Raw genomic sequence first — 52,591 nt, forward strand, 5'->3', positions numbered from 1 at the left:
GCTACGCGCCGGTATGCCGCACCCGGCGGATGGAGGGCCGAGTCCGGGGCGGTGCGATGCAGGTCCGTAGCCCGGATAAGCGAAGCGCATCCGGGACGCAACGCACGTGTCACCGCGCCGACGGTGGAATCGGGTTCCCGGATGCGGCCTTCGGCCTTGTCCTGGCGACGCGTCCCTACGCCGAGCCCGGCGCGCGGGGCCGAGCGGGAGAGCGACGTGATGCGCATGCCCTGCGCAGGGCGGCGGATGCGGCGTCGTGGTCGCCGCGGGACTTGATTTCGCGCGCGGTGGCCCCAGACTGCGCGCTCGAAACAGACTTCCCGTCGCATCCCATGCCCATCTATGCCTTCCGTTGCGAGCAGTGCGGCCACGCCTTCGACCGCCTGCAGAAGCTGTCCGACCCCGATCCCGAACAGTGCCCGGCCTGCGGCGCCAGCGCCGTGCGCCGCGCGCTGACCGCGCCCGCGTTCCGGCTGGCCGGTGGCGGCTGGTACGAGACCGACTTCAAGAAGGACGGGGACCGCAAGCGCAACCTGGCCGAAGGTGGCGAGGGTGCCGCCAAGCCCGACGCCGACGCGAAGAAGCCCGACGCCGCCAAACCGGCAGGCGAGAAGCCGGCCGCCACCCCCGCCCCGGCGCCAGCGAAGGCCGCCGACGCCTGATCCGCAGGCTGCCGTGCCGTCCACGGTGTCGGCGAGCACTCGTGATGTGAGGTCGCGATGGCGCCAGCTGGGCGGCTGGTCACGGCCTGTCAGGCCGCCTGTTTCGCCCGCAAGGTCAGCCGACGGTCCGTCGACGTTCGCGCCTGAGAACGGCGTCGCACGCGCAGATCGGGATCACTGACGACATCCAGCCGCTCCAGCCACGTGGTCGCTGCAGCCTGTGGCGAATGTCCGGCGGCCGGGCGGTCGCTGCGGACGGTTGCCGGGATCGCGACCGGCCCGACCAGGCCGGCACCTTGCGCCTGTCGCCGCACCTGCATTTCGGCGAGATCGCGCCGTGGCGCGTCGTGGCCGCGCTGAAGGGGGCGCACGGCGATGGACAAGTGCAGGCTGCGAATTCACAAGCCGCAGAAACCTCCGTGCCGCGTCGGCGACCGCGCCGCCACGATGCCTCAGCCGCGCGAGCCGGCCCCGGTGCGCACCATCGCCATGCTGTCGACTTCCATGAATTCGGCCCAGTCGAGCCAGGCGCGGATCTCGAGGTCCTCAATGCGCTCGTCCACGCCGACCCGCAGCCGGATCGGGCGGTCCGGGTCGCGGCCTTCGGGATCGATCCATTCGCGCAGCACGACCCGTCCGTCGGAGGCGATCGCTTCCAGCCAGAACGCGTGGCTCGGCCACTCCCGCGGATGCAGGCGCAGCTGGTACTCGCCCGCCACCACCGCCGACTCGGCGCCGAGCCAGACCGCGCGCCGGGGCCGCGGACGCGGGCCGGCCGAGGCGTCGAGCGGCGCGTCGACGCGCACGCCGCGCTCGAGGTCGGCGCCCGCGAACAGTTTCATGTTGTTGCCGGCATCCACCAGCAGCGCGCACCACTCGCCGCGCAGCGCGCCGCCGTCGAAGGCGGTGCAGCGGTCGACGTAGGCGCGCACGTTGGCGGGGTCGTCGATGCCGAACTGGCGCGGCGCGTCCTCCATGGTGATCGCGCCCAGACCCCAGTCGGTGTCGTACTCGATCATCACCGGCGGCTTGACGTGCTGCAGCCCGAGCCGCAGCTGGCCGTCCTCGACCCGCAGGGTGCGCACGTCGCCGCCGGTCCACAGGCTGCGGGCATAGGCCAGGTAGGGCGCGAAATCGCCGTCGTCCGTCAGCGCGGCGCGGGTGGCGCCATCGTGCGCCGGCGCCAGCAGCGAACGGCCGAAACCGACCGCGCCCTGCGCCGGATCGAGCAGCGACAGCAGGGTCGCGCCGCTGTCGAGCACGGAGCCCGGCACGGTCATCTGCCGGGGCTTCACGCCCGGCGCCAGGAACACCAGCAGGTTCTCGCGCGGCATGTCCTTCAGCACGTGGCTGAGGTGGTTGGGCATCGCCAGGTGGTCGGAGGCCAGCACGATCAGGGTGTCGGCCGCGTACGGGCTGGTGCGAATCCGTTCGACCAGCCGCGACACGAGGCGATCGCTGCACTTGAGCGCATTGAGCAGGCCGATCTCGCCGTGCGCGCTGCGGTAGCGCACGTCGCGGCACGCGACCGGCAGGTGGCCGGCCGGGTGGTGGGTGTCCATCGTCAGTGCGCTGAGCATGAACGGTGCGCCGGCAGCCGACAGCGACATGAAGGTCTCGAACGCGTCGTCGAGCAGCACGTCGTCGTGCACGCCCCAGTTGGAGAAGTGCTCGGGCGCGATGCCGGCCGCGCGGTAGTGCGCCTGGTCGCGCACCTCGTCGAAGCCATGGCGCTGGAGGAAGCTGCCCTTGGCCGCGAACGCGGCGTCGGCGCCGCCCAGGAACACGTTGCGGTAGCCCTGGGCCTTGAGATAGTCGGGCAGGCAGTGCGCGCCGGGCAGGAACTCGCGCATGCGGCCGAGGCTGTTCTCGTCGCCGCGGGCGGTGGTCAGCGGCACCCCGCACAGCGAGCCGACGATGCCGGCGATGGTCCAGCCGGTCCCCTCGGGAGAGGCGATGCCGCGGAAGTCCAGTCCCTGGCGCACCAGCGTCGACAGGTTCGGCATCAGGTCGGGGAACACGTCCTGGTCGAGGTAGGTGCGCTCCAGGCTCTCGCCGTAGATCCAGACGATGTTCTTCGGCTGCGCGATCGGGCCCGCGGGCACGACGTATTCCGCGGCCACCGGGCCCGCATCGACGGGGGCCAGCTGCCGCTGCAGGCGGCGCGCGTCCGCATAGAGCGGGCTGGCCAGCACCGCGGCCACGAAGACCACCGCGAACCCGGCCGCGACCGCACCGTCCGGGTGCCGTCCGCGCAGTCGGCGCAGGCGGCCGCGCAGCGGGCCGACCAGCAGCAGCGGCGAGAGCGACAGCAGGAGCAGGCCGCCGAACATCCACAGCTCGGCGCCGAATTCGGCCACCCCTGCGCCCTGCATGCCGGCCTGCAGGTGGTACAGGGTGGCCGCATCGATGCCGTTGCCGCTCAGGCGGTCCACCAGCCACCACGCGCTCAGGCCCGCGAGCAGCAGCGAGACCAGTGCCGCCTTGGTCCACGCCAGCCGTTCCCCGGCCACCAGCAGGTAGCCGAGCAACAGCAGCAGCGACAGCAGGACGATCGACATGCGGCGCGGTTCTCGCTCTCGGAAACGGGGCCGGACCACGGCCCGGGAACGGCGACCGTATTGACACCGTGCTGTCATATTGCTGAACCGGGTGTCGACAGCGGCGGTGCGCGTCGGGGACGCGAGGGGTCCGGATCGCCCTGCCTGCAGGGGCCGTGGCGGGCAGAAGCGGCTAGAATCGCGGGTTTGCCGGCCATGCACCGGCCTGTCATCTTCCGGAGTCGTCGTTCCATGCGTACCCATTTCTGCGGCCTGATCGACGAGTCGCTGATCGGCCAGCCCGTGACCCTGTGCGGCTGGGCCGACGTCGCCCGCAACCTCGGCGGCGTGTGCTTCATCGACCTGCGCGACCACGAAGGCATCGTGCAGGTGGTCGCCGAGCCGTCGCAGGCCGAGGGCAATGCCGCGGTGGTGGCCGCGGCCGAACAGGTGGGCTACGAGGACTGCCTGCGCATCACCGGCACCGTGCGCCGCCGCCAGTCGGTGAACGCGAAGATCCGCACCGGGCAGGTGGAAGTGGTGGCCGAGCGCATCGAGGTGCTGAACAAGGCCGAGCCGCTGCCGTTCCACCATCACGAGAACCCGGGCGAGGAGACGCGGCTGACCTACCGCTACCTCGACCTGCGCCATCCCGAGATGCAGCGGCGCATGCGCACGCGCACCAAGCTGGTGAGCGCGCTGCGCCACTGGCTCGACGCGCGCGGCTTCCAGGACATCGAGACCCCGATCCTGACCAAGGCCACGCCGGAAGGCGCGCGTGACTTCCTGGTGCCGGCGCGCATGCATCCGGGCGAGTTCTACGCGCTGCCGCAGTCGCCCCAGCTGTTCAAGCAGATCCTGATGATGGCGGGCTTCGACCGCTACTACCAGATCGCACGCTGCTTCCGCGACGAGGCCCTGCGCGCCGACCGCCAGCTGGAATTCACCCAGCTCGACATGGAGTTCGCGTGGGTGTCCGAGCGCGACGTGCAGGACACGGTCGAGGCGATGGTCCGCGACGTGTTCCGCGAGGTGGCCGGGGTCGAACTCGCCCCCGAATTCCCGCGCATGACCTACGTCGAGGCGATGCGCCGCTACGGATCGGACAAGCCGGACCTGCGCATCGCGCTGGAGCTGGTCGACGTCGCCGAACTGGTGAAGGACAGCGGCTTCGCCGTGTTCACCGGCCCGGCCAGCGAGGCCGGCGGCCGGGTCTGCGCGCTGCGCATCCCGGGTGGCGCCTCGCTCTCGCGCAAGCAGATCGACGAATACGCCGCGCACGCCGGCAAGTACGGCGCGAAGGGCCTGGCGTACATCAAGATCGCCGGGAACGGCGAAGTGTCGTCGCCGATCCAGAAGTTCTTCGACGAGGCCGCCTTCGCCGCGCTGGTGGCGCACGTCGGCGCCGGCAACGGCGACCTCGTGTTCTTCGGCGCCGGCAAGTACTCGACCGTCAGCGATTTCATGGGCGCGGTGCGCCTGAAGGCCGGCAGGGACTTCGGCTTGGTCAACGATGGCTGGGCGCCGCTGTGGGTCACCGACTTCCCGATGTTCGAATGGGACGAGGAGGCGCAGCGCTACGTGGCCCTGCATCATCCTTTCACCGCGCCGGCGGTGGACGACGAGGCCGACCTGCGCGCGAACGCGGCCACGGCCGTGTCGCGCGGCTACGACATGGTGCTCAACGGCAACGAGATCGGCGGCGGCTCGATCCGCATCCATCGATCAAGGATGCAGTCGGCCGTGTTCGAGCTGCTGGGCATCGGCAAGGAGGAGGCGGAGCTCAAGTTCGGCTTCCTGCTCGATGCGCTCAAGTACGGCGCGCCGCCGCATGGCGGCATCGCCTTCGGCATCGACCGCATCGCCGCGCTGATGGCCGGCACCGACTCGATCCGCGACGTGATCGCCTTCCCCAAGACCACCAGCGCACAGTGCCTGATGACCGGTGCGCCGTCGCCGGTGCCGGATGCGCAACTGGCCGAGGTGCACATCCAGGTGCGTGCGCGGACCTCATCTGCTGCGCAGTGAGTCCCCCCACGATTCCGCAGAGCGGAATCGCGGGCCCCGGCGCATTCCCCCAGATCCCCTGCGGCTGTCGCCGCGCCCCCCTTGACTCAAAGGGGGGCTCTACGCCTGAGTGTTCCCGTATGACCGGACGAACCGCTGACACTGGCTCTGAAGGCGGACCGACGCTCCGCCGCGCCACTGTGGCGGACGCCGAAATCCTGTCGGCGCTGGCCACGCGCACCTTCAGCGAGACCTTCGGGCACCTGTATCCGCCCGCGGACCTGGCGGCGTTCCTGGCCGAGGCCTACGCCGTCGGGCGGCAACGCACGATCCTGGCCCATGCCGACTATGCGGTCTGGCTGGCCGAACAGGACGGGCAGGCCATCGGCCACGTCGCCGCCGGGCCCTGCGGCCTGCCGCATCCCGAGGTCGCGACGGGCGATGGCGAGATCAAGCGCCTGTACGTGCTGCGCGGCCACCAGTCGGGCGGCCTGGGCGGCCGGCTGATGGACGCCGCGATGGGCTGGCTGCTGCAGCGCGGCCCGCGCACGCTGTGGGTCGGCGTATGGTCGGAGAACACGGGTGCGCAGCGCTTCTACGGGCGCTACGGCTTCGACCTGGTGGGCGAGTACATCTTCCCGGTCGGCGCCACGCGCGACCTCGAGTTCATCCTGCGCCGCCCGGCGTCCGGCTAGCCGGCGCGCGCACGGCGAAGCGCGAAAGCGCCGCCCGCCGGGCGCGAAGGCCGGAACGATGGCCCGGCGCGGGACGGACTTGCACCGCGCGGCAGCGGGCGGCCCAATGGCGACATGTCCCCGCGCCCCGACGCCACCTCGACCGCCTCTGCGGCTGCAAGCGACCCGTCCCATGCGCGCGCCGCAGATGTCGCATGCGCGCCGCGCCCGGTGCTGCTGATCCACGGCATCTGGAACGCGGGCCTGTGGCTGTCGCCGCTGGCGGCGAAGCTGCGCGCGGCGGGATTCAGCCCGCGCATCTGGGCCTACGACAGCATCCGCGGCGGCGCGGCCGCGGCGGCGCAGGCGCTGGTCGAACGGCTGCGTGGCGGGCCGGAGACCGACATCGTCGGCCACAGCCTGGGTGGCCTGGTGGCGCTGGAAGCGCTGCGGATCGCGCCGGACCTGCCGGTGCGTCGGGTCGTCTGCCTGGGATCGCCCCTGTGCGGCAGCGGCACCGCGCGGGTGCTGCAGGCGCGGCGCTGGTCCTCGCCGATCCTCGGGCGCAGCGCGGACCTGCTCTCGCGCGGCTTCGAGCGCTGGGAGGGCCCGGCCGAGGTGGGCGTGGTGGCCGGCTGCGTGCCGCGCGGGCTGGGGCGGGTGCTGGCGGCGGTCGACCGCGACTCCGACGGCACCGTCGCGATCGCCGAAACCCGCCTGCCGGGCGTGTGCGACCACTGCCTGGTCCGCTGCAGCCACACCGGCCTGGTGCTGTCGCCCGAGGCGGCCCGCCAGGCGGCGGTGTTCCTGCGCACGGGCCACTTCGACCATGGCGACGGGCCGCAAAACGTATAATCCGCCGCTTCGCCACCAATCCTACCGAGCATGGGCCGCGGTCCTTCCATCGAAGCACGCAAGAACGCCGTCGACGCGCAGCGCGGCAAGATCTTCACCAAGATCATCCGCGAGATCGGCGTGGCCGCCCGCGCGGGCGGCGGCGATCCGGCCGGCAACCCGCGCCTGCGCGCGGCGATCGACAAGGGCCTGTCGGTCAACATGTCCAAGGACGTGATCGAGCGCGCGATCAAGAAGGCGACGGGCGAGCTGGAAGGCGTGGAATACGAGGAGATCCGCTACGAGGGCTACGCGCCCGGCGGTGTGGCGGTGATCGTCGACTGCCTCACCGACAACCGCGTGCGCACCGTGGCCGACGTGCGCCACGCCTTCGGCAAGTTCGGAGGCAACCTCGGCACCGAGGGCTCGGTGGCCTTCATGTTCCGCAAGCTCGGCGTGCTGTCGTTCCCGGCCGGCAGCGACGAGGACCGGGTGACCGAGGCCGCGATCGAGGCCGGGGCCGAGGACGTGGTGGTGTACCCGGAGGACGGCGCGATCGACGTGATCACGACGCCGGAGGCCTTCTCCGCCGTGCGCGACGCGATGGCGGCTACCGGCGCCACGCCGGAGATCGCCGAGGTCACCATGCGCGCCGACAACGACATCGCCGTCGACGGCGAGACCGCGCAGCAGGTGGTCAAGCTGCTGCGCTGGCTGGAGGACATGGACGACGTGCAGAGCGTGTACTCCAACGCGCAACTCGGCGACGAGGCGTACGGGTGACACCGGGCCTGCGGGCCCCTGGCCCCTGGATGCGGCGCGACGCCGGTCCGACGGCGGCCGGACCCCTTCGCGACCCCGATCCCCGGTGCCGTGCATGACCCGCATCCTCGGCATCGACCCCGGGTCCCAGCGCACCGGCGTGGGCATCATCGACGTCGACGAGGCCGGCCGGTCGACCCACGTGTTCAATACCGCGCTGGTGCTGCTCGGGGAGGGCGATTTCGCGTCGCGGCTCAAGCGGCTGCTGGTCGGGCTGTCGGACGTGATCGAGCAGTGGCGGCCGCACGAGGTGGCGATCGAGCGCGTGTTCATGGCGCGCAATCCCGATTCGGCGCTCAAGCTCGGCCAGGCGCGCGGCGCGGCGATCAGCGCCGTGGTGCTGCGCGACCTGCCGGTGCACGAGTACGCGGCCAAGGAAGTGAAGCTGGCCCTGGTCGGCAAGGGCGGGGCGGAGAAGGCGCAGATCCAGCACATGGTCGGGATCATGCTCAACCTGCACGGCAAGCTGCAGGCCGATGCGGCCGACGCGCTGGCGATCGCCATCACCCACGCGCACGTGCGCGCCACCGCGAAGCGGCTGGGCGTGAGCGCGCAGCAGGCCTGGAGCCGCAAATGAGCGGTCCTGTCACCGCAGGGCGCGTCGCCGCCGAGCCGGCCGCGGGCATCGCGACGCGGCCGGGGCGCCGGCACGTGCAGGCCGCCCGGTCCGCATCCGCGTCTGCAGCGGGTCGGTCCACCTGGGTCGAGCGGAGCGATGTCGTGGCCGGGATGTGGATGTCGCAGGTGCGCGCATGATCGGCCGGCTCAAGGGCGTGCTGGTGCACAAACAGCCGCCCTGGCTGGTGGTCGACGTCCACGGCGTCGGCTACGAGCTGGAGGCGCCGATGAGCACCTTCTACGACCTGCCGGAGGTGGGGCGCGAGGTGTCGCTGTTCACGCACTATGCGCAGAAGGAAGACAGCGTCTCGCTGTACGGCTTCCTCACCGAGGCCGAGCGGCGGCTGTTCCGCGACGTGCAGAAGGTGACCGGCATCGGCGCGAAGATCGCGCTCGCGGTGCTGTCGGGCGCCTCGGTCAACCAGTTCGCGCTGCTGGTGCAGTCGGGCGACGTGACCGCGCTGACGCGGATCCCCGGGATCGGCAAGAAGACCGCCGAGCGCATCGTGGTGGAGCTGCGCGACCGGGCCGCGGACCTCGCATCCGGGCCGGCCGGCGCGCCCGGCGGGCCGCTGCCGGCCGATCCGCTGTCCGAAGCCACGATCGCGCTGCAGCAGCTCGGCTACAAGCCCGCGGAGGCGCAGAAGATGGCCAAGGCCGCCGCCGGCGAGGGCGACCGCGCTGAAACCATCATCCGGAAAGCGTTACAGTCCGCCCTTCGCTGACGGCCCCCACTGTCGCCCGAACCCGCTCCGACATGTCGCAGACATCCTCCCAGCCGCCGCAAGGGTCGGGCTCGCCATCGCACGGCCACGGCCGCGTCGGCCTGGCGGGACTGATCGTCGGCGCCATCGGCGTCGTCTTCGGCGACATCGGCACCAGCCCGCTGTACACGATCCGCGAGGCGTTCTCGCCTCACTACGGGCTGACCGCGCAGCACGACACCGTGCTCGGCCTGCTGTCGATGATCTTCTGGGCGCTGACGATCGTGGTCACGCTCAAGTACGTGACCATCATCATGCGCGCCGACAACGACGGCGAGGGCGGCATCATGGCGCTGATGGCGCTCGCCCAGCGCTGTTTCCCGAAGAACTCGCGGCCCGCCTACCTGGTCGGCATCTTCGGCATCTTCGGCGCCTCGCTGTTCTTCAGCGACGGGGTGATCACGCCCGCGATCTCGGTCCTTTCCGCGGTCGAAGGCCTGGAAGTGATCGCGCCACGACTGCACGACTGGATCGTGCCGGTGTCGCTGGTGGTCCTGGTGAGCCTGTTCGCCACCCAGCGCTTCGGCACCGCCAAGGTCGGGCGGGTGTTCGGGCCGATCACCCTGCTCTGGTTCCTGTCGCTGGCGGTGCTCGGGGTCGCGAACATCCTGCACGAACCGGAGGTGCTGCACGCGATCAATCCCTACTGGGCGGTGCACTTCTTCGTCGACCACACCTGGGGCGGGGTGTTCATCCTGGGCGCGGTCATCCTCGCGGTGACCGGTGGCGAGGCGATCTACACCGACATGGGCCACTTCGGCGCCAAGCCGATCCGCTACGCCTGGTACTTCTTCGTGCTGCCGTCGCTGATGCTCAACTACCTGGGCCAGGGCGCGCTGGTGCTGGAGGATCCGGCCGCGATCCGCAATCCGTTCTACGTGGGCGTGCCGGAATGGGCGCGGTGGCCGATGCTGGTGCTGGCCACGATGGCCACCGTGATCGCGTCGCAGGCGGTCATCACCGGCGGCTTCTCGGTCGTGCGCCAGGCCATGCAGCTGGGCTACATCCCGCGGATGCGGATCAACCACACCTCCAGCGACACCATCGGGCAGATCTACATCCCGGCGGTGAACTGGACCATGATGGTCATCGTCATCGCGCTGGTGCTCGGCTTCCGCACCTCCTCGGCGCTGGCGACCGCGTACGGCATCTCGGTCTCGATGACGATGCTGATCGACACCCTGCTGCTCGCCATCGTCGCGCGTGCACTGTGGCCGCGGTGGCGCAGGTGGGTGGTGCCGCTGTGCGCGCTGTTCCTGGTCATCGACGTGGCGTTCGTGGTCGCGAACGGCGCCAAGATCCTGCAGGGCGGGTGGTTCCCGGTCGTGCTCGGCGCGGTGCTGTTCACGATGCTGCGGACGTGGCGCCGTGGCCGCGACATCCTGCGCGAGGAGATGCAGAAGGAAGGCATCCGGCTGGACACGTTCATTCCCGGGCTCATGCTGGCGCCCCCGGTGCGGGTGGAAGGCACGGCGGTGTTCATGACCAGCGACCGCGGCGTGGTTCCCCACGCCTTGCTGCACAACCTCAAGCACAACAAGGTGCTGCACGAGCGCAACGTGTTCCTGACCGTCGAGACCCTGTCGGTTCCCTACTCGCACAAGCGGCTGAAGATCGAGGAGGTCGGGGAGGGCTTCTACCGCGTGCTGATCCGGTTCGGCTTCATGGAAACGCCGGACGTGCCGCGCGCCCTGATGGCCGCGTCCGACGTCAGCGACCTGTGCTTCGATCCGATGGACACCACGTTCTTCGCGAGCCGCGAGACGATCGTGGCCGGGAAGCATCGGGGCATGCCGGTATGGCGTGACAAGCTGTTCGCGCTCATGCACAGGAACGCGGCGCCGGCGTCGGGGTTCTTCCGCATCCCGGGCAACCGGCTGGTGGAGCTGGGCACGCAGGTGGAGATCTAGCGGCTCACGCCACCGCGGAGAAGCGTTCGACCTGCGCGGTAGGCCCGGAGACGATGAGCACGTCGCCATCCTCGACGATGGTGTCGGCCTTGGCGTAGATGAAGTCCCGGCGCCCGCGCTTGATCCCGACGATGGTGACGCCATGGCGGGTGCGCAGCGCCGATTCACTCAGCGTCTTCCCGGCGGCCTCGCGCGGCGCGCGGGTCTTGGCGATCGCGAAGCCGTCGTCGAACTCGATGAAATCGATCATCTTGCCGGTGACCAGGTGCGCCACGCGCTCGCCCATCGCGGCCTCGGGATAGACCACGTGGTGGGCGCCGGTGCGCTCGAGGATGCGGCCGTGCTTGGTGCTGGTGGCCTTGGCCCAGATGTCCGGCACCCCGAGCTCCTCCAGCGCCAGCACCGTCAGCACGCTGGCCTCGATGTCGGTGCCGATGCCCACCACCACATGGGCGAAGTCCTGCAGCCCGAGCTGGCGCAGCGCCTCGGTCGCGGTGCCGTCGGCCTGCACCACGTGGGTCAGGCGGTCGGCCCAGCGCTGGACGAGATCGGGGTTCTCGTCGATGCCGAGCACCTCGTGCCCCAGGTGCAGCAGGGAACTGGCGACCGCGCTGCCGAAGCGGCCCAGCCCGATGACCGCCACGCTGCCGTCGAGCGCGTGCGCGCGGGAAGTGGTACTAGCCAACGATCGGGCGCTCCTGTGGATAGCGGTAGGCCGGTGGCTGACGGCGCAGCGCCAGCGCGGTCACCAGGGTTACCGACCCGACGCGGCCGACGAACATCAGCACGATCAGGATACCTTGCCCCGCGGGCGGCAGCGTGGGGGTGACCCCCGTGGACAGCCCCACGGTGGCCGCCGCGGAGATCGCCTCGAACACCGCATCCTCCACGGCGAGGTCGGTCACGCTCAGGAGCGCCAGCGCGCCGAAGGCAACCACGGTCAGCGCCATCAGCACCACGGTCAGCGCCAGCCGCAGGGTCTCCTCCGGCACCCGGCGACGGAACACCACCGTGTCGCGGCTGCCGCGCGCCTCCGCCCACACCGCGTAGCCCAGCAACATGAATGTGGTCAGCTTGATGCCGCCGGCAGTCCCGGCGCTGCCGCCGCCGATGAACATCAGCGCCCAGTTCACCGCCTGCGTTTCGACCTGCATCGCACCCACGTCGACGGTGTTGAACCCCGCGGTACGCGCGGCCACCGAGTGGAACAGCGATCCCAGCAGCCGCTCGGGAATGGCGAGCGCGCCGAAGGTGGCCGGGTTGTGCCACTCGTACACGCCGATCAGCGCCGCCCCACCGGCCACCAGCAGCGCGCTGCCGTAGAGCGTCAGGCGCGTGTGCACGGACCAGCGCCGCCAGTCCATGCGCCGTCGCCACAACTCGTTGATGACGGGAAAGCCCAGCCCGCCCAGCAGCACCGCCAGGGTGATGGGCAGGATGATCAGGGCGTCGCCCGCCCACGAGACCAGGCTGTCGGACCGGGTCGAGAAGCCGGCGTTGTTGAAGGCCGACACCGCGTGGAACAGCCCATCCCACAGCGCCTGGCCCCAGGGCAGGCCATAGGCCAGGTGCAGCCGCAGCGCCAGCACCAGGGTCGTCGCGCCTTCCACCGCCACCGTTACCAGCACCACCATCCGCAGCACGTCGCGCACGTCGCCGAGCTGCACCCCGCGCGTTTCCGCCTGCGCCGCCAGCCGCGATTCCAGCCCCAGGCGGCCGGCGACCAGCAGGCCCAGCAGGGTGGCCCCGGTCATGATGCCGAAGCCGCCGGCCTGGAACAGCGCGAGGATGATCCACTGCCCCAGCCCCGACCAGTAGGTCGGGGTGTCGACCACGATCAGCCCGGTCACGCACACCGCTGAGGTCGAGGTGAACAACGCCGTGAGCAGCGGGGCGCCGACGCCGCCGGTGCGCGCGGCGGGCAGCATCAGCAGCGCCGTGCCGATCGCGATCAGGGCCAGGAACCCCAGCGGAACCAGCCGCGCCGGATGGCGGATACCCGTACGCAAGGCGGACTCCGTAGCGGATGAAGGACCGCCGGGTGCAATTCTGCCACCGCACGGCCGCCGATTCCCGTTGCCGCGCGCTGGCCGGCACGACTGCGTCGTGCACCGGGTTCAAGTTCCTGCCCCCGCGGCCGCTAAGTCCTGCGAGTGCCCGAAGGCGCAACGCATGACCCTGCTCCAGCCGATCGTCCCGAGTTCGCCCCTGCCGCAGCGCGTGCTGCTGGTGGAGAACTCGCGCGCGTACGTGCAGGCGGTGGCGGGGGCGATCGAGCAGAAGCTCGAGCTGCCGGTGATGGTGGCCTCGACCCTGGCCGAGGCCCGTGCCCTGCTGGCGCGCCACGACGACTGGTTCCTGGCGCTGACCGGCCTGGTGCTGGCCGATGGCGACCGCGACGAGGTGGTCAACTGCTTCCTCGAACGCGGCCTGTCGACCGTGGTGGTCACCGGCGTCTACGACGAGGACCTGCGCGAGCGCATGCTGCGGCGGCGGGTGATCGACTTCGTGCTCAAGAACACGCCGGGCAGCCTGGACTACATCGTCTGGCTGGTGAAGCGGCTCGAGCGCAACCGGCGCATCTCCGCGCTGGTGGTGGACGATTCGGCCGCGGCGCGCATGCACGCGGCCGCGCTGCTGGAGACCTACGGCTACCGCGTGGTGCAGGCGGCCGATGGCGAGGCCGCGCTGCGGGTGCTCGAGCGCGACCCGACCATCCGCCTGGCGATGGTCGACCAGGAGATGCCCGGCATGCAGGGCGTGGAGCTCACGCGCCGGCTGCGCGCGCTGCGCGCCCGCGACCGGGTGGCCGTGATCGGGGTGTCGGGACGCGAGGATCCGGACCTGGTGGCGCGCTTCCTCAAGAGCGGCGCCAACGATTTCCTGCGCAAGCCCTATTCGCGCGAGGAGTTCTTCTGCCGGGTGTCGCAGAACGTCGACCAGCTCGAGCTGATCGGCACCCTCCAGGACCTGGCCACCCGCGACTTCCTCACCGGACTGCCGAACCGGCGCCATTTCCTCGAGAACGCCGAACGCCTGGTACCGCAGATGCGCGGCGCGCGTCGGCCGCTGGCGATGGCGATCCTCGACATCGACCACTTCAAGCGCATCAACGACGGCTGGGGGCACGAGGCCGGCGACCACGCCCTGCGCGCGGTGGCGACCGCGCTGTCGGCGCACGCGCGGCCCGAGGACCACGTCGCCCGCTTCGGCGGCGAGGAATTCTGCCTGCTGGTGCCGGACCTCGCAGAGGACGCGCTGGAAGACTACTTCGACGGCCTGCGCCGGCGGATCGAGGACCTGAGCGTGCCGACGCCGTCGGGTGAGGTGCGCATGACGGTGAGCATCGGCGTGCGCACGGCCGCCGGCGGTGAGGAGTTGCACCGGCTGCTGGCCGAGGCCGACCGGCGGCTGTACCTGGCCAAGGCGGGCGGGCGCAACCGCGTGGTTGCGGCGGGGTAGGCACTCCTGCGATCAGTTTCTCCGGGCTAGGCCTCGGCCCGGGCGCTGCGGGCAGCGGCTACGGCAAACTCATGCGGGAGGGCTTCCCCACGGGGCCCGCTTCTCGCAATTGCCGCTGGAATTTGCGGCGCGCGCCCCAACCTCATGCGGATGTCGACCCAAGCCCCCCGCATTCCCTACGCCGTCCTCGACCTAGCCCCGGTGACCGAAGGCAGCACGCCGGCCGAGTCCTTCGCCAACTCGCTCGACCTGGCCCGCCACGCCGAGTCGCTGGGCTATTCGCGCTACTGGCTGGCCGAACACCACAACATGCCCGGCATCGCCAGCGCCGCGACCGCGGTGCTGATCGGCCATATCGCCGGCGGCACCTCGCGCATCCGCGTCGGCGCCGGCGGGGTGATGCTGCCCAACCACGCGCCGCTGCAGGTGGCCGAGCAGTTCGGCACCCTGGCCTCGCTGTACCCGGGGCGCATCGACCTCGGCCTGGGGCGCGCACCCGGCACCGACCAGCCGACCACGCGCGCGCTGCGCCGCTATTACGCCGGCGCGGACGCGTTCCCGTCCGACGTGATGGAGCTGCTGCGGTATTTCGAACCCGCGCAGCCCGGCCAGCCTGTGCAGGCGGTGCCGGGCGCCGGCCTCGACGTGCCGGTGTGGATCCTGGGCTCGAGCCTGTTCGGCGCCCAGCTCGCTGCCTCGCTCGGCCTCCCGTACGCATTCGCGTCGCACTTCGCGCCGGCGGCGATGACCGAGGCGCTGGCGCTCTACCACCGCGATTTCCGCCCGTCGAAGTACCTGCGCCAGCCGCACGCGATGCTGGCGCTGAACGTGGTCGCCGCCGACACCCGCGCCGAGGCCCAGCGCCTGTTCACCACCCAGCAGCAGAGCTTCGTGCGCCTGCGCCGCGGCACGCCGGGCCTGATCCCGCCGCCGGTCGACGATATCGAGGCGTTCTGGACTCCGCAGGAGAAGGCGATGGTGGCGCAGGCACTGTCCTGCGCCGTGGTCGGCGACCCGCAGGACGTGCGCGAGGGCATCGCCGCCTTCGCCGCCGCGCACCGGCCCGACGAGCTGATGCTCACCGCCAACATCTTCGACCACGCCGCGCGCCGGCATTCGTTCGCGCTGGCCGCGGCGGCATTCGCGCGCGCGGCATGATGCAGTGCAGCGTGCGCGGCGCATGCGTGATCGCGTTCGCATCCGTGCGGCGCGATGGCTGGACACGGGTGGTGGCGGTCGCGGACACGGAGTAGGCTAGGCCGCAGCACGCCACGTTTCGATCAGGGAGCGACTCGCCTTGGAAGTGCAGGCCGGCCAACCGGGCAAGCGGCGGGAACTGATCCTGTTCCTGTTCATCACCGTGGTGCTGTTTCCGCTGCTCTCCGTCCTGATCGTGGGCGGCTACGGCTTCGCCGTGTGGATCTACCAGATGATCGCCGGTCCGCCCGGTCCGCCGGTGCAGTGAGCGCGATGGCGATCGTGGGCGGCAGTGGGATCGCAGGGCTCCGGGTCGCCCCGCGTACGATTCCGCGGTCCCGGCCCGCGCGTGCGCATGCGCAGTGGGCGGTATCTCGTCGTCGGGCCTCGGCACGCGCCGGCGTCGCCGCGGGTCGCGCGGCCTGTCATCGGCAGGTGCGGCGGCAATGAAGGGCCGCGACGGTCCGCCCGCAAGCGAATGGCATGTCGCCAGCCTCGTGGTGCGCCACCGTCCCGACGCGATTCCCGCGCTCGCCACCGCCATCGCCGCCGCGCCCGGGTTCGAGCTCGCGCTGCAGGACCCGACCCGCAGCGTCCTGCTGCTCGAATGCGGCGGCACGTCCGTCGTGATGGATGGCATCGACCGGCTCAATGCCGTGCCCGGTATCTACGCCGTCAACCTCGTCTACCACCACGTCGAACCGCAGCCGCCCGACGACGGGCCGGCGGTCGCCTCCGCGGAGTCCATACGATGAGCACCAGCCGCCGTGACTTCATCCGCAACAGCGCCATCGCCAGCGCCGCCATGGCGGCGGGCATGCCGCTGCCCGCCCAGCTGGCGGATCCGGTGATGGAAGACAGCGCGGGGCTGAAGTGGAGCAAGGCGCCATGCCGCTACTGCGGCACGGGCTGCGGGATCAACGTCGCGGTGCACAACGGCCGGGTGGTCGCCACGCACGGGGACGTGCATGCCGAGGTCAACCGGGGGCTGAACTGCGTCAAGGGCTACTTTCTGTCCAAGGTGATGTACGGAGCCGACCGGCTCACCACGCCGCTGCTGCGCAAGAAGAACGGGGTCTACGACAAGCAGGGCGACTTCACTCCGGTGGACTGGGAGGAAGCGTTCGACGTGATGGCGGAGAAGTTCCGCGCCGTGCTCAGGGCCAAGGGCGGCGACGGCATCGGCATGTTCGGCTCCGGGCAGTGGACGGTGTGGGAGGGCTATGCGGCCAACAAGCTGATGAAGGCCGGCTTCCGCAGCAACCACATCGACCCCAACGCGCGCCACTGCATGGCCTCGGCGGTCACCGGCTTCATGCGGACCTTCGGCATGGACGAGCCGATGGGCTGCTACGACGACATCGAGGCCGCGGATGCGTTCGTGCTGTGGGGCTCGAACATGGCCGAGATGCACCCGATCCTGTGGACGCGCGTCACCGACCGGCGGCTGTCGAATGCGCACGTCAAGGTGGCGGTGCTGTCGACCTTCGAGCACCGCAGCTTCGACCTGGCCGACATCCCGATGGTGTTCAGGCCGCAGACCGACCTGGTGATCCTGAACTACATCGCCAACCACATCATCCAGTCGGGGCAGGTCAACCGCGAATTCGTCGACCGGCACACCAGCTTCAAGCGCGGCAACGACGACATCGGCTACGGCCTGCGCCCGGAGCATCCGTTGCAGGCGGCGGCGAAGAACGCCGGCGATCCCAACGGCGGCACCGCGATCGATTTCGACGAGTTCGCGCGCTTCGTGGCGCCGTACACGCTCGAGCGCACGGTGGAGATGACGGGCGTCGAGCGCGGCTGGCTGCAGCAGCTCGCGGAGCTGTACGCGGATCCGAAGGTCAAGGTGATGTCCTTCTGGACCATGGGCTTCAACCAGCACACGCGCGGCACGTGGGCCAACAACATGGTCTACAACATCCACCTGCTGACCGGGAAGATCGCGACGCCCGGCAACAGTCCGTTCTCGCTGACCGGACAGCCTTCGGCCTGCGGCACCGCGCGCGAGGTCGGCACCTTCAGCCACCGCCTGCCGGCGGACATGGTGGTGACCAATCCCGAGCACCGCCACCACGCCGAGGAGATCTGGAAGATTCCGCACGGGATCATCAAGGACAAGATCGGCTACCACGCGGTCGAGCACAACCGCGCGCTCAAGGACGGCAAGCTCAACGCCTACTGGGTGCAGGTCAACAACAACATGCAGGCCGCGGCCAACCTGCTCGAGGAGGGGTATCCCGGCTATCGCAACCCGGACAACTTCATCGTCGTGTCCGATGCCTATCCGACCGTCACCTGCCAGGCGGCCGACCTGATCCTGCCCTCGGCCATGTGGGTGGAGAAGGAGGGGGCCTACGGCAACGCCGAGCGCCGCACCCACTTCTGGCACCAGCTGGTCGACCCGCCCGGCGAGGCGCGATCGGACCTGTGGCAGTTGATGGAGTTCTCCAAGCGCTTCACCACCGACGAGTGCTGGCCGGCGGAGATCCTGGCCGCACACCCGGAGTTCCGCGGCAGGACCCTGTTCGACGTGCTCTACCGCAACGGCAAGGTCGACGCGTTCGGCGTCGACCAGATCGAGGCCGGTTACGCCAACCGCGAGGCCGAGGCCTTCGGCTTCTACGTGCAGAAGGGACTGTTCGAGGAGTACGCGGAATTCGGCCGCGGCCATGCGCACGACCTCGCGCCCTTCGACACCTACCACCAGGTGCGTGGCCTGCGTTGGCCGGTCGTCGATGGCAAGGAGACGCGCTGGCGCTACCGCGAGGGCGCCGATCCGTACGTCAAGCCGGGCAGGGGTTTCGAGTTCTACGGCAATCCGGATGGCCGCGCGGTGATCTGGGCGCTGCCCTACGAGCCGCCTGCCGAGTCGCCCGACGACGAATACGACCTGTGGCTGGTCACCGGGCGCGTGCTGGAGCACTGGCATTCGGGCTCGATGACCATGCGCGTCCCCGAGCTGTACCGCAGCTTCCCGTCGGCGGTGGTGTTCATGCACCCCGACGACGCGCGCGACCGCGGTCTCAAGCGCGGCGACGAGGTGTCGGTGGCCTCGCGCCGCGGTGCGATGCGCACGCGCGTGGAGACGCGCGGACGCAACCGCATGCCGCGCGGGGTGATCTTCGTGCCCTGGTTCGACGCGGCGCAGCTGATCAACAAGGTCACGCTCGATGCCACCGATCCGATCTCGAAGCAGACCGACTTCAAGAAGTGCGCGGCCCGCGTGGTCGCCGTGGGAGGGGCCTGACATGCGCGCACGCCGGCTCCTGCTCGTCGCCGCGGCGCTCGCCGCGGTGCTGTCCGCCTGCGGCCGCGACCGCGAACCGCGGCCGCAGGTGGTCGCCCCCGCGCCCGAGGTCGGTGCCCGCGGCAACCCGGCGACCGACATCGACGGCCTGCGCCGGCATGTGCCGATCACCACGGAGGTGACGCCGCTGCCGATGGCCGTCGTCGAGAACTTCGATCGCCGCCGCGGGCGCGCTTATCCGATGCAGCCGCCGACGATCCCGCACAGCATCGACGGCTACCAGGTCGACCTCAACTCCAATCGCTGCATGCTGTGCCACGCGCGCAGCACCGCGGCGCAGTTCCAGGCACCGGAAGTGAGCGTCACCCACTACATGGACCGCAACGACCAGTTCCTGGCCGAGATCTCGCCAAGGCGCTACTTCTGCGTGCAGTGCCACGTGGTGCAGACCGATGCCGAGCCGCTGGTGGCGAACGGGTTCCGCGACATCGACAGCCTGCTGCGCGACGAACGCGCCGCCCAGGCCGCGCAGGCGCGGCAATGAGCCTCCTGCGGCGCGCGCTCGACGTCCTGCGCGGGTTCTGGCGCCAGTTCAACGCGCCGGCGCGCTACCTCAGCCTCGGGTTCCTCACCTTGGGCGGCTTCCTGGCCGGCATCGTGTTCTGGGGCGGCTTCAACACCGCGCTCGAGGCCACCAATACCGAGGCGTTCTGCACCAGCTGCCACGAGATGCGCGACAACGTGTTCGAGGAACTCAAGACCACGATCCACTACAGCAACCGCTCCGGCGTGCGTGCCACCTGCCCGGACTGCCACGTGCCACACGACTGGACCGACAAGATCGCGCGCAAGATGCAGGCCTCCAAGGAGGTCTGGGGCAAGATCTTCGGCACCATCAACACGCGCGAGAAGTTCCTCGACCAGCGCCTGGTGCTGGCCACCCACGAATGGGCGCGGCTGAAGGCGAACGATTCGCTCGAATGCCGCAACTGCCACGACTACGACTCGATGGACCTCACGCGCCAGGCCAGCCGGGCCGCGCGCATCCACCGTACCTTCCTGGCGACCGGTGCGGCCACGTGCATCGACTGCCACAAGGGCGTGGCGCATCGGCTCCCGCACATGGCGGGGGTGGCGCAGGGCGTGCAGCCGCTGCCGGCCGGGGAGGCCGCGCCCGCCGCCGCGCACTGAAGCGTCCGGGCGGTGCGCGGCTGCGCGGCGCATGCGACCATAGCCCGATGGAAGACCCCCGCATCATCGGCGCCGGCGCGACCCGCGAGGACGACGCCGCCGAAGCCAGCATCCGCCCGAAGCGCCTGGCCGAGTATCTCGGCCAGCAGCCGGTGCGCGAGCAGATGGGCCTGTACATCGAGGCGGCCAAGCACCGGGGCGAGGCACTCGACCACGTCCTGATCTTCGGCCCGCCCGGGCTGGGCAAGACCACCCTCAGCCACGTGATCGCCAACGAGCTCGGCGTGAGCCTGCGGGTGACGTCGGGCCCGGTGATCGAGAAGGCCGGCGACCTGGCCGCGCTGCTGACCAACCTGCAGCCACACGACGTGCTGTTCATCGACGAGATCCACCGCCTCTCGCCCGTGGTCGAGGAGGTGCTGTACCCGGCGATGGAGGACTTCCAGCTCGACATCATGATCGGCGAGGGCCCGGCTGCGCGCTCGATCAAGATCGACCTGCCGCCGTTCACCCTGATCGGCGCCACCACGCGCGCGGGACTGCTGACCGCGCCGCTGCGCGACCGCTTCGGCATCGTCCAGCGGCTGGAGTTCTACAGCGCCGCGGAACTCACCCGGATCGTGCGCCGCGCGGCGACGATCCTGGGCGTGGATTGCGCCGAGGAAGGCGCGGCCGAGATCGCCCGCCGCTCGCGCGGCACCCCGCGCATCGCCAACCGCCTGCTGCGCCGGGTCCGCGACTTCGCCCAGGTGCGCGCGGCCGGCCGCATCGACCGTGACGTCGCCGATGCGGCGATGAAGATGCTCAAGGTCGATCCCGAAGGGTTCGACGACCTCGACCGGCGCCTGCTGAACCTGATCATCGAGAACTTCGACGGCGGCCCGGTGGGCGTGGACTCGCTGGCCGCGGCGCTGAGCGAGGAACGCGGGACGCTCGAGGACGTGATCGAGCCCTACCTGATCCAGCAGGGCTTCCTGGTGCGCACCGCGCGCGGGCGCATGGCGACGGTCAAGGCCTGGCGTCACCTGGGGCTGCAGCCGCGCAACGATCCCGGCGTCGCGGGCGAACCGGAGCAGCTGTTCTGATGGCGGCGCGGGCAGGGCGGACGGCAGCGCTTTGCGGGGAAGCGGCGTGAGTGGGACGGGCGCGGGCGCATCCGCGGGCGCCGATGGCCATCCGTTCAGCCTTCCGACAAGGGTCTACTGGGAAGATACCGACGCCGGTGGTGTGGTCTACCACGCGCAGTACGTCGCCTTCCTCGAGCGCGCCCGCAGCGAATGGGTGCGCGCGCTGGGGTACGGCCAGGACGCATTGCGCCTGTCGCACGGGCTGGTGTTCGCGGTGCGGGCGATGCGGATCGATTTCCGCAAGCCCGCGCGGCTGGACGATGCACTGCAGGTGACGGTGTCGCTGCGGCGCTGCCGTCACGCGAGCGTCGTGTTCGCGCAGTCGATCATGCGCGGAGGCGACTGCCTGCTGGAGGCGGAGGTGCGCTGCGCGGCGCTCGATGCCGGCAGCTTCCGTCCGCGCGCGATCCCAGAACCGCTGTACCAGCAACTGAACCGACTCGTCGAACCCGGAGCCGAACCCGCATGATCCCCCTCGCGACGCTGCTGCAGGCCACCCAGATCGAACCGTTGCCGGAAGAGGCCGCCGCGACCACCACCACGCTCGCCGAGGGCGCCGATGCCGCGGCCGTCGCCGCGCATTCGGGCATCAACTACATCGACCTGATGCTCAAGGCCAGCCTGCCGGTGCAGCTGATCGTGCTGCTGCTGCTGGTCGGCTCGATCATCAGCTGGGTGATCATCTTCCGCAAGGCGCGGGTGTTCAAGCTCGCCAACCGCGAGGCCGACGACTTCGAGAGCCGGTTCTGGTCAGGCGCCGACCTCGGCAAGCTGTACTCCTCCGCCACCGACCGCAACCGCCGCGTCACCGGGCTGGAGGCGATCTTCGAGGCCGGCTTCCGCGAGTTCGCACGCCTGCGCGAGAAGCGCGGCTTCGACGCCCGGGCCCAGCTCGAAGGCGCGCAGCGCGCCATGCGCGTCAGCTACACCCGCGAGGTGGACCTGCTCGAACGCAACCTCGAACTGCTGGCCAACATCGGCTCCACCGCGCCCTACGTGGGCCTGGTCGGCACCGTGTTCGGGATCATGGTGACCATGCACGACATGCTCAACAGCGGCGAGCAGACCGGCATCGCCGCGGTCGCGCCCGGCATTTCCGAGGCGCTGTTCGCGACCGCGATCGGCCTGTTCGTCGCGATCCCGGCGGTGTGGGCGTACAACCGCTTCACCACCCGCGTCGAGCGCCTGGCGGTGCGCTACGAGAGCTTCGCAGAGGAGTTCAGCACCATCCTGCAGCGCCAGAGCTCCCTGGACTGACCGGGACTCGTCATGGCCGGAAGTCTCATCCACCGCAAGCGGCGCAAGCTCAAGTCCGAGATCAACGTCGTGCCGTACATCGACGTGATGCTGGTGCTGCTGATCATCTTCATGGTCACCGCGCCGCTGCTCACGCTCAGCGTCGACGTCAAGCTCCCCTCGTCGCAGGCGCGTTCCACCCAGGACCGCGAGGACCCGGTGATCGTGATCGCCTATCCCGACGGCAGCCTGGGCGTGCAGTTGCCGGGCGATGCGCGGCCGCGGGTCGTGGACCGCGAGCAGATGGGGGCGCTGCTGGCGCCCATCCGCGCCCAGCAGGGCAGCGATTTCCGGGTGATGGTGGCCGCGCAGGGTGATGCGCCCTACCAGCACGTGCTCGATGCGATGGACGTGCTGCGCCAGGCCAACGTGTCCAACGTGAGCCTGATGACCAATGCGGGCGGTGATGCACGCTGACGCCTTTCCGCGTCCTGCGCCCGCGCAGGACGAAGGCCTTGGCCGGGCGATCGCCTGGGCCGTGGCCGTGCATGTGCTGGTCGTGGCGATCCTGCTGCTCTCGCCGCTGCTGAGCTGGGACCCGGACCGCATCAGCGTGGCCGGCGCGCCGTCGATGGAGGCCGTGCTGGAGGTGTCCAGCGCCGACCGCCAGGCGGTGGAGCGGGCGCTGTCGATCGAACCCGAGCCGCTGCCCGAGCCGGTGGTCGAGCCCATGCCGGAACCGGTGCCGGAGGAGATCGCGCCGCCGCCGCCGCAGCCGATCCCCGAGCCGGTGCCGGAAGACGCGCCGGTCGAGCCACAGCCCACGCCGCAGGCGCGCGTGCCCGAGCCCGCGCCGGTCGACCAGGAGGAAGTGCGCCGCGACGCCGAGGCCGAGCGCGCGCGGATCGACCGGGAACAGGAAGAGAAGCGCCGCCAGGAGCAGATCGACCTGACCGAGCGCAAGCGCCAGGAGGAGGCCGAGCAGAAGCGGCGCCTGGCCCAACAGCAGTTGGAGAAGATCCGCGCCGAGCGCGAGAAGCTCGAGCGCGAGCAGCGCCTGGCGCAGCAGCGCATCCAGCAGATCGCCGACCGCGAGGCGCGGCAGGCCTCGCAGCAGGCCGCGCAGCCTTCGGCCGCGCCGCCGCCGCCGGGCAACCAGGGCGTCGACACGGGATTGGCCGCGCGCTACGCCGCCGCGCTGCAGGAAGCGATCCTGCGCAACTGGACCCGGCCCGACACGGTGCCGATCGGCCAGCGCTGCCGGATCGTGATCCGCCAGATCCCCGGCGGCGAGGTGGTCGAGGCGCGCGTGGATCCGTCGTGCCCCTACGACGAACTCGGCCGGCGCTCGGTCGAGGCGGCGGTGCTGAAGGCGCAGCCGCTGCCCTATGCCGGCTTCGAATCGGTGTTCCAGCGCACCCTGATCCTCAATTTCGCGGCGCAGGACCGCTGAGTCCGCGTCGCACCTGGGGGAGACCTCCCGCGTCCCCGCCCGTATTTCTTCGTGGCGACCGCGCCGCGGCCGGTCCGGTCGCGCGGCGCCAGCGCCGCGTCGCCTTCACGTCGCGCTCGCTATGGTCACGCGGGTCGATGCCCGAGCGCGCGCCGTTCCGGCGAAACCGGGAACTGCGATTGGGCGAGCCGGCGACCGGGAGGGTGGAGCGCATGGCATCGTCGGACAGGTGGACGCCCTAGCGTCGAAACCACTGCTCCGCCGTGCGGGCGGATATCCAAACGAGCCTCCGGCCGTTGGAGTCCGCCTCCGTTCATCTTCGTGCATCGATTCGCCGCCAAGCTGTCGCCCGCCTTGTCCAACCCTGCCAGGAACCTTCCGATGAGCCCCACCAAGCGTTGCCTGCTCGCCTTGCTCGCGCTGCTGCTGCCGTTCGCCGCAGCCGCCCAGCAGCAGGGCCTGGAGATCGACATCATCGGCGGCAACGCCTCCGCATTGCCGATCGCCGTCGTCCCGATGCCGTACCAGGGCTCGGCCACCGCCCCGGCCACCGATGTCGCCGCCGTGGTGCGCGCCGACCTCGAGCGCTCCGGCCAGTTCCGGACCCTGCCCGAGGGCGACATGGCCAGCCGCCCGACCAGCGGGGGCGAGGTCGACTATCCGGCCTGGCGCGCGCTGCGGCAGGACTTCCTGGTCGTCGGCCGGGTGGTGGACGCGGCCGAGGGCAGCTACCGGGTCGAGTACGAACTGTTCGACGTGGCCAAGCAGCAGCGCCTGCTGGGCCTGGCGATGACCGCGCGCTCGAACGCCATGCGCGATGTCGCCCACCAGATGGCCGATGCGATCTACGAGAAGATCCTGGGCGTGCGGGGCGCGTTCTGGACCCGCATCGCCTACGTCACCGCGACGGGCACCGGGCAGTCCAGCCGCTACGCGCTGATGGTGGCGGACGCCGACGGCTACAACCCGCAGACGGTGGTGCGCTCGAATGAGCCGCTGCTGTCGCCGGCCTGGAGCCCGGACGGGCGCAAGCTGGCCTACGTGAGCTTCGAGCGCGGCAATTCCTCGATCTACATCCAGGACATCACCACCGGCGGCCGCGAACTGGTGTCCAGCTTCCGCGGCATCAACAGCGGCCCGGCGTTCTCGCCCGACGGTTCGCGGCTGGCGTTGACCCTGTCGCGCAGCGGCAACCCCGAGATCTACGTGATGGACCTGGGCAGCAAGGCCCTGACCCAGATCACCAACCAGTTCGGCATCGACACCGCGCCGGTCTGGAGTCCGGACGGCAACAGCCTGTACTTCACCTCCGACCGCGGCGGCCGGCCGCAGGTGTACCAGGTGCCGGCCTCCGGCGGCGGCGCCACCCGCGTGACCTTCGAGGGCAGTTACAATGCCGACCCCAGCATTTCCTGGGACGGACAGAAGATCGCGGTAGCCCAAGGCGCGGGCAACACCTACCGGATCGCGGTGATGGACCGCAGCCTGGGTTCGCCCCGCTGGCAGACCCTGTCGCCGGGGTCGCTCGACGAGTCCCCCAGCTTCGCCCCCAACGCCAGCATGCTGCTCTACGCGGCGCGTGAAGGGCGGCGTGGCGTCCTGTATGCTGTCTCGGCCGATGGCCGCGTACGTCAACGCCTCGTGCTCGCAGACGGGGACGTGCGCGAGCCGGCCTGGGGACCCTACCGCTCCCAGCGCTGACATGGTCTGCACATCCACTCCATCAACCTGAACATCCGTAACACGCCCTGAGGATCGACGAGAAATGAACGCCAACAAGCCCGCCGTGCTCGGCAAGGCCCTCCTGATCGCCGTGATGTGCGTCGCCGCTGCTGCTTGCTCGAAGAAGGTCAAGGAAGCACCGCCCGCCGAACCCTCCACCGGTGGCGTCACCGACACCGCCCCCGTCACCCCGGGCGCGTACGGCCCCTCCGACCTCGACACCGATGCCTGCCTGCGCCAGCGCACCGTGTACTTCGACCTGGACCAGGACGCGCTGCGTCCGGAGTTCCAGGCCGCGATGGCCTGCCACGCCAAGTACCTGCGTGACCGTCCGTCCTCGCGCATCACCCTGGAAGGCAACGCCGACGAGCGCGGCAGCCGCGAGTACAACCTCGGCCTGGGCGAGCGTCGCGGCAATGCCGTGTCGTCGGCCCTGCAGGCCAATGGCGGTTCCGGCGCGCAGCTGACCGTGGTCAGCTACGGCGAGGAGCGTCCGACCTGCACCGAGTCCGGCGAGGACTGCTGGGCCCGCAACCGTCGGGTCGAGATCGTCTACACGGCGAAGTAATCGACTGCGATGCGTGCGTTCATCGTTCCAATCGCGTTCGCGGCGGCCCTGGTGGCCGCCGCGCCCGCGTTCGCCCAGCGGGCCAGCCTGGCCGACCGCGTGGCCGCGCTCGAGCTGCGTGCCGCCGACAACCAGGGCAATGTCGACCTGCTCAACCAGCTGACCGCGCTGCGCTCCGAAGTGCAGGCGCTCCGCTCCCAGATCGAGGAACTGCAGCAGCAGAACGAGCAGCTGCGTTCCACCAGCCGCAGCCAATACCTGGACCTCGATGGCCGGCTGAACCGGCTGGAAGGGGCCGGCACGGTACTGCCGGACCCCGGCGCCGCCCCCGGTGTTCCCGCCGCGTCTGCGCCGGCCACGCCAGCCGCCGCGGCGCCGAACGAGGCGCCCCCCAGCGTCCACGGCGATGCCGGCCTGCTGGCCAACAGCGCCGACGAGCGCAGTGCCTACGACGCGGCGTTCAACGCGCTCAAGTCCGGCGACTACACCGGCTCGGCGGAACTGTTCCAGGACTTCCTCCAGGTGCATCCCGAGGGCGTGTACGCGCCCAACGCGCGCTACTGGCTCGGCGAAAGCTATTACGTGACCCAGAACTACGAACTGGCGCGCGACCAGTTCCAGGTCCTGCTGGACCGCTATCCCACCCATGACAAGGCCCCGGGCGCGCTGCTCAAGGTCGGCCTGTCGCAGTACGGCCTGCGCGACCTCGAGGGAGCCGAAGCCACTCTCGCCCAGGTGGCGAGCCAGTACCCGGGCACCGACGCGGCGCGCACGGCCGAGGATCGGCTGCACGCGATCCAGCTGGCGCGCGCCACGCGCTGACCGTGCACGCCGTCGCGCCCGATGCGGCCGCCGCATCGACGGCGGACCGGCTTCGTATCACCGAGATCTTCTGCTCGCTTCAGGGCGAGGCCCGCGACGCCGGCTGGCCGTCGGTGTTCGTGCGCCTGACCGGCTGCCCGCTGCGCTGCACCTACTGCGACACCGCCTACGCCTTCCACGGCGGCCAATGGTGGGACATCGACGCCATCGTGGCGGAAGTGGCACGGCATGGGGTGCGCCACGTCTGCGTGACCGGCGGCGAGCCGCTGGCGCAGAAGCGCTGCATCCAGCTGCTTCGGCGCCTGTGCGACGCGGGTTACGTGGTCTCGCTGGAGACCTCGGGCGCGATCGACATCGGCGAGGTCGACCCGCGGGTCTCGCGCGTGCTGGACATCAAGACGCCCGGCTCGGGCGAAGAAGGGCGCAACCGGTGGGAGAACCTGCCGCTGCTCACCCCGCACGACCAGGTGAAGTTCGTCGTCTGCAGCCGCACCGATTACGAGTGGGCGCGGCAGGTGCTGCACGCGCACGCGCTCCACGCACGCTGCGACGTGCTGTTCTCGCCGAGCAAGGGCGAGTTGTCGGCGACCGAGCTGGCGGACTGGATCGTGGCCGACCGCCTGCCGGTGAAGTTCCAGTTGCAGTTGCACAAGCTGCTGTGGAATGACGAGCCGGGACGATGAGGACGCGAGCGCGATGCGCGCCTTGTCGTCCGTGAGCCGGCTGGCGAGCTGCGGATCGCGTCGCGCGTGGCGCGGTGCGTCCGACGTCGGCCAATCTTGCGCGCGTCGGTACCTGCCGGCCGCTCCCTGCACCCAATCACCGACTTTCGATATCCGACTACGATGAAGAAGGCTGTCGTCCTCCTGTCCGGGGGCATGGATTCCGCGGTGGTGCTGGCCATCGCCCGCGAGCAGGGCTTCGAGGCTCATGCGCTGAGCGTGCGCTACGGCCAGCGCCACACCTCCGAGCTCGACGCCGCCGTGCGGGTGGCGACACTGCAGGGCGCCGCGCAGCACAAGACCGTGCACGTCGACCTGCGTGCGTTCGGCGGCTCGGCGCTCACCGACGATATCGACGTCCCCGAGGCCGGCGGCGCCGGCATTCCGGTCACCTACGTCCCCGCACGCAACACCATCATGCTCTCGCTCGCGCTCGGCTGGGCCGAGGTGCTGGGGGCGAGCGATCTGTTCTGCGGCGTCAACGCGGTCGATTATTCGGGTTATCCCGACTGCCGGCCGGAATTCATCGACGCGTTCGAGCGCCTGGCCAACGTCGCGACGAAAGCGGGCGTGGAAGGCGCGGGCCTGCGCGTGCTCGCGCCGCTTCTGCGCATGGGAAAGGCGGACATCGTGCGCGAGGGGCTGCGCCTGGGGGTGGATTTCTCGGCGACGGTGTCGTGCTACCGCGCCGACGCGGAAGGACGCGCCTGTGGCCATTGCGACGCCTGCCGGCTGCGCGCCGAAGGCTTCGCGGCGGCAGGGGTCGAGGATCCGACCCGCTACGCGGGCTGATCGGCACTTCCGCCTGGGTCGCCAGTCGTGCAGGCCGGCGCGCCGCCGGCGCGACGCTGGCGGCGCAGCGGATCGATGTCCAGCCCGATCCGCAACGACTGCCCGATGCGCTGCGCCAGCGCCGACACATGGGCGGCCTCCGGCGGCGTGAGCGACTCGCGGGCGGTCTCGCCCCACAGCGCCAGCCAGCGCTCGAAGTGCGCCTCATCGAGGTCGAGCGGCCGATGCGCGGACATCGGATTGCCGCGATAGGTGCCGCTGCGCAGCAGCACCGAAGACCAGAACGCGACCAGGGTGTCCAGGTGCGTCGTCCAGTCCTGCACCGCGGCCTCGAACACCGGCCCGAGGAGCGCGTCGCCGCGGGCGCGTCCATAGAAGGCGTGCACCAGGCGCGTGATCGCCTGGTGGTCGGGGAGATGCGCTGCGTCGGGCATCGCGGTCGTCGGAGTGGCGGATGTGGCCATGCGGATATTGTGGATGACCGCCATCGACCTGCCTTGATCCAGGTCAGCGGGGCGGTGCCGACGGGGCCGGCGCGGCGCATGCCCTATAATCGCCCGGCAGCAGGGGCCGTTAGCTCAGTCGGTAGAGCATCGGACTTTTAATCCGCTGGTCGATGGTTCGAATCCATCACGGCCCACCAGTGCTAACAACAACTTATCTACGCGTCCGCGCAGAGTCCGTAAAATTGTCCGTAAAAGAACGTTCAGCGACTGCGTTACGGGTCGAGGATGATTCTTTGGAGATTCTTCATGCGGATCTTCCCGTTGGCTTCGTCGATCGTCTCGCCGAGTACAACGTCCGCACCCTTGCCCGCGAACCACTTGCCGACCCGAATCAGCTGTTCTTCGTCTCCGTCGTGACTGAGGAGCTGGACGATCTCCCTCCCGACGGCGGTGAATCTCCACAGCGGGAGGCCGATCGGCTTAGTAGCAGTTCCGCGCTCGATTTTCAGGACCAGCTTTCCGGCGCGAAGTAGCTCAACGTTTCTGGTAGGGAACTTGAAGAGGTTGTAGGTCATTTCCGATGGGTGCATAGCGCCGAGCTCGGCGGCATCGAAGTAATGACCCATGTAGATGTCTCGGTGCTTCTCAAGCCAAGTGCGATCCAGGCAGGGTACGAATGTTGAGCTGCTGTATGAAACCGCTTGGTTCGCCATTCGCTCAAGCAGCGATGCGTCATCCGTGGTCAGATTACGAACAAAGTCGAGCGTGCGGAGTGAGAAGCTTCCCGGTCGTACGATCTCCCCTGCTAGGATTCGTCCCCACAGATCCTGCATCTGTTCAGAGGATATGTCCTCTGAGGCGCGAAAGAATCGATTGATCCAGTCCGCATCAGGCACGTCAGTCGACACATCCGTCACACCTGCGAGCTCTAGCGCCGCAGTAGTGGTGATAGATTCAATGTTCGATTGACGAAGCTCGGCTTGATAGGCCTCACGCGTCGCCGCCCGCTCTGCCGCAGATGATTGAGAACTTGACCATGCGATGGCTTGAGGGTCTCGATCGATCCGGATGTTCTCATCTTGGTAGGAGATCGCGAGCAGATTGCCATCGCCGGCATTGTTGAGCGCTTCTGACAACACTCGGATTTTTTCGGCGTCCGCTTTCGCATTCACCCTGGTAAGCATTGGTGCCGAGACGCGCCCCATGCCGCGCGAAATGACATCGATCAGGCGAGTAAGAGGCTTGCTAACGCCGCCCAGATCAGAGAACTTCATGCCGCCCTCCGCCACGATATGGCTGTTAGTTAAGAATACTCACGCTGAAGGCTTCACCAACGCGATGCTCTTGTCATAGGTCTTCATCATCTGCTCGGTGACGCCAAGGGCGTCCTGCTTCTCTGCTTTAGTGCCTTTCGTGTCGGTACCGCCCTTGCGCTTGAGGTCGTGTAGGCTGAAGCGCTGCTCTGGGGTGATCACGCCCTCCCGGATCGCGGCGTGCACCAGGCGCTGCCAGGCGCTGTCGAGGCCTGACTTCGTGAGCGGCTCGCCGCTCTCGGCGAGAATCAGGCGCCGGTCTTCCGACCGGATCGGTTCGATGCGCGTGGTGCGCTCGATCACCGCTTTGCGGTAGGCGAGCGCTGAGTTCCAGGCGGCACGCAGTCGTGGCGTCCACTCGACGACGTTGTCGCGGCTGCCCTTGCGGCGATTGGTGCGCAGGCCCTCCGGCGTGCCTTGGGACTCCACGAGCGTCAGCGTCTCGATGCCGCGGAGGCGGCAGAGATACCCGAGCTCCATGACGAGGGGCAGGTACGGGGCCTGGGAACCCTCGGTCCTGGAGACGCGCGCGGCGCCGTCGATCGCGAACGACAGCAGCGCCAGGTAGGCCTGCTGGTCCGGGAGCCGCTGCCGGCGGCGCTCCTGCGGCGCCTCGAGGCCCTTGCCCGGGTTCTGCAGGACGTGGCCGCGCCGCAGGCCCCAGCTGAAGAGCAGGCGCGCATAGCGGAGCACCTTGGCTGCCTTCGTGGGCGTGCCCTCGGCGGCGATGCGGTCGACCAGCTTCTGCAGGTGATGGGTGCGGATCCGGTTGGCGACCAAGCCGCCGACCTTCCCGCCGTCGGTCGTCCGCTGGCTCAGCAGCACGTCGCGGGAGTACTCGTAGTCGGCCCGGGTGATCTTCGCCAGCGCCTTGAACTTGGCGCTGTCGTGGTAGAGCTTCGTCAGCCACTCCACGGTGCCGGTGGCTTCGCCGCGCTCGGCGATCGCGTGGAGGTCGGAGAGCCTGGCATCGCGGCCGGCGACCGTCCTCCTCGAGGCGCGGCCGCTTTCACCGGGGGCCAGGGTGTACCAGCGGCCGTTACCGCTGGCGTCCCAGTAGACGCCCTTCGGCACCCGCGCATAGTCGATGTGCGGGGGGAGGTTGGGTGGGACCTTGCGGGGGCGGCCTCGGGGCATGGCTCAGATGATGTCGGGTGCATAGGCGGCACCGTCGTCGTTGGCGGCGCGGAGGCCGAGGGCGACGTTGACGGCGTCGATGGTGGTGAAAATGCCACCTTTTCCGTCGTAGCGGTAGCGGATGCCCTCGCGCTTCGCCCAGGCCTCGACCGTGGCCAGCCGCGGTTTCTCGCCCGGCTTGCACAGCTGCTGCAGGTCTTCGAAGGGGACGATGGCGGGGTGCATGGTCAGGCGCTCGCTACCAGTGCGAGGCTAGGCTGGCGTAGCCCGCGCTGTGCGGCAGGGTTGATCCACATGGACTCCACGCGGGGGCGGTTGCCCTGCGCCCTGGCGTGTACGTCGACGCGCAGCCAGCCCGCGGGCAGGAGCGTGGAGTCGTAGAGCGGAGAGCGATAGCCGGTCAGCAGGACCATGCCGGCGACCGCCTGCAGCTGCGCCAGCAGCGCGGCATGCTCTCCAGCCGTGAGCTCGTGGTCGTAGATCGATCGGTGTCCCCAGGCCCGCGTTTCGTGCAGGTAGGGCGGGTCGACGAAAAACGCGGTGTCCGGGCTGTCATACAGGGCGATGACGTCCGAGGCGGGCCGCTGCTCGATCATCACCTCGCGCAACCGCGCCACGAACCGCGGGATCTCGTCCGGCCAGCGGCGCCAGCTGTCGACGGGCGTGATGTGGTCGACCCGGGCCCGCCAGCCGTTGCGCGATCGGGCGCGCTTGGAGCCGACAGCCTGGAACGAGCGCACCACCAGGCGCCGGCAGAGCTCCACGTCCGACGCGCCAGGCGCGGGATCCCAGCACGCATAGAACTCGGCCCGGGACCAGGGAGTGAGCTCCACCACGCGCTGCAGTTCCGCCGCCTGCGCCGGGTCGCGCAGCACGCGGAACAGGCGCACGACGTCTTCGTCGAGATCGTTGTACACCTCGATCGGCGACCGCAGCTTGCGCAAAAGCACGCTGCCGGCGCCGCCAAAGGGCTCGACGTAAGCATGGTGCGGCGGCATGTGCTCGAGCACCCAATGAGCGACCCGCCATTTGCCGCCGTGGTACTTGAGCGCCGGGCGCCGGATATCGGTCATGATTTTGCGGCCTCGCTCATCGCGATCACCACGCGCGCGGCGATGGCCGGGCTAGGTTGACCGGTGCGCAGGCAGTCGAAGTCGCGGCACACAGGCGGGCGGGTGGCGTAGATGCGGCAGCTGTAGTGGCCGCCGGAGGTGTCCAGGTGGCGGCAGGCGACCAACTCGCCGTCGACGACTGCCGAGCAGCAGGCGCCGCAGCGCTGGCAGACAGAAGACGAGAGGCGACAACTGAGCGGTCCGTCGACCTCAGAAACCGGCTCGATTGCCGCGTGCGCTATTGACGACCACTTGTCTTTGCTCTTGCTCAAACGCATGATCCGATCACCGTGGATGTTCGAGCACGTCGTGGCAGATATCTACTGCTTGATTGGCGGCGTCCCATGCGCGCCGCTGGAATGGTGGAGCAGCGCTGCCGCATGGGCGCAGGCCCTTCTGACCGTCCTGACTTTTGCGTTTGCGCTGGTTTTTCAGGCGATGCGTGAGAAGCGCATCAGGGCTGAGCAGGAGTTGCGTCGAATTCGAGCAGAGAGCGAGGCGGAGGAAGTAATCCTGGCCCTTTTCCGAGTCGCGAGATCTCGCAACGCACGTCGTTGGCGAGGCGCGATTCAGTCGTTTCTTGAGAGCGAGTTCTCCCACCCGCGAGATGAGGTGCTGGCGTGGATGCAGCTGCTCAGAGGGCCGCAAATGAACTGGGATGAGCCGCCTGAAGCGGTAGTAAGGTATGGACAAATTGCGGCCTCTGTACTCTCTCTGCTCCACGCATTTCAGAAACTTCAGGATGGACTTACTCCGCTTCATGTGGAGCGTCTGAGATCTGAGTTTCCGGACAAGCTGGCAGAGCTCGCTATGGAGAGTCGAAAAATTGCTGGGGATTGGTTTCTCTATCTCGAAAGCTGGCTCGACTAGACACAGATCCAGAGTGGTGGACCGCGTAGGCCTATCGAGCTTGCAACGCATAGTGCTATCGAGCGCATTTGAGCCGCTGAGTTCGCCGCGCTGCCACAAAAAGTTTGTCCGACCGTTGATCTGGGGTAATTGAGAGGAAGATCGCGGCGATGACCCAGAGCGCGGCGTTGGGCAGATCCTTCACCAGCCCGACGAGTTCACGGAGTTCGTTCATGGCAACCCTCAGCCGATCGCGGTGGCGCTGGCCAGCGAATCGTTCGCGGCCTGCAGGTGGGTTTTGAGGGTGTGAAGCACGCGCGCCTGGTCGTCGGCGGTGCGCAGCTTCCGCTCGAGGCGGGCGACGTCGGCCTCGAGCTGCTCGATGCGCAGCTGGTCGGCGCGCCAGTCGCTGGCGCGCTGGCGGTATTCGGCGGCGTTGACGTCCAGGCCGTGGGCGGTGCTCTGGTTGGCCATGGAGTCCAGGAAGACGGGGCCGCTGAGGCGGTGGTCGGTGGGCATGGGTCAGTCGTCCAGGTCGGTGGTGCCCGTGCGCGGGGCGCGCGGCGGCACGTGGTTGGCGGCTTCCATGCCGATGCGGGTGAAGAACTGGGTCGGGCCGAGGCGCTGGATACGGCCGCCCTTGGCTTCGAAGGCGGCGATGTCGGCGGCGATGCGGTCGCTGGCCTGGCGCTGGCGCTCGGACACGCCGTCCAGGCCGCAGGACACCGGCGCCGGGCGGCCGCGCGGCGTGGTGCGGGCGCTGGCGTCTATCGCGGCGCGGGCGGCGGGGCTGGGTGGCGGGGGAGAGGGCAAGGCGCGCGGCAGGTCGCGGGTGGGCGGTGCGGCGGGGCGCGTGCGCGCCGCTTTCGGCGCGGAGGACGCGGGACGCTTCGTGCGGGACTTGGGCCCAGCCTTCGCCTTCGGCGCGGGCGCCTGGCGCACGGGCTTCGGCGTCGGGGCTGCAGCGCGCTCGCCCGCGACTTCGGCGGCCAGCTGCGCCTGGGCCAGTGCGGCGGTGCGCCCGAAGCACGCGAGGCGGCCCTGTATCGCGCGGTGCGCGTGCTTCTGCTTCACCAGCGTGTGCAGGCTGGCCGACACCTGGTTGGAGGTGGCGCGCGGATCCACGGCGGCGCGCAGTTCGGCGACGGTAAAGCCGCGGTCGTGCTGCTGCAGGAACTCTCGCAGGCGGTTGGCGCGGCCGGTCATGGGCTTGCGGGTGCGCGCCGGGCCGGGCGGGCGAGGCGCTTTGGGCTTCGGCGGGTCGCCGATGACGTAGTAGCGGCGGTTGCCGACCTTCCCGGCCTGCACGGTGCCCGCCTTCTCCATCTGGGCCAGCACCGAGCAGAAGGCGTTGATGTCGCCGCGCGGCTCGATGCCCAGCAGCACGTCGCGCGCGGAGGCGGGCAGCGTTTGCGTGGCCAGCCACGCGCGGATGCGTTCGGCGCGGGTGCTCATCGGGTGGGCTCGTTGGCGGGCGCCAGCAGCTGCTGCGCGAGCGCGCAGCCGGCGGGCGTGAGGGTGAGGCGGCTGGGGCAGAACTCGTCGTCGAACTGCACCAGGTCCAGCCGCTGCAGGCGCAGGGCGATGCGCTTGGTGACGCTGTGGCCGGTGGCCGCGCCGCTCTGCGCGCGCCTGGCGGGCATGGCGACGAAGCCGTTTCCCATGCGCGGCAGGCTGTGGCCAGGGGCCTCGAACGCAGCGAGCAGGGCGCCGCGTTCGAGGGGCGTGACGTGCGCGCCCGCGTCGCCGGGCGGGCACTGGGCGAGGTTGCTGGCGGGCATGGAAGTCCTTTGCCGGCCGGAGCCGGCGTGTGGGTGTGTGGGTCAGACGCCGCGGGCGAAGGCGGCGAGGGCGAGCGCGCAGAGCAGCAGCGCGACCGTGAGGGCGAGGCCGGGGCGCGAGCGGCGAGGCAGCACGGAGCGGCTGCAGGCGACGTTGTCGAACGCGGCCTGGTGCAGGGCGAGCAGGCGCGCGGCGGTGGCGGTGGAGACGTGCATGTCAGGCTCCGAAGGCGTTGCGGTAGATGAAGAGCCAGCCGGCGATGCTGCCCAGCGCGACGGCCAGCTGCAGGGCGCGCTCGGCGGTGCGGCGCAGGTGGGTGATGTGGTGCAGGTCCGGGTTGCGGCGGCGCTCATCCACGGCGGTTGGCCTCCTGGGCTTCCTCGGCGCGCGTGAGCGGCGGGAAGGTGGTGGATTCGCTGGTGAGGTCGGCGTTGCCGTGCTGGATGACGGGCGCGCCGGTGAGGTGGGCGTGCGCGTCGCGCAGGCGGCGGTCGAGGGCGTCCATGTGCCGGCCGCGGTCGCCCAGCACGGCGAGCTGGCGCGCCTGGGCGCCGCTCTGGCTGGCACGCGCCGTCACGTTGATGGCGTGGCCGTCGAGGGTGCGGAGCGCGGCGAGGGCCTCGCGGAGGAGGGTGATGTCGTCGAGGGCTAGGGGCTGGATCATTGCGGCGCTCCCAGCTGGCAACGACCGAGAGCGGCGCGAAACTCGGCCCAGTCCTGCGCTTCCGCATCCGCATCGCCGCTCAGCGCGCCGCGCCTCCGCTGCTCGATCCGGTTCCCGTACTGCAGGACCTTGGCGACAGCGTCGCGAGCGAGGTCGTGCCATTCGAGGTGGAAGCGCCACTTCTGCACGACGTCCCACTGCTTCGTAAGTTCGATGGCGCGTTCGACGCCACGGCGATCCGCGTCCATGACTTCAAGGACGTTCACTGCCTGATGAGTGCACGGCTCGCTCACGACGCACCGCCCTGCGCACCCGGCGCGGTGTACGTGCTCACCTGCTCGCGCAGGCGCTGGGAGAACTGCTCGGTCGGACGGGGGCCCTTTTGCTGGCGTTCGCGGGCGTCAGCCAGCTGGCGGGCGACCACCGCCTGGCGCGTCTCGGGCATGCCCATGAAGTCGGACAGCCACACGGCGTGGCGCACGCGCGCCAGGTCGACGATGAGGGCGTTCATGCCGGCACCGCCGTATCAGGCGCGGTCGCCTGCGGGCGGGGGCGGCTGGCCAGCCAGGCCTCGACCGTGGCCGCGGTGTCGTCGTCGATGTCGATCGCCGCGCCGCGCAGCCAGAGCACCGGCGGGGAAAGCAGGTGGGTGCGCGCATCGACGTGGACATCGGACCCGATGCGCCCGCCGCAGAGAAACGCGGCGGTGCGGTCGGTGAGCGTGGCGCCGGGCTCGGCCTTACCCTCGGGCACGTACAGGGTGGCGTTGACGTGGCCGGCGTCTGGCCCCCTCGCTTGGCAGCTCAGTTCGAGCGTCAGGCCGGCCACGGTGGCCACGCTCAGCGTCTGGCGGGCGCTCACCGCGGGCCTCGCATCTGCGAGCGCGCGACGCTGGCGGCGGTGGCGGGGTAGTGGACGGGCGCGTCGTTGGCGGCCGCGCCCCAGTGGCGGGCGGACTCCGCGGCCTGGCGCGAGGCGTTGATGCGCTCGGCCTCGGCGCTGAGGCGGCGCGCCTCGTTGACGGCGCCCAGGTGGATCAGGCCGCCGGCGATGACGCCGCCCACCACCATCCCGACCAGGAAGATGACCGGGTAGCCCGGGTCGTACAGCAGGAAGTCCATCGTCGCCTCCATCGGAAGATGAAGGCGGCCGGCAGGTCGGAGGGCGGGGAGACCCTGCGCCGGTCGGGGGTGGGACCGGCTGGCGACCTGCCGGTCGCCCTGCCCCGGGGATTCGGGGCGGGCGTAGTATTAGCGCCGCTGTTTCAGCTTGTCAACAGTGCCGCTAATGTTTCTGTCAGGGGCGCCGGGCGGGTCGGTCAGCTCCCGCCACGCATCCATAGCCAAAGGCAGAAGGCCATGAACGCGAGGATCAGGCCCGCCTTCAGGGTGGGTGGCATGTGCTTATCGCCAGGGTCGCGTCGGCCGCAGCTCGGGCAGAGCCGTGCCTGCACGTCCACTGGATGGCCGCACCCAACGCATTTCCTCAGCATGATCAGTCCTCCCAGCTTCCGATCCAGCGTACGCGTCCGACGAGCTCGATGTGGTCACCAGGTTCGACCGGAACTGGCTTACGCCATTTCGGGTCGGCGGTGTTATCGCTGGTGAGGAACCACTGCTTGCCGTACTGGTGAAGGCGCTTGACCATGTAGGTGCCCTCGAACTTCACTACGTAGATGTGCCCATCCCGTGGCGAGGTGTCGCTTGTGTCGAACAGCAACGCATCCCCATCATGGATGCGCGGCTCCATGCTGTCGCCGCGCGCGTAGAAGACGCTCAACTTCCGGTCAAACAGGCCTTTTCGCCGCAGGCTCGATCGCTTGAACTTGAGACTGTGGGTGTCGGCATACTCTTCAGGGGTCATGCCGTCGCCGGCCGCGACCTGCTGGCCATAGGCGGTGATGTCGGCCCATTGATCGGCTGTCCCGTAGGGCACTGGCTCCTCACGCACGCCGAGCTGTTGCTCCGGCAGGTCAGCGCGGATGGACGAGGGTGGAACGCCGAGCACTTCCGAGAATGCTAAGAGTGCCCGGTAGTTGAGGGGGATCTCCCCGTTGAGATACTGGCTCACAGCGGACTGCCCGATGTCCAGGAGATCGCCGACCATTGTTTGCGTCAGGCGCTGGCCGTGCTGCTTGCGTTCGTTCTTCGCGGCGTCCCAGAGCGAGCGGAGCCGGCCGGCGGCCTGAAGATCCGCCGGGGTCGGCTTGGAGGCCTTGTCGTTCGCGCGTACGGGTAGTTTCGCCATATCAGCGACGCTAATTGCCAAGGGCCGTGAAGTCCAAAAGTGGCGCTGTTGACTTGTAAAACCAGCGGCGCTAATGTTCGTCGCCATGAGCCTCGCCGCCCTCCGCAAAGCCCAAAACCTCTCCCAAGCCAAGTTGGCCGAGATGCTGACCGCAGCCGGGTATCCGGCCACGCAGGCTCTCGTTTCGCAGTGGGAGACCGGTGCCGTCACCGTCAGCGCGGAGCGCGCCCTGCAGATCGACTTCGTGACCCGAGGCGCCATCCGCAAGGAACTGCTGCGGGACGACCTGCCCTGGCACACGGCCGCCAACGACGACACCGCCCCAGCCGAGGGCGAGGGCGTGACGCATGGCTGAGGATGGTGAGCTGGTCTTGCTCGATCTGGTCAGGGCTGGAAAGGACCAGATCCGGGAGGCGCTGGACCGTTTGGATCGGTCCCTACCGCCGCTCGCCAGGTGTCCAGCATGTGCTGCGCCTCTTCCGCCATCGCTGCAATGTCCGGCCGGGTGTTCTCCTGAAGCTGATCCAGCGCAAGGACGCCCTGCATGATCCGTTCGAGGCGTTGCCAGAATTCGTGGTCGTCGCGCTTCTCGCGGAGGAGCGCCAGCAAAACCACCTCGGTGGCCAGCGACTTCGCCGCCAAGCGCTGGGTTGTCGTCAGCTTCGGCTCTGCCATGTCCGTCTCCGGTGCTGGGGTGTGCGTCGCGTCCCGCGCAGCCTACACCGGAGGCGGGCGCCAGCTGGAAGAACACGGCCGCCAGGCGCGTCGGCTGGCCGTCGCGGAGTTCCCACATGGGCACGGCGGAAACGTCGAAGTCGGTGGGCTCGGGCATGCAAAAATTTTTGCCCGCGGGAGTCTCTCAACTCCACTCAACTTGGTTGAGCGGGCATGAGCAGCCAGCTCGCGATGCCGCTTCCGCTGCGGCCTGAGGAGGTCGTCCGCGAGAAAACGCTGGGCGATGCGATCGCCCTGTGCGCGAAGGCGGGCGGCTACGCTGGACAAGGAGCTGCAGCTCGAGCTGGAGGTGGACAAGGCGCAGTTCTCGCGCTGGATGTCCGGCACCGAAGGCATCGTCTGGCCCAAGCTGGAGCGGCTGATGACCACGTGCGGCAACGATGCGCCGCTGCTGTGGATGCTTCACCAGCGCAACTACGACCTGTACAGCCTGCGCCACCACGAGACAGAGGTGGAGCGGCAGAACCGCCTGTTGCGCGAGGAAGTGGCCGCGCTCCGGCGCGTGCTGATGGCCGGAGGGGCCAACGATGCCTGACGCCATGGATGCCGTGCAGGCCGACGTGCAGGCCCGCATCGATGACGCGCTCGCCCGGCACCGGCTGAGCGTGCCCGCTCGGCGCGAGGGGCTGTCGCACTGCGAAGTCCTGGACTGCGGGGAAGAGATCGAAGACGCGCGGCGCCGCCTGGGCGCGCGCCGCTGTACCGACTGCCAGCGCGAGGCCGACATTCGCGCGGGCCAATTCGCACCGGGGAGGGGACGGTGACCCATGTACACGAGGCGATGCCACCGCAGGGTGACGCATCGGCCGCCGAACACGGCGGCAGCCCGCGGCCTGCTGCAGGCGATGGCCGCACTGGACCAGGCGCCCACGGGGCTGGCCGTCGAGGCCACGATGGCGGAGCGGGAACGCCTGCGCCTCGAGGCCGAGGCGCAGCGCCAGCGGCAGGGCGTGCTGTGGTTGCGCCCGGCCATCTGAGCAAGGGCGCGGCCCGGCAGCATCGCATCGAGCAGTACCGGTCGATGCCCGCAGGGGAGCTGGCGAAGCAGCTTTCGTGGACCATCACCACGAAGAAGCGGCTGCAGCGAGACGAGAACGAGATGCGCGAGGCCCAGCGCCGGCAGCGCCGGAAGAGTGGCGCTTGAGCAAGATCGACGTCGATCGCGTGCGTGCGGAAGCGGATCTGGTGGCTGTGGTCGGCCACTACGTGCAGCTGCGCAAGGACGGGAAGGAGTTCAAGGGCTGCTGCCCGTTCCACAGCGAGAAGACGCCTTCGTTCTACGTGTCGCCGGAGAAGGGCTTCGTGCACTGCTTCGGCTGCGGCGTGCACGACGACGTTATCGGGTTCGTGCAGCGCATCGAGATGTGCGACTTCCGGGAGGCCTGCGAGAAGCTCGGCCACCGCGACCTGGGCGAGGCGCGCGTGGCGCCAACGGACCCTGCGCCCGAGCCGCCCGATGTGAAGTGGGTGCCGTTGCTGCCGGTACCGGCGGACGCCCCTGACCTGCTGACGGAATCGGGCTGGACGGTGCCCATCTGGAACGCGAAGCGGGCGAAGTTCTCGCGCTTCAGGCCGGCGCGTACGTTCGACTACCGCAATGCCGACGGCGAGCTGCTGGGCTACGTGCTGCGCTGCGAGTTCGGCGACGGCAAGATCACGCCCACCGTGACCTGGTGCATCCGTCCCGATGGCGCCATGCAATGGGTGATCTGGCCTTTCCCGCGGCCGCGGCCACTGTACGGACTGGACGCGCTGGCGGCGCACCCGTCGTCGCCGGTGCTGGTGGTCGAAGGCGAAAAATGCCGCGCGGCTGGCGCTGGCGCGTTCGGGGCTTATGTGGTGGTCGCGTGGCCCGGTGGCGGCAAGGGCGTGAAGTACGTCGACTGGACGCCATTGGCGGGTCGCGATGTCACCTTGTGGCCGGACGCCGACCCGCAGGGCCAAGCGGCGATGCTGGGGGTGGAGCACTACGACGGCCGGCGTGAACCGGGCATCGCGCAGTTCCTGTTCCGTGCCGGCGTGCGATCGGTGCGCTACGTGGATACCTCCGGCCAGCCGAAGGGCTGGGACATCGCCGATGCGCTGGATCCCGCGCGGGACGGCTGGAGCGCGCGGCAGCTCGCGACCTGGGCGGCGCACCGCGTTGTCGACGTCGACGTGGTGAGGCAATGAGCGTGCCGCGGAAGAAGCTCACGGTTATCGATGGCGGGGGAACGGTGCCGCCGGGCGGAGACGCCGGCGCTCCCGACTGGCGCCAGTTCCTCACGCGCAACCGCGAGGAGGTGGTGCAGGCCTCGCCGCACAACTTGATGCTGATCCTCGAGCACGATCCCGAGCTGTCGGGCCTCTTCTGGCTGGACGAGTTCGGCAACCGCATCGTGCTCGATCGCCAGCCGCCGTGGACCGGCGGTACTCGTGACGAGTTCACCGAGGTGGACGCGCTGGAGCTGGCGGCGTGGATCGGCCACCCGTCGCGCTATGGGGCGATTATCAAGACCGCGCTGGTGCTGGAATCGGTGGAGGCGATCGCACGCCGGCGCCGGAGGCACACGGTTCGCGATTACCTCGCCGGGCTGAAGTGGGACGGCACGCCGCGCCTGCAGCGCATGTTCGTGGAGCTGTTCGGGGCGGAGGACTCGCCGTACAACCTCGGTGCCGCCGGCTGCTTCCTGGTGTCGGCGGTGTCGCGCATCCTGTGGTGTGATTCGCGCCAGCCGACTAAGGGCAGCAAGGTCGACTTCATGCTGGTGCTGGAAGGCGGGCAGGGTGCCGGCAAGACCACCGCGGTGCTGGAGCTGTTCGGCGCGGAGTGGTACGCCGAGGCGACCGAGTCGCCCGCGCACAAGGACTTCTACCAGACCCTCCGAGGGCGCTGGGGCGTGGAGATCGGCGAGATGGACAGCTTCAACAAGGCCGACGTGGCCAAGGTGAAGCAGGCGATCACCACGCGGTTCGACGTGTACCGGCCCAGCTATGGGCGCACGGCGCGGTCATTCCGGCGCGAGTGCGTGTTCGTGGGCACCGTGAACAAGGACGACTACCTGCGCGACGAGACCGGCGCGCGCCGCTTCCTGCCGCTGAAGGTGGGGCGGGTGGACATCGAGCGCCTGGTCGAGCAGCGCGACCAGCTGTGGGCCGAGGCGGTGAAGTGGTTCGAGGATGGCTTCGAGTACTGGAAGCTGCCCGAGGGCGCGGAGCGCGAGCAGGACGATCGCTTCAGCGAGGACGTGTGGACCGAGCGCGTGCACCGGTGGATCACCGGCAGGGCAGGCGACAGCCGCTACGAGCACCTCGGGGCGAGCGAGCGCGGCAAGGCCGGCGAGCCGCTGGAGTTCTCGGTGGCCGACGTGCTGACGTACGCGCTGCACGTGGAGCCTGGGCGACAGGACCGGCCCATGTCGACGCGCGTGGGCAGCATCCTCACGCGCCTGGGGTGCCACAAGTACAAGCCGACCAGGCTGGGCCGTAGGGTCCAGATCTACTACATGCCCGAGCCGGAGGCCCCAGCCGGTGGGTAACGTCCAACCTGTCCAACCTGCTGTCCAACGTCGTCCAACCTCGAATCGCGGTGGGACGCGGCTCCGTCCAACCTGTCCAACCTCGACGGCTCTGCGCGCATTACGGTGTGGCAGCCGGCACGACTGCACTGCACTGTGCGATCAAAACAGGTTGGACAGGTTGGACAGGTTGGACGAGGCAAGGAACGGCGCGGGTTGCAGCCGTCCAACCTCCTGTCCAACCTCGAAAGGTTGGCCGGTTCCACGGGAATCGGCAGCGAGGTCGCGTCGAGGCACGGCGGGCCGCGCCCGTTCAGGTTCAGCTGTCGACCCCGGTCGTTCAGTTTCGGGTCCTCCCGGGGCAGGTCCGCTGCGGGTAATTCGGACCCCAGTTTTCGTGCATTTTCCTGTTCCGGGTTTGGTTCCGGTGGGGCTGTGGGGTTCCGCGTGAGTTCCGGGACCATGACCGTGGCCGAATACGCCGCACACCGGGGCTGCAGCGACAGCTACATCCGGCGCATGCGGCGCCAGGGGAAGCTGGTCGTCGCGCCCGGCACGTCGCGGATCGTCGTGGCCGACAGCGACGCGCTGCTGGACGACATCACCGACCCCGTGCGCGGCGGCGACCGGACGCGCGAGGCTGCCGCCGCGGCGGTGCCGGTTCACACCCACGTGGTGCCGCCCTCGGCGCCGAGCGTCCAGGAGGCGGTCCGGCGTGAGCGCCTGGCGAAGGCGCAGCTGGCCGAGCTCGAGCTGGGCGAACTGACCAGGGCGCTGACGCGGACCGTCGACGTGGAGCGCACCACGTTCACCCTGGTGCGCGCTGCGCTCAACGAGATGATGGGCATGAGCGGTCGCCTGCGCGCGAAGCTGGCCGCGACCACCGACCCAGCCGCCTGCGCGGCTCTGCTCGACGCCGAGGTGCGGCTGATCGCCGCCCGCATGCAGGAGGCCGCCCAGCGGCTGGCGGCCGAGCGCAATGGCAGCCGAACGCCAGCGCCGCCGGCAGATGCCGAGGACGAGGAGGCGGCCGGCGATGACGCTTGACGCGCATGGCCTCGACGTGCAGATCGCGGACGCGGTCGCCACCGTCTGCGACGCCTGGTCCCGCGCGTGGGAACTGCCGCCGGTCCTGACCGTCAGCGAACACGCCGACAGGACGCGCATCATCGCTAAGGGTTCGGGCGCGGAGCCTGGCAAGTGGCGAACCGCGCGCCATCCGATGCTGCGCGAGATCATGGACTGCCTGTCCGACCACTCGCCGGTGCAGGTGGTCGACTTCATGAAGTCGGCTCAGATCGGCGCCACCGAGATCGGCATCAACTGGACCAACTACGTCATCGACCGCGGCGCGGACTCGATGATCGTTGCGCAGCCAGTGAAAGACCTCTCGCGCAGCTGGGCCACGTCGAAGTTCGATCCGGCGGTGATGGAGATGCCCGAGCTGCTGGCCAAGCTCAGCACCGACAACACCCTGGAGAAGCGCTACCCCGGCGGCACCCTATGGGTGATCTGGGCCAACTCGTCGAAGCAGCTGCGCCAGCGCACCGCGCGCTACATCTTCATGGACGAGGTTGACGAGTACCCGCGCGACGTCGGTGGCCAGGGCCCGGCGGTCCAGCAGCTCGCCGCGCGCGCGATGTCCTACGGCGACCGCGCGAAGATCTACCGGGCCTGCACGCCCACCATCGCCGGTGCCAGCGCGATCGAGGAAGGGCACGCCGAAGGCGACCAGTCCGTGTACGTGGTCCAGTGCCCGCACTGTGGCGCCGAGCAGACGCTCGAGATCGAGCGGCTGCAGCCCGACGGCACGTTCGCGTGCGCGCAGAGCGGGTGCGTGATCGAGGAGCACCAGAAGCCCGAGATGTTCGCCGAGCGCGGCTACGGCGGCACCGCGTACTGGAAGCGCACCAACCTCGGCGCGCCGCCGCACCACCGCAGCTTTCACGCCTGGGCCGCCTACGCGCCCCTCGGCCTGGGGCTGTCGTGGAAGCAGATCGCGGACATGCGCGAAGAGGCCGAGCGCGATCCCACGAAGATGGCGGGCTTCCGCAACCTTGTCCTCGGGCTGACGTACGAAGGTGAGCGGCAGGAGCAGGACGCCGAAGAGGTGGCCAAGCTGGCGGAGCCTGGCGTCAACCTCGGCACCGTGCCGGCATGGGCTTTGGTGCTCTCTGCTGGCGTCGACTTCCAGCATGACCGCGCCGAGGTCGAGATCATCGGCACCGGCCGCGGCCAGCGGCGCGCCGTCATCGACTACGCCGTGATCGACCTGGATCCGACCATCCCTGACGACTATGCCGCGCTCGACGAATACCTGCAGGGAACGTGGAAGAACACGCGCGGAGTCGACATGCCGATAACCGCGGCTGCGCTCGACGGCGGCAACTGGACCGAGATGGTGGCGCAGTTCGTCAAGCGCATGGTGGGCACGTCCGGGAGCGCGCGGTTGCTGAAGACCAGCCGTGGTCACGCCCGGCAGACGATCTACCTGGTGCGCGGCCGCAATGAGCGCAAGTCCGAGCGCGCGGTGTACCGCCCGTCTAAGACCGAGGTCAACCAGCGGGAGAAGACGCTCGCGCGCAGCGTGGGTGTCTGGGGCGTGGGCACCAGCGTCCTCAAGCACATGGTCTACGGTTGGCTCAACGCAGCCCTCACCACGAAGAAGCAGGCCGAAGAGGGCGGCGAGCCGGAGGACCTCACCGCCCGGATGCTGCGCTTCCCTGGTGGCCGCGGCGATGACAAGTCGGACCCGCTCAATCCCGATCCGAACGCGCTGAAAGAGGCGTACTGGAAGGGCCTGACCTGCGAGTACTACGACAAGGAAACCGGCTACTGGATCAAGCCGAAGGGCGCGCGCAACGAACCTCTCGACTGCACCATTTACGCGGTCTGGGCTAGCCTGGCGCCGGCGATTAAGGCGGACGCGATGCGCGATTCGCAGTGGGAGGCGCTCGAGGCGATCTACTGCCCGGCGGTGGATCTGTTCAACCAGCCGCCGCCAAGCGATTCCCGTGAAACACAGCCTGCCGCTCTGGCGCCGGCGACACGCCCGAGCGATTCCCGTGAAACACGCCGCCGGCCCGGCGGCTTCGACACGAAGGATGGGTGGCCCCTATGAGCCGAGCACGACAGACCGACGAGCAGCTGCGCGCGCGTATCCTCGACGCCTTCCAGCGCGACATCGGCATCAGCGCGGGCATGGCCCAGCCGTTCGTTGATTCGGTGATGCGATGCTTCGCCGGCGAGCAACCGTACTTTCCGGCGCTGCCGCGGCAGTACCCGGTCATGCACATCAAGGCGGCGCTGGAGCGCGGCACGCCGGTGAAGCGGGTGCTGTCGGAGTTCGAGGTGAGCCGCACTACGTTGCACAAGCTGTTCCCTGGCGGGCTCCCGAAGCTCGAACAGGCTGCCAACGACGACTGATTTCGCGCTTTCAATGAAAGTGCGAACAACACGGATTTTTCGCCGTTTCGAATCAGCCACTTAGCGCGGCGCCTGTTCGCGGTTTCGTTTAGTTCGCGAACACGCAAACCGTCACGCTGTCCTCATGGCGACAGCGCAGGAAATGGTGGAGTTCTACACGACGGCCGAGCAGCGGGTGCTCGCTGGCCAGCGTGTCCGCCATGGCGACCGTGACCTGACCCTCGCCGACCTGGAGCAGATCCGCGCCGGGCGACGCGAGTGGCAGGCACGCGTCGACGCCGAGGCGCGCCGCGGCCGTGCGGGCTGGGCGAATGCCGACTTCGGTGGGTGCACGTGACCAGCGCCGCCATCGCCCGCGACCGCCTGACCGTCGCCATCGCCCGCGACCACGCCGAGCGCGTGACTGCCGAGGCGCTGCAGCGTGCCCAGGTCAAGGCGCGCGCGCACGAAGTCACCCGCCCGTCGCGCAGCCGCAAGCTCGCGCGCGACTGGGGTAGCGGCAACACCATCGTCGGCATGGACGCGCGCCAGCTGCGCGACCAGGCGCGGCACCTCGAGCGCGACCTGGACCTCGCCGACAACGCGCTCAACGTGCTGGTGCAGAACACCGTCGGCAGCGGCATCGACGTGCTCGCTGCGCCGCGCCTGCCGGGTCAGCCGATCAACCGTGACCTCGCCGCGCAGATCGACGACCTGTGGGACGCCTGGTGGGATGCGCCCGAGGTCACGCGCCTGCACGACTACGGCGCCTGCCAGCAGCTGCTGTCGCGCACGTGGTTCCGCGACGGCGAGGCCTACTGGCAGGACCTGCTGGGGCCGGTCGCGCTGCTCGAGCACGGCACGCCGGTGCCGTACAGCATCGAGATGCTCGAGCCGGACATGATCCCGCTCGACCTCGACGACCCCGCGCGCAATATCCGCCAGGGCGTCGAGTGCAACGCCTGGGGCCGCCCGATCGCCTACCACGTCTACAAGACTCACCCGGGCGACCGGCAGGGCTGGTCCACCGAAACCAAGCGCGTCAGCGCCGACGTGCTGCACGGCATCCGAAACCTCAAGCGCCTGCACCAGGTGCGCGGCCTGTCGGTCTTCGCCTCGTCCATGTCGCGCTTCGAGGACGTGAAGGACTACGAAGAGTCCGAGCGCGTCGCCGCGAAGGTGGCAGCGTCGATGTGTGCTGCCATCAAGAAGGGCAACCCGGACCGTTACGGCGAGAACAGCGGCGTTGGGCTGGCCGGCGAGATGACCATCGCCGAGCCAGGCGAGCGAAGCCTGCGCATGTCCCCCGGCATCGTCTTCGACGACCTGCTGCCCGGCGAGGACATCAGCATCATCGCCAGCAACCGTCCGAACCCAAACGCGGCCACCTGGCGCAAGGAACAGCTGCGCGCTGCCGCCGGCGGCATCGGCGTCAGCTACAGCAGCCTGTCGCTCGACTACAACGGCACCTACTCCGCGCAGCGCCAGGAGCTGGTGGAGAAGTGGGGCGGGTACCTGACGCTCGCCGAGCGCTTCATCGCGATGGCGGTGCGCAAGCAGCGCGTGCGCTTCATCGAAGCCGCCGTGCTGGCCGGCCGCATCCGCATGCCGCGCGGCTGGGAGCTCAAGCACCTCGCAGCCAGCACCTACGTGCGCCCGGTCATGCCGTGGATCGACCCGCTCAAGGAAGCCTACGCCCGCGGCGAGGCCGAAGACCGCGGCTGGACCTCGCCGCAGCAGAACACCCTGCAGTACGGCAACAACCCCGACGAGGTCGCCCGGCAGATCGAGGACTGGCGCGAGCAGCGCGACGACGTGCTGCCGACTGCCAACGGCGCGGGCGACACATCCACACGCGCGTTGGTTCGCACCGCCGCCATCACCGCAATGCTGAGGGACTGATATGCGCAAGAGCCTGCTCGCGCTCGCACTCGGAACCATCCTGGCCGACGCCGGCGACGGCACGTCGCGCGGCTACTTCAAAGTCGTGGCCGCCGCGGACGACGTCGCCGAGGTCTACGTGTACGGGGCCATCGGCCCCGCGCTCTGGGCGGATTCCGTATCTGCCCGCCAGCTCGCCCGCGACATCGGCGAGATCAAGGCGAAGACGATCCACGTCCGCATCAACAGCGAGGGCGGGGTGGTGCCGGACGGCATCGCGATCTACAACGCACTGCGCGGCCACTCGGCGCGCAAGGTCGGCTTCGTCGACGGCCAGGCCGCATCGATCGCGTCCCTCGTGCTGATGGCCTGCGACGAGGCGGTGGTGTACCCCACGTCGCTGGTCATGGTGCATGCGCCGGCGACCTTCGCGATGGGCAACGCGGCAGATTTCCGCGAGTTCGCCGACACGCTCGACACGCATGCCCGGGCGATGGCCGAAGCCTACGTCGCGAAGACCGGCGACGAGGCCGCCATCAAGCGGCTGCTCAGCGATGGCCGCGATCACTGGTACGCCGGGATCGAGGCCGTCGACTTCGGATTCGCCGACCGGCTGGAAGACAACGCGGCCCCGGTCGCCGCGGAGTCGGCCCGTGTGGTCGCGCTCACCAGCTACCTGGCTGCCGTGGAGCGCGCGCCCGCGCCCGTCTCGGCCTGCCTGCGTTCGCACATCACCGCAACCATCAATCCCACCGTTTTCGCCTCGTTGAGCGAGGTGTCACAGCAGGCCGTGATCGGCCAACTCGAGGATCCCACCATGAAGCAGCGCTACAACGATCTACTCATCCTCGCGACGGCCGGCAACACCCCGGCGGCCGGCGTGCAGGCCACGGCGGCCGCGCCTGCCGCCCCGGCAGCGCCCGCCGCCGCGCCCGCCGCCCCGGCGGCCCCGGTAGTTGCCGCGGCACCGGCCGCTCCGCAGCCGCCCGCGGATGCCTTCGCGCAGATCCGGGCCCGCAACAGCGACATCCGCGCACTCGCGCAGCCCCACCTGGCCAACGCCGAGGTGCGCGCCTACGTCGACGGCGTCATCGCCGACGCGGATCCGGCGGTGACCGCCGACGTCGTCGGCCGGCGGATCCTCGCCATGCTGGCGGCCGGCGCCACGCCGATCGCCGGCAGCACGGTGGTGACGGCCGGCGCCGACCAGCGCGACCAGACCCGCGCCGCGATGCTCAACGCCATCCAGGCGCGCGCAGGCACCGCCACGGTCGACGCACAGAACCCGTACCGCGGTCATTCCCTCGCCGAGCTGGCGCGCGAATGCGTCGTGGCCGCCGGCGTCGATGTCCGCGGCCGCGACCGCATGGAAGTGGTCGGCCTGGCGTTCACCCACTCCACGTCCGACTTCCCGGGCCTGCTGAGCGACGCCTCCCGCCGGAGCGTGCTGCAGGGCTTCGAGGAAGTCGATACCCCGCTGGAGCGCTTCACCGCGGACGCCAGCGTGCCGGACTTCAAGCCGACCACGCTCGTGGGGCTGGGCAGCTTCAGCAACCTGCTCAAGGTGCCGGAGGGCGGCGAGTACAAGTACGGCACCTTCAGCGAGCAGGGGCAGAAGGTGCAGGTGGTGACCTACGGCCGCCTGTTCTCGATCACCCGCCAGGCCATCATCAACGACGACCTCGGCATCTTCAGCGAGGTGCCGCGGAAGATGGGCCGCGCCGCCCGCCGCACGATTGTCGCCGCCGTGTTCGACCTGATCACCAGCAACCCCACGCTGGACGACGGCATCCCGCTGTTCCATGCGGACCACGGCAACCTGATGACCGGTTCCGCGATCAGCACCACCAGCGTCGACCAGATGCGCGTCGCCATGGCGAAGCAGAAGGACAAGGACGGCAACATCATCCGCATGCCGCTCCGCAACCTGCTCACGCCGCTGGTGCTGGGCGGCCTGGCGCGCACCGTGCGCGAGAGCCAGTACGAGGTGTCGGGCTCGAAGAACCTGACCACGCCGAACACCGTGCGCAACACGTTCGACGTGATCGACGACGGCCACTTCGACGAGGACAGCGCGACTGCCTGGTACGGCGCCGCGGACCCGGCCTATGCCGCAGCGATCGTGATCGCGTACCTCAACGGCAACAAGACGCCCTACCTGGAGCAGCACGAGGGCTTCACCGTCGACGGCGTCGCGTGGAAGGTGCGCATCGACGCCGCGCCCGGCGTCGGCGACTACCGCGCCATCCAAAAGAACCCCGGCGCGTGACGGGAAGGGGGTGAGGGCGGGCCGCCGCCCGTCCTCGCCTCGGTCTCGCAGCACAAGCCTCCAACCCCTCGTCACACCGGAGAAACACCATGAAGAACTACCACCAGGATGGCCGCGTGCTCGACGTCACGCTCGCCGCCAACGTCGCCAGCGGCGGCGTGGTCTCCAAGGGCCGCCTGTTCGGCGTGGCCGTCACCAGCGGCAGCACGGGCGACATCGTGCCCGTCCACGTCGAAGGCGTGGTGCGCCTGGCCAAGCTCGGTACCGCGGTGATCGCCCAGGGCGATGCCGTGCACTGGGACGTCAGCGCCAGCCAGGTGATCGTCGCCTCGACCGCCACCGGCGACATCGAGAACTTCGGCTACGCCGTGGAAGCCGCGGGCAATGGCACCACCGAGGTGCTGGTGCGCCTGTGCCCCGGCGCGGGCGTGCCGAAGGCGGCCTGACCGTTGCTCTACCCGTCGCCGCCGGCGTTGGCGGCGACGGCTTTCTCGCAGACGTCGGACAGGGGCGATGAGCGACCAACACATGGACCTGGACAAGGCCGCCGAAAGCACGTTCGCCAAGTTGTCCGCCCGGCTGCTCACGCCGGTGCTGCTGGCGCTGATCGCGTTCCTTGGGAACCGCCAGCTCACCAGCATGGAAAGCAAGCAGGACGAGTTCGCGAAGAAGCAGGAAGCCGCGAACGAGAAGACCGCCGAGATCGCATCCGACGTGCGCGACATCGGCAACCGCATCGACTACTCGCTGGTGGGTCAGGTGGAAGACCTCAAGCGCCGCGTCGAGCAGATCGAGAAGGCCACGAAGACCCCATGACCGACCACTTCCCCAAGTTCATAGACCGCCTGCTCTCCCACGAGGGCGGCTTCACCGATGACCGCCGCGACCCGGGCAACTGGACGGGCGGCAAGGTCGGCGTCGGCCAGCTGAAGGGCACGAAGTTCGGCATCGCGGCGAACACGTACCCGACGCTCGACATCAAGCATCTAACCCGGTCGCAGGCGATCGCGATCTACCGCCGCGACTTCTGGGACCGGGCCCGCTGCGAGAAGTTGCACCCGGCCGTCGCGTTCCAACTGCTCGACGGCGCGGTGAACAGCGGCATCGCCCAGGCCACCCGCTGGCTGCAGCGCGCCGTGGGCGTGGCCGACGACGGAATGATCGGCCCGATCACCCTGGCCGCGATCCGCGCCACCGACCACAACGACATGGTCCTGCTGTTCAACGCGGACCGCATGGACTTCATGACCCGCCTGAAGAACTGGGCGGTCCACGGCGCCGGCTGGATGCGGCGCATCGCTTCGAACCTGCGTTACGCCGCCACCGACAACTGAGGTCACCCATGAACTGGATTCTCGCGCTGTTCCTCCTGGTCCTCGCCGCCCTGGCGTGGATCTTCTACGACAAGTTCACCCGCCGCGGAGCCGTGCCGCTGCAGGCCGCGTTCAAGAGCTACACCGCGTGGCTGGCTACGGCTGGAGTGCTGCTGGGCGAATACTTGGTGGCCCTGTTCCAGTGGGCCGCGCAACAGGTGGATTTCCTGCAGGCGCAGTTCGGCACACTGCTGGCCGAGCCTTCGCTCGGCGCGTTCGTCCAGATCGCCAGCGCCGTGTTCCTGCTGCTGCGGCTGAAAGGGCAAGGGCTGCCGGCGTTCAAGTTCCCGTCCTACCCGGACCCCACCGACCAGGCAGGCGGCTGACCCATGGCCGGCATCCTGTCCAAGCTGAGCGTCAAGCCGCTGCTGTACGCCGTGGGCGTGCTGCTGGTGGCGTGCGCCGGCTTGGGCGGGGCGCTGGCCGTGCAGCAGCGCTGGTACGGCGGCCAGCTGGCCACAGTCACCGCGGCCCGCAACACCGCGCAGGTGAGCGCCGAGGCGTGGAAGGTCCGCGCCGGCGAGCTCGACCTCGCGAACGCCGCGTTCCAGGACGTCAACGAGACCCTGCAAGGCCTGCTGGCCAAGGCGCAGGGCGAGAACACCCGCCTGCAGGACGAAGGCCGCGCCGCCATCGCCGCGGCGCAGGCCGCCGCCGCCGCCGCCAACCGCACCCTCGACACCTGGCTGGCGCGCTACGCCGACCAGGTGCGCAAGGGCGACTGCGCCAGCGCGCTCAATGCCGTGCAGCAGGCGTGCCCGGCCTTCAACGGATACTGACCATGCGCAGCATCCTCGCCATCGCCTCCTGCCTCGTCCTGGCCGCCTGCGGTCGCGACCTGGTGCAGCCCGACCTGCCGGACGCCGGCACCGCCGTCGTGCCCCAGGTGCAGGTGGTCGAGCGCTACATCTACGTGCGCGTGCCGGCCCACCTCACCGCGCCCGAGCCGATCGCGGAGGGCCCGATCGCCCAGTGCTTCGAAGTGGCCGCCAAGCGCCGCGCCGCGCTCGAGCGCGCCAACGCCAAGCTGCAGCAGTGCGGCGCCATCCAGGGCACCGAGGTCGAGCCATGACCGGCCAGCTGCTCAAGGTGCAGGTGGACCCGCAGGGCGTGTTCGATCGCGCCTTCACCGAGCTCGAGCGCACGCAGCTGCCGTTCGCCACGCTGCAGGCCGTCAACGCGACCGCCTTCGGCGTGCGCGAGGCCTGGAAGCGTGAGGCGCCCCGCGCTCTGGATCGACCCACGCCGTTCACCATCAACGCCATCCTGTACCGGAAAGCGACGAAGCAGCGTCCCGCCGCGGAGGTCTTCATCCGCGACGAGGCCTTCAAGGGCACGCCCCCGGCCAAGTACCTGCTGCCGCAGGTGGGAGGCGGCTCGCGCCCGGCGAAGGGCCTGGAGCGGCTGCTGCAGGCCAAGGGCTTCCTGCCGCGCGGCACGTTCGCAGTGCCCGGCAAGGGCGTGCAGCTGGACGCCTTCGGCAACGTGCCCAGCGGCCACGTGCG

Annotated in this window: 69 protein-coding genes and 1 tRNA gene (1 of these 70 cut by a window edge); 46 read left to right on the forward strand and 24 right to left on the reverse strand. The window is 69.7% G+C overall.

Annotation, left to right across the window (positions count from 1 at the left end; genetic code table 11):
• The first annotated feature begins 332 nt into the window (after positions 1-332).
• Entirely contained in the window at positions 333-662 is a 330-nt protein-coding gene (locus QFW80_RS16405) for an FmdB family zinc ribbon protein (RefSeq protein ID WP_280603099.1), read from the forward strand.
• Positions 663-751: 89 nt separating this feature from the next.
• Here QFW80_RS16405 and QFW80_RS16410 read toward each other — a convergent pair whose 3' ends face one another.
• Together QFW80_RS16410 and QFW80_RS16415 are read right to left on the reverse strand one after the other, a co-directional pair.
• Positions 752-1,045 carry a hypothetical protein gene (locus QFW80_RS16410; RefSeq protein WP_280603100.1) on the reverse strand — a complete coding sequence of 98 codons (294 nt, stop codon included), beginning with the start codon at positions 1,043-1,045 and terminating at the stop codon, positions 752-754.
• A 69-nt stretch (positions 1,046-1,114) separates the two neighbouring features.
• The gene (locus QFW80_RS16415) at positions 1,115-3,223 is read right to left on the reverse strand and encodes a phosphoglycerol transferase I (RefSeq protein ID WP_280603101.1); all 2,109 of its coding nucleotides are present in this window, start codon (positions 3,221-3,223) and stop codon (positions 1,115-1,117) included.
• Between the two features lie 231 nt (positions 3,224-3,454).
• Here QFW80_RS16415 and aspS point away from each other — a divergent pair, with 231 nt between their 5' ends.
• From aspS to QFW80_RS16450, 7 genes are all read left to right on the forward strand, one after another.
• A complete protein-coding gene (gene aspS / locus QFW80_RS16420) occupies positions 3,455-5,230 on the forward strand; it encodes an aspartate--tRNA ligase (RefSeq protein WP_280603103.1) in 1,776 nt (591 codons plus the stop codon).
• 119 nt (positions 5,231-5,349) lie between these two features.
• Positions 5,350-5,904, forward strand: a complete 555-nt coding sequence (locus tag QFW80_RS16425; RefSeq protein WP_280603105.1) for a GNAT family N-acetyltransferase — start codon at positions 5,350-5,352, stop codon at positions 5,902-5,904.
• A gap of 114 nt (positions 5,905-6,018) precedes the next feature.
• The gene (locus QFW80_RS16430) at positions 6,019-6,738 is read left to right on the forward strand and encodes an esterase/lipase family protein (RefSeq protein ID WP_280603106.1); all 720 of its coding nucleotides are present in this window, start codon (positions 6,019-6,021) and stop codon (positions 6,736-6,738) included.
• Positions 6,739-6,768: 30 nt separating this feature from the next.
• Positions 6,769-7,500 (forward strand): YebC/PmpR family DNA-binding transcriptional regulator, encoded by a 732-nt coding sequence (locus QFW80_RS16435; protein ID WP_280603107.1) that lies wholly within the window; start codon positions 6,769-6,771, stop codon positions 7,498-7,500.
• Positions 7,501-7,594: 94 nt separating this feature from the next.
• The gene (gene ruvC, locus QFW80_RS16440; protein ID WP_280603109.1) at positions 7,595-8,116 is read left to right on the forward strand and encodes a crossover junction endodeoxyribonuclease RuvC; all 522 of its coding nucleotides are present in this window, start codon (positions 7,595-7,597) and stop codon (positions 8,114-8,116) included.
• Positions 8,117-8,291: 175 nt separating this feature from the next.
• Positions 8,292-8,882, forward strand: coding sequence for a Holliday junction branch migration protein RuvA (ruvA, locus tag QFW80_RS16445; protein ID WP_280603111.1), 591 nt, complete (start codon positions 8,292-8,294; stop codon positions 8,880-8,882).
• Positions 8,883-8,914: 32 nt separating this feature from the next.
• Positions 8,915-10,831, forward strand: coding sequence for a potassium transporter Kup (locus tag QFW80_RS16450; protein ID WP_280603113.1), 1,917 nt, complete (start codon positions 8,915-8,917; stop codon positions 10,829-10,831).
• Positions 10,832-10,835: 4 nt separating this feature from the next.
• Here QFW80_RS16450 and QFW80_RS16455 read toward each other — a convergent pair whose 3' ends face one another.
• Both QFW80_RS16455 and QFW80_RS16460 read right to left on the reverse strand, forming a co-directional pair.
• Positions 10,836-11,516 carry a potassium channel family protein gene (locus tag QFW80_RS16455; protein WP_280603115.1) on the reverse strand — a complete coding sequence of 227 codons (681 nt, stop codon included), beginning with the start codon at positions 11,514-11,516 and terminating at the stop codon, positions 10,836-10,838.
• A complete protein-coding gene (locus tag QFW80_RS16460) occupies positions 11,509-12,840 on the reverse strand; it encodes a TrkH family potassium uptake protein (RefSeq protein WP_280603117.1) in 1,332 nt (443 codons plus the stop codon). The genes QFW80_RS16455 and QFW80_RS16460 overlap by 8 nt, the downstream gene beginning before the upstream one ends.
• A 163-nt stretch (positions 12,841-13,003) precedes the next feature.
• Here QFW80_RS16460 and QFW80_RS16465 point away from each other — a divergent pair, with 163 nt between their 5' ends.
• The 17 genes from QFW80_RS16465 (at position 13,004) to queC (ending at position 28,376) form a co-directional block, all read left to right on the forward strand.
• Positions 13,004-14,293 (forward strand): diguanylate cyclase, encoded by a 1,290-nt coding sequence (locus QFW80_RS16465; protein ID WP_280603119.1) that lies wholly within the window; start codon positions 13,004-13,006, stop codon positions 14,291-14,293.
• A 150-nt stretch (positions 14,294-14,443) separates the two neighbouring features.
• Positions 14,444-15,451: an LLM class flavin-dependent oxidoreductase gene (locus QFW80_RS16470; RefSeq protein ID WP_280603120.1), complete on the forward strand. Its 1,008-nt coding sequence runs from the start codon at positions 14,444-14,446 to the stop codon at positions 15,449-15,451.
• A gap of 145 nt (positions 15,452-15,596) precedes the next feature.
• Positions 15,597-15,758: a periplasmic nitrate reductase, NapE protein gene (napE, locus tag QFW80_RS16475; protein ID WP_280603404.1), complete on the forward strand. Its 162-nt coding sequence runs from the start codon at positions 15,597-15,599 to the stop codon at positions 15,756-15,758.
• 178 nt (positions 15,759-15,936) lie between these two features.
• Entirely contained in the window at positions 15,937-16,245 is a 309-nt protein-coding gene (locus tag QFW80_RS16480; RefSeq protein ID WP_280603121.1) for a chaperone NapD, read from the forward strand.
• Complete coding sequence (gene napA, locus QFW80_RS16485; protein ID WP_280603122.1) at positions 16,242-18,743, forward strand: periplasmic nitrate reductase subunit alpha; 2,502 nt, start codon at positions 16,242-16,244, stop codon at positions 18,741-18,743. Before QFW80_RS16480 ends, napA begins: the two co-directional genes overlap by 4 nt.
• Position 18,744: 1 nt before the next feature.
• The gene (locus tag QFW80_RS16490) at positions 18,745-19,287 is read left to right on the forward strand and encodes a nitrate reductase cytochrome c-type subunit (protein ID WP_280603124.1); all 543 of its coding nucleotides are present in this window, start codon (positions 18,745-18,747) and stop codon (positions 19,285-19,287) included.
• Complete coding sequence (locus tag QFW80_RS16495; RefSeq protein ID WP_280603126.1) at positions 19,284-19,934, forward strand: NapC/NirT family cytochrome c; 651 nt, start codon at positions 19,284-19,286, stop codon at positions 19,932-19,934. The genes QFW80_RS16490 and QFW80_RS16495 overlap by 4 nt, the downstream gene beginning before the upstream one ends.
• 47 nt (positions 19,935-19,981) lie before the next feature.
• Positions 19,982-21,019 carry a Holliday junction branch migration DNA helicase RuvB gene (gene ruvB, locus QFW80_RS16500; protein WP_280603127.1) on the forward strand — a complete coding sequence of 346 codons (1,038 nt, stop codon included), beginning with the start codon at positions 19,982-19,984 and terminating at the stop codon, positions 21,017-21,019.
• A gap of 46 nt (positions 21,020-21,065) precedes the next feature.
• On the forward strand, positions 21,066-21,530 hold the full coding sequence (gene ybgC / locus QFW80_RS16505; protein WP_280603128.1) for a tol-pal system-associated acyl-CoA thioesterase: 465 nt from the start codon (positions 21,066-21,068) through the stop codon (positions 21,528-21,530).
• Positions 21,527-22,318 (forward strand): protein TolQ, encoded by a 792-nt coding sequence (gene tolQ / locus QFW80_RS16510; protein WP_280603130.1) that lies wholly within the window; start codon positions 21,527-21,529, stop codon positions 22,316-22,318. The genes ybgC and tolQ overlap by 4 nt, the downstream gene beginning before the upstream one ends.
• 12 nt (positions 22,319-22,330) lie before the next feature.
• Positions 22,331-22,774 (forward strand): ExbD/TolR family protein, encoded by a 444-nt coding sequence (locus tag QFW80_RS16515; protein ID WP_280603132.1) that lies wholly within the window; start codon positions 22,331-22,333, stop codon positions 22,772-22,774.
• A complete protein-coding gene (locus tag QFW80_RS16520; RefSeq protein ID WP_280603133.1) occupies positions 22,764-23,750 on the forward strand; it encodes a TonB C-terminal domain-containing protein in 987 nt (328 codons plus the stop codon). Before QFW80_RS16515 ends, QFW80_RS16520 begins: the two co-directional genes overlap by 11 nt.
• 381 nt (positions 23,751-24,131) lie before the next feature.
• Positions 24,132-25,451 carry a Tol-Pal system beta propeller repeat protein TolB gene (gene tolB / locus QFW80_RS16525; protein WP_280603135.1) on the forward strand — a complete coding sequence of 440 codons (1,320 nt, stop codon included), beginning with the start codon at positions 24,132-24,134 and terminating at the stop codon, positions 25,449-25,451.
• A gap of 64 nt (positions 25,452-25,515) precedes the next feature.
• On the forward strand, positions 25,516-26,040 hold the full coding sequence (gene pal, locus QFW80_RS16530) for a peptidoglycan-associated lipoprotein Pal (RefSeq protein ID WP_280603137.1): 525 nt from the start codon (positions 25,516-25,518) through the stop codon (positions 26,038-26,040).
• A gap of 9 nt (positions 26,041-26,049) precedes the next feature.
• Entirely contained in the window at positions 26,050-26,862 is an 813-nt protein-coding gene (ybgF, locus tag QFW80_RS16535) for a tol-pal system protein YbgF (protein ID WP_280603139.1), read from the forward strand.
• Positions 26,863-26,864: 2 nt separating this feature from the next.
• A complete protein-coding gene (queE, locus tag QFW80_RS16540) occupies positions 26,865-27,545 on the forward strand; it encodes a 7-carboxy-7-deazaguanine synthase QueE (protein WP_280603140.1) in 681 nt (226 codons plus the stop codon).
• Positions 27,546-27,707: 162 nt separating this feature from the next.
• The gene (gene queC / locus QFW80_RS16545) at positions 27,708-28,376 is read left to right on the forward strand and encodes a 7-cyano-7-deazaguanine synthase QueC (RefSeq protein ID WP_280603406.1); all 669 of its coding nucleotides are present in this window, start codon (positions 27,708-27,710) and stop codon (positions 28,374-28,376) included.
• Here queC and QFW80_RS16550 read toward each other — a convergent pair.
• Positions 28,364-28,840, reverse strand: coding sequence for a group III truncated hemoglobin (locus QFW80_RS16550; RefSeq protein WP_280603141.1), 477 nt, complete (start codon positions 28,838-28,840; stop codon positions 28,364-28,366). The genes queC and QFW80_RS16550 overlap by 13 nt on opposite strands.
• A 103-nt stretch (positions 28,841-28,943) precedes the next feature.
• Here QFW80_RS16550 and QFW80_RS16555 point away from each other — a divergent pair.
• Positions 28,944-29,019 (forward strand) — tRNA-Lys (locus QFW80_RS16555).
• A gap of 75 nt (positions 29,020-29,094) precedes the next feature.
• Here the strand turns inward: QFW80_RS16555 and QFW80_RS16560 are convergent.
• Genes QFW80_RS16560 through QFW80_RS16580 form a run of 5 tightly spaced genes read right to left on the reverse strand, consistent with a single transcriptional unit; the run spans position 29,095 to position 32,662 of the window.
• On the reverse strand, positions 29,095-30,096 hold the full coding sequence (locus QFW80_RS16560; protein ID WP_280603142.1) for a DUF2806 domain-containing protein: 1,002 nt from the start codon (positions 30,094-30,096) through the stop codon (positions 29,095-29,097).
• Between the two features lie 39 nt (positions 30,097-30,135).
• Positions 30,136-31,272 carry a site-specific integrase gene (locus QFW80_RS16565; protein ID WP_280603143.1) on the reverse strand — a complete coding sequence of 379 codons (1,137 nt, stop codon included), beginning with the start codon at positions 31,270-31,272 and terminating at the stop codon, positions 30,136-30,138.
• Between the two features lie 3 nt (positions 31,273-31,275).
• Positions 31,276-31,497 (reverse strand): hypothetical protein, encoded by a 222-nt coding sequence (locus QFW80_RS16570; protein ID WP_280603145.1) that lies wholly within the window; start codon positions 31,495-31,497, stop codon positions 31,276-31,278.
• 2 nt (positions 31,498-31,499) lie between these two features.
• Complete coding sequence (locus tag QFW80_RS16575; protein WP_280603147.1) at positions 31,500-32,345, reverse strand: DNA adenine methylase; 846 nt, start codon at positions 32,343-32,345, stop codon at positions 31,500-31,502.
• The gene (locus tag QFW80_RS16580; RefSeq protein ID WP_280603148.1) at positions 32,342-32,662 is read right to left on the reverse strand and encodes a CxxCxxCC domain-containing protein; all 321 of its coding nucleotides are present in this window, start codon (positions 32,660-32,662) and stop codon (positions 32,342-32,344) included. The genes QFW80_RS16575 and QFW80_RS16580 overlap by 4 nt, the downstream gene beginning before the upstream one ends.
• 16 nt (positions 32,663-32,678) lie before the next feature.
• Between QFW80_RS16580 and QFW80_RS16585 the strand changes: the two genes are divergently transcribed.
• Positions 32,679-33,254, forward strand: coding sequence for a hypothetical protein (locus QFW80_RS16585; protein ID WP_280603149.1), 576 nt, complete (start codon positions 32,679-32,681; stop codon positions 33,252-33,254).
• 55 nt (positions 33,255-33,309) lie between these two features.
• Here the strand turns inward: QFW80_RS16585 and QFW80_RS16590 are convergent, their stop codons facing one another.
• From QFW80_RS16590 to QFW80_RS16645, 13 genes are all read right to left on the reverse strand, one after another.
• The gene (locus tag QFW80_RS16590) at positions 33,310-33,468 is read right to left on the reverse strand and encodes a hypothetical protein (protein ID WP_280603150.1); all 159 of its coding nucleotides are present in this window, start codon (positions 33,466-33,468) and stop codon (positions 33,310-33,312) included.
• Between the two features lie 8 nt (positions 33,469-33,476).
• Positions 33,477-33,752 (reverse strand): hypothetical protein, encoded by a 276-nt coding sequence (locus QFW80_RS16595; protein WP_280603152.1) that lies wholly within the window; start codon positions 33,750-33,752, stop codon positions 33,477-33,479.
• Positions 33,753-33,755: 3 nt separating this feature from the next.
• Positions 33,756-34,688 (reverse strand): hypothetical protein, encoded by a 933-nt coding sequence (locus tag QFW80_RS16600; RefSeq protein ID WP_280603153.1) that lies wholly within the window; start codon positions 34,686-34,688, stop codon positions 33,756-33,758.
• On the reverse strand, positions 34,685-35,014 hold the full coding sequence (locus QFW80_RS16605) for a hypothetical protein (protein ID WP_280603154.1): 330 nt from the start codon (positions 35,012-35,014) through the stop codon (positions 34,685-34,687). Before QFW80_RS16605 ends, QFW80_RS16600 begins: the two co-directional genes overlap by 4 nt.
• Positions 35,015-35,056: 42 nt before the next feature.
• Positions 35,057-35,230: a hypothetical protein gene (locus QFW80_RS16610; protein WP_280603155.1), complete on the reverse strand. Its 174-nt coding sequence runs from the start codon at positions 35,228-35,230 to the stop codon at positions 35,057-35,059.
• Position 35,231: 1 nt separating this feature from the next.
• Positions 35,232-35,372 (reverse strand): hypothetical protein, encoded by a 141-nt coding sequence (locus tag QFW80_RS16615; protein ID WP_280603156.1) that lies wholly within the window; start codon positions 35,370-35,372, stop codon positions 35,232-35,234.
• Positions 35,365-35,679, reverse strand: a complete 315-nt coding sequence (locus QFW80_RS16620) for a hypothetical protein (protein WP_280603157.1) — start codon at positions 35,677-35,679, stop codon at positions 35,365-35,367. The genes QFW80_RS16615 and QFW80_RS16620 overlap by 8 nt, the downstream gene beginning before the upstream one ends.
• Positions 35,676-35,945, reverse strand: a complete 270-nt coding sequence (locus QFW80_RS16625) for a hypothetical protein (RefSeq protein WP_280603159.1) — start codon at positions 35,943-35,945, stop codon at positions 35,676-35,678. The genes QFW80_RS16620 and QFW80_RS16625 overlap by 4 nt, the downstream gene beginning before the upstream one ends.
• 23 nt (positions 35,946-35,968) lie before the next feature.
• Complete coding sequence (locus QFW80_RS16630; protein ID WP_280603160.1) at positions 35,969-36,190, reverse strand: hypothetical protein; 222 nt, start codon at positions 36,188-36,190, stop codon at positions 35,969-35,971.
• Positions 36,187-36,540, reverse strand: coding sequence for a hypothetical protein (locus QFW80_RS16635; protein WP_280603162.1), 354 nt, complete (start codon positions 36,538-36,540; stop codon positions 36,187-36,189). The genes QFW80_RS16630 and QFW80_RS16635 overlap by 4 nt, the downstream gene beginning before the upstream one ends.
• A complete protein-coding gene (locus QFW80_RS16640; protein WP_280603164.1) occupies positions 36,537-36,800 on the reverse strand; it encodes a hypothetical protein in 264 nt (87 codons plus the stop codon). Before QFW80_RS16640 ends, QFW80_RS16635 begins: the two co-directional genes overlap by 4 nt.
• A gap of 197 nt (positions 36,801-36,997) precedes the next feature.
• The gene (locus QFW80_RS17645) at positions 36,998-37,171 is read right to left on the reverse strand and encodes a zinc ribbon domain-containing protein (RefSeq protein WP_486624503.1); all 174 of its coding nucleotides are present in this window, start codon (positions 37,169-37,171) and stop codon (positions 36,998-37,000) included.
• A gap of 2 nt (positions 37,172-37,173) precedes the next feature.
• Positions 37,174-37,926 (reverse strand): LexA family transcriptional regulator, encoded by a 753-nt coding sequence (locus QFW80_RS16645; RefSeq protein WP_280603165.1) that lies wholly within the window; start codon positions 37,924-37,926, stop codon positions 37,174-37,176.
• 85 nt (positions 37,927-38,011) lie between these two features.
• On the opposite strand from QFW80_RS16645, the gene QFW80_RS16650 reads away from it, so the two are divergent.
• The gene (locus tag QFW80_RS16650; protein ID WP_280603166.1) at positions 38,012-38,281 is read left to right on the forward strand and encodes a YdaS family helix-turn-helix protein; all 270 of its coding nucleotides are present in this window, start codon (positions 38,012-38,014) and stop codon (positions 38,279-38,281) included.
• Positions 38,282-38,310: 29 nt separating this feature from the next.
• Here the strand turns inward: QFW80_RS16650 and QFW80_RS16655 are convergent, their stop codons facing one another.
• The gene (locus QFW80_RS16655) at positions 38,311-38,601 is read right to left on the reverse strand and encodes a hypothetical protein (RefSeq protein ID WP_280603168.1); all 291 of its coding nucleotides are present in this window, start codon (positions 38,599-38,601) and stop codon (positions 38,311-38,313) included.
• Positions 38,602-38,884: 283 nt separating this feature from the next.
• Here QFW80_RS16655 and QFW80_RS16660 point away from each other — a divergent pair, with 283 nt between their 5' ends.
• From QFW80_RS16660 to QFW80_RS16745, 18 genes are all read left to right on the forward strand, one after another.
• On the forward strand, positions 38,885-39,196 hold the full coding sequence (locus QFW80_RS16660) for a hypothetical protein (RefSeq protein WP_280603170.1): 312 nt from the start codon (positions 38,885-38,887) through the stop codon (positions 39,194-39,196).
• Positions 39,189-39,425 (forward strand): TraR/DksA C4-type zinc finger protein, encoded by a 237-nt coding sequence (locus QFW80_RS16665; RefSeq protein ID WP_280603172.1) that lies wholly within the window; start codon positions 39,189-39,191, stop codon positions 39,423-39,425. The genes QFW80_RS16660 and QFW80_RS16665 overlap by 8 nt, the downstream gene beginning before the upstream one ends.
• Before the next feature lie 81 nt (positions 39,426-39,506).
• Positions 39,507-39,638 (forward strand): hypothetical protein, encoded by a 132-nt coding sequence (locus QFW80_RS16670; protein ID WP_280603173.1) that lies wholly within the window; start codon positions 39,507-39,509, stop codon positions 39,636-39,638.
• 163 nt (positions 39,639-39,801) lie between these two features.
• Positions 39,802-40,833, forward strand: coding sequence for a CHC2 zinc finger domain-containing protein (locus tag QFW80_RS16675; RefSeq protein ID WP_280603174.1), 1,032 nt, complete (start codon positions 39,802-39,804; stop codon positions 40,831-40,833).
• Positions 40,830-42,179 (forward strand): virulence-associated E family protein, encoded by a 1,350-nt coding sequence (locus tag QFW80_RS16680; RefSeq protein WP_280603175.1) that lies wholly within the window; start codon positions 40,830-40,832, stop codon positions 42,177-42,179. The genes QFW80_RS16675 and QFW80_RS16680 overlap by 4 nt, the downstream gene beginning before the upstream one ends.
• Positions 42,180-42,605: 426 nt before the next feature.
• Positions 42,606-43,205 carry a hypothetical protein gene (locus QFW80_RS16685; protein WP_280603177.1) on the forward strand — a complete coding sequence of 200 codons (600 nt, stop codon included), beginning with the start codon at positions 42,606-42,608 and terminating at the stop codon, positions 43,203-43,205.
• The gene (locus tag QFW80_RS16690) at positions 43,195-45,279 is read left to right on the forward strand and encodes a terminase gpA endonuclease subunit (protein WP_280603178.1); all 2,085 of its coding nucleotides are present in this window, start codon (positions 43,195-43,197) and stop codon (positions 45,277-45,279) included. The genes QFW80_RS16685 and QFW80_RS16690 overlap by 11 nt, the downstream gene beginning before the upstream one ends.
• The gene (locus QFW80_RS16695; protein WP_280603194.1) at positions 45,276-45,584 is read left to right on the forward strand and encodes a hypothetical protein; all 309 of its coding nucleotides are present in this window, start codon (positions 45,276-45,278) and stop codon (positions 45,582-45,584) included. The genes QFW80_RS16690 and QFW80_RS16695 overlap by 4 nt, the downstream gene beginning before the upstream one ends.
• A gap of 124 nt (positions 45,585-45,708) precedes the next feature.
• Positions 45,709-45,921, forward strand: a complete 213-nt coding sequence (locus QFW80_RS16700) for a primosomal replication protein PriB/PriC domain protein (RefSeq protein WP_280603195.1) — start codon at positions 45,709-45,711, stop codon at positions 45,919-45,921.
• Positions 45,918-47,465: a phage portal protein gene (locus tag QFW80_RS16705; protein WP_280603197.1), complete on the forward strand. Its 1,548-nt coding sequence runs from the start codon at positions 45,918-45,920 to the stop codon at positions 47,463-47,465. Before QFW80_RS16700 ends, QFW80_RS16705 begins: the two co-directional genes overlap by 4 nt.
• A gap of 1 nt (position 47,466) precedes the next feature.
• Positions 47,467-49,713: a ClpP-like prohead protease/major capsid protein fusion protein gene (locus QFW80_RS16710; protein WP_280603198.1), complete on the forward strand. Its 2,247-nt coding sequence runs from the start codon at positions 47,467-47,469 to the stop codon at positions 49,711-49,713.
• 89 nt (positions 49,714-49,802) lie between these two features.
• A complete protein-coding gene (locus QFW80_RS16715; RefSeq protein WP_280603199.1) occupies positions 49,803-50,159 on the forward strand; it encodes a DUF2190 family protein in 357 nt (118 codons plus the stop codon).
• Between the two features lie 67 nt (positions 50,160-50,226).
• Complete coding sequence (locus QFW80_RS16720) at positions 50,227-50,529, forward strand: hypothetical protein (RefSeq protein WP_280603201.1); 303 nt, start codon at positions 50,227-50,229, stop codon at positions 50,527-50,529.
• Positions 50,526-51,047: a glycoside hydrolase family 108 protein gene (locus QFW80_RS16725; protein WP_280603202.1), complete on the forward strand. Its 522-nt coding sequence runs from the start codon at positions 50,526-50,528 to the stop codon at positions 51,045-51,047. Before QFW80_RS16720 ends, QFW80_RS16725 begins: the two co-directional genes overlap by 4 nt.
• Before the next feature lie 8 nt (positions 51,048-51,055).
• Positions 51,056-51,412 (forward strand): hypothetical protein, encoded by a 357-nt coding sequence (locus QFW80_RS16730; RefSeq protein WP_280603203.1) that lies wholly within the window; start codon positions 51,056-51,058, stop codon positions 51,410-51,412.
• Positions 51,413-51,415: 3 nt separating this feature from the next.
• Complete coding sequence (locus QFW80_RS16735) at positions 51,416-51,865, forward strand: hypothetical protein (protein WP_280603204.1); 450 nt, start codon at positions 51,416-51,418, stop codon at positions 51,863-51,865.
• 2 nt (positions 51,866-51,867) lie between these two features.
• The gene (locus tag QFW80_RS16740; protein WP_280603206.1) at positions 51,868-52,158 is read left to right on the forward strand and encodes a hypothetical protein; all 291 of its coding nucleotides are present in this window, start codon (positions 51,868-51,870) and stop codon (positions 52,156-52,158) included.
• Positions 52,155-52,591, forward strand: the 5' portion of a protein-coding gene (locus QFW80_RS16745; protein WP_280603208.1) for a hypothetical protein. 367 nt of this gene lie beyond the right edge of the window; only the first 437 of its 804 coding nucleotides appear in the window; it begins with the start codon at positions 52,155-52,157; the stop codon falls past the right edge of the window. The genes QFW80_RS16740 and QFW80_RS16745 overlap by 4 nt, the downstream gene beginning before the upstream one ends.

Origin of the sequence: Luteimonas rhizosphaericola, from assembly GCF_029888045.1 — a bacterium.
Lineage (GTDB): Bacteria > Pseudomonadota > Gammaproteobacteria > Xanthomonadales > Xanthomonadaceae > Luteimonas > Luteimonas rhizosphaericola.

Bases quoted from the DNA above. Each gene is read 5' to 3' on its own strand.
- QFW80_RS16405 (WP_280603099.1), top strand. From the start codon at position 333: ATGCCCATCTATGCCTTCCGTTGCGAGCAGTGCGGCCACGCCTTCGAC.
- QFW80_RS16415 (WP_280603101.1), bottom strand. From the start codon at position 3,223: ATGTCGATCGTCCTGCTGTCGCTGCTGCTGTTGCTCGGCTACCTGCTG.
- aspS (WP_280603103.1), top strand. From the start codon at position 3,455: ATGCGTACCCATTTCTGCGGCCTGATCGACGAGTCGCTGATCGGCCAG.
- QFW80_RS16425 (WP_280603105.1), top strand. From the start codon at position 5,350: ATGACCGGACGAACCGCTGACACTGGCTCTGAAGGCGGACCGACGCTC.
- QFW80_RS16430 (WP_280603106.1), top strand. From the start codon at position 6,019: ATGTCCCCGCGCCCCGACGCCACCTCGACCGCCTCTGCGGCTGCAAGC.
- QFW80_RS16435 (WP_280603107.1), top strand. From the start codon at position 6,769: ATGGGCCGCGGTCCTTCCATCGAAGCACGCAAGAACGCCGTCGACGCG.
- ruvC (WP_280603109.1), top strand. From the start codon at position 7,595: ATGACCCGCATCCTCGGCATCGACCCCGGGTCCCAGCGCACCGGCGTG.
- ruvA (WP_280603111.1), top strand. From the start codon at position 8,292: ATGATCGGCCGGCTCAAGGGCGTGCTGGTGCACAAACAGCCGCCCTGG.
- QFW80_RS16450 (WP_280603113.1), top strand. From the start codon at position 8,915: ATGTCGCAGACATCCTCCCAGCCGCCGCAAGGGTCGGGCTCGCCATCG.
- QFW80_RS16465 (WP_280603119.1), top strand. From the start codon at position 13,004: ATGACCCTGCTCCAGCCGATCGTCCCGAGTTCGCCCCTGCCGCAGCGC.
- QFW80_RS16470 (WP_280603120.1), top strand. From the start codon at position 14,444: ATGTCGACCCAAGCCCCCCGCATTCCCTACGCCGTCCTCGACCTAGCC.
- QFW80_RS16480 (WP_280603121.1), top strand. From the start codon at position 15,937: ATGAAGGGCCGCGACGGTCCGCCCGCAAGCGAATGGCATGTCGCCAGC.
- napA (WP_280603122.1), top strand. From the start codon at position 16,242: ATGAGCACCAGCCGCCGTGACTTCATCCGCAACAGCGCCATCGCCAGC.
- QFW80_RS16490 (WP_280603124.1), top strand. From the start codon at position 18,745: ATGCGCGCACGCCGGCTCCTGCTCGTCGCCGCGGCGCTCGCCGCGGTG.
- QFW80_RS16495 (WP_280603126.1), top strand. From the start codon at position 19,284: ATGAGCCTCCTGCGGCGCGCGCTCGACGTCCTGCGCGGGTTCTGGCGC.
- ruvB (WP_280603127.1), top strand. From the start codon at position 19,982: ATGGAAGACCCCCGCATCATCGGCGCCGGCGCGACCCGCGAGGACGAC.
- tolQ (WP_280603130.1), top strand. From the start codon at position 21,527: ATGATCCCCCTCGCGACGCTGCTGCAGGCCACCCAGATCGAACCGTTG.
- QFW80_RS16515 (WP_280603132.1), top strand. From the start codon at position 22,331: ATGGCCGGAAGTCTCATCCACCGCAAGCGGCGCAAGCTCAAGTCCGAG.
- QFW80_RS16520 (WP_280603133.1), top strand. From the start codon at position 22,764: ATGCACGCTGACGCCTTTCCGCGTCCTGCGCCCGCGCAGGACGAAGGC.
- tolB (WP_280603135.1), top strand. From the start codon at position 24,132: ATGAGCCCCACCAAGCGTTGCCTGCTCGCCTTGCTCGCGCTGCTGCTG.
- pal (WP_280603137.1), top strand. From the start codon at position 25,516: ATGAACGCCAACAAGCCCGCCGTGCTCGGCAAGGCCCTCCTGATCGCC.
- ybgF (WP_280603139.1), top strand. From the start codon at position 26,050: ATGCGTGCGTTCATCGTTCCAATCGCGTTCGCGGCGGCCCTGGTGGCC.
- queC (WP_280603406.1), top strand. From the start codon at position 27,708: ATGAAGAAGGCTGTCGTCCTCCTGTCCGGGGGCATGGATTCCGCGGTG.
- QFW80_RS16550 (WP_280603141.1), bottom strand. From the start codon at position 28,840: ATGGCCACATCCGCCACTCCGACGACCGCGATGCCCGACGCAGCGCAT.
- QFW80_RS16560 (WP_280603142.1), bottom strand. From the start codon at position 30,096: ATGAAGTTCTCTGATCTGGGCGGCGTTAGCAAGCCTCTTACTCGCCTG.
- QFW80_RS16565 (WP_280603143.1), bottom strand. From the start codon at position 31,272: ATGCCCCGAGGCCGCCCCCGCAAGGTCCCACCCAACCTCCCCCCGCAC.
- QFW80_RS16570 (WP_280603145.1), bottom strand. From the start codon at position 31,497: ATGCACCCCGCCATCGTCCCCTTCGAAGACCTGCAGCAGCTGTGCAAG.
- QFW80_RS16575 (WP_280603147.1), bottom strand. From the start codon at position 32,345: ATGACCGATATCCGGCGCCCGGCGCTCAAGTACCACGGCGGCAAATGG.
- QFW80_RS16580 (WP_280603148.1), bottom strand. From the start codon at position 32,662: ATGCGTTTGAGCAAGAGCAAAGACAAGTGGTCGTCAATAGCGCACGCG.
- QFW80_RS16585 (WP_280603149.1), top strand. From the start codon at position 32,679: ATGTTCGAGCACGTCGTGGCAGATATCTACTGCTTGATTGGCGGCGTC.
- QFW80_RS16590 (WP_280603150.1), bottom strand. From the start codon at position 33,468: ATGAACGAACTCCGTGAACTCGTCGGGCTGGTGAAGGATCTGCCCAAC.
- QFW80_RS16595 (WP_280603152.1), bottom strand. From the start codon at position 33,752: ATGCCCACCGACCACCGCCTCAGCGGCCCCGTCTTCCTGGACTCCATG.
- QFW80_RS16600 (WP_280603153.1), bottom strand. From the start codon at position 34,688: ATGAGCACCCGCGCCGAACGCATCCGCGCGTGGCTGGCCACGCAAACG.
- QFW80_RS16605 (WP_280603154.1), bottom strand. From the start codon at position 35,014: ATGCCCGCCAGCAACCTCGCCCAGTGCCCGCCCGGCGACGCGGGCGCG.
- QFW80_RS16610 (WP_280603155.1), bottom strand. From the start codon at position 35,230: ATGCACGTCTCCACCGCCACCGCCGCGCGCCTGCTCGCCCTGCACCAG.
- QFW80_RS16620 (WP_280603157.1), bottom strand. From the start codon at position 35,679: ATGATCCAGCCCCTAGCCCTCGACGACATCACCCTCCTCCGCGAGGCC.
- QFW80_RS16630 (WP_280603160.1), bottom strand. From the start codon at position 36,190: ATGAACGCCCTCATCGTCGACCTGGCGCGCGTGCGCCACGCCGTGTGG.
- QFW80_RS16640 (WP_280603164.1), bottom strand. From the start codon at position 36,800: ATGGACTTCCTGCTGTACGACCCGGGCTACCCGGTCATCTTCCTGGTC.
- QFW80_RS17645 (WP_486624503.1), bottom strand. From the start codon at position 37,171: ATGCTGAGGAAATGCGTTGGGTGCGGCCATCCAGTGGACGTGCAGGCA.
- QFW80_RS16645 (WP_280603165.1), bottom strand. From the start codon at position 37,926: ATGGCGAAACTACCCGTACGCGCGAACGACAAGGCCTCCAAGCCGACC.
- QFW80_RS16650 (WP_280603166.1), top strand. From the start codon at position 38,012: ATGAGCCTCGCCGCCCTCCGCAAAGCCCAAAACCTCTCCCAAGCCAAG.
- QFW80_RS16655 (WP_280603168.1), bottom strand. From the start codon at position 38,601: ATGGCAGAGCCGAAGCTGACGACAACCCAGCGCTTGGCGGCGAAGTCG.
- QFW80_RS16660 (WP_280603170.1), top strand. From the start codon at position 38,885: ATGCGATCGCCCTGTGCGCGAAGGCGGGCGGCTACGCTGGACAAGGAG.
- QFW80_RS16665 (WP_280603172.1), top strand. From the start codon at position 39,189: ATGCCTGACGCCATGGATGCCGTGCAGGCCGACGTGCAGGCCCGCATC.
- QFW80_RS16670 (WP_280603173.1), top strand. From the start codon at position 39,507: ATGGCCGCACTGGACCAGGCGCCCACGGGGCTGGCCGTCGAGGCCACG.
- QFW80_RS16680 (WP_280603175.1), top strand. From the start codon at position 40,830: ATGAGCGTGCCGCGGAAGAAGCTCACGGTTATCGATGGCGGGGGAACG.
- QFW80_RS16690 (WP_280603178.1), top strand. From the start codon at position 43,195: ATGACGCTTGACGCGCATGGCCTCGACGTGCAGATCGCGGACGCGGTC.
- QFW80_RS16695 (WP_280603194.1), top strand. From the start codon at position 45,276: ATGAGCCGAGCACGACAGACCGACGAGCAGCTGCGCGCGCGTATCCTC.
- QFW80_RS16700 (WP_280603195.1), top strand. From the start codon at position 45,709: ATGGCGACAGCGCAGGAAATGGTGGAGTTCTACACGACGGCCGAGCAG.
- QFW80_RS16710 (WP_280603198.1), top strand. From the start codon at position 47,467: ATGCGCAAGAGCCTGCTCGCGCTCGCACTCGGAACCATCCTGGCCGAC.
- QFW80_RS16715 (WP_280603199.1), top strand. From the start codon at position 49,803: ATGAAGAACTACCACCAGGATGGCCGCGTGCTCGACGTCACGCTCGCC.
- QFW80_RS16720 (WP_280603201.1), top strand. From the start codon at position 50,227: ATGAGCGACCAACACATGGACCTGGACAAGGCCGCCGAAAGCACGTTC.
- QFW80_RS16725 (WP_280603202.1), top strand. From the start codon at position 50,526: ATGACCGACCACTTCCCCAAGTTCATAGACCGCCTGCTCTCCCACGAG.
- QFW80_RS16730 (WP_280603203.1), top strand. From the start codon at position 51,056: ATGAACTGGATTCTCGCGCTGTTCCTCCTGGTCCTCGCCGCCCTGGCG.
- QFW80_RS16735 (WP_280603204.1), top strand. From the start codon at position 51,416: ATGGCCGGCATCCTGTCCAAGCTGAGCGTCAAGCCGCTGCTGTACGCC.
- QFW80_RS16740 (WP_280603206.1), top strand. From the start codon at position 51,868: ATGCGCAGCATCCTCGCCATCGCCTCCTGCCTCGTCCTGGCCGCCTGC.